General features: G+C 61.0%; 55 protein-coding genes (2 of these 55 only partly in view). 26 read left to right on the top strand and 29 right to left on the bottom strand.

The features are described from left to right. A protein-coding gene (locus ABH15_RS01445) for a YunC family protein (protein WP_128692586.1) crosses the window boundary here: on the top strand, positions 1–35 show its 3' portion. 277 nt of this gene lie to the left of the window's left edge; 35 of the gene's 312 nt are visible here — the last part of the coding sequence; the start codon falls outside the window, past its left edge; its stop codon occupies positions 33–35. 10 nt (positions 36–45) lie between these two features. On the opposite strand, the gene ABH15_RS01440 is transcribed toward ABH15_RS01445, so the two are convergent. Then, positions 46–1,203, bottom strand: a complete 1,158-nt coding sequence (locus ABH15_RS01440) for a tetratricopeptide repeat protein (protein ID WP_128692585.1) — start codon at positions 1,201–1,203, stop codon at positions 46–48. A gap of 187 nt (positions 1,204–1,390) precedes the next feature. Between ABH15_RS01440 and ABH15_RS01435 the strand changes: the two genes are divergently transcribed. Next, positions 1,391–2,080 carry an SDR family oxidoreductase gene (locus ABH15_RS01435; protein ID WP_128693211.1) on the top strand — a complete coding sequence of 230 codons (690 nt, stop codon included), beginning with the start codon at positions 1,391–1,393 and terminating at the stop codon, positions 2,078–2,080. Continuing rightward, entirely contained in the window at positions 2,077–3,894 is a 1,818-nt protein-coding gene (locus ABH15_RS01430) for a glycoside hydrolase family 15 protein (RefSeq protein ID WP_128692584.1), read from the top strand. Before ABH15_RS01435 ends, ABH15_RS01430 begins: the two co-directional genes overlap by 4 nt. 23 nt (positions 3,895–3,917) lie before the next feature. Here ABH15_RS01430 and ABH15_RS01425 read toward each other — a convergent pair whose 3' ends face one another. The 3 genes from ABH15_RS01425 to ABH15_RS01415 form a co-directional block, all read right to left on the bottom strand. After that, on the bottom strand, positions 3,918–5,942 hold the full coding sequence (locus ABH15_RS01425; RefSeq protein WP_128692583.1) for a NosD domain-containing protein: 2,025 nt from the start codon (positions 5,940–5,942) through the stop codon (positions 3,918–3,920). Between the two features lie 183 nt (positions 5,943–6,125). Next, entirely contained in the window at positions 6,126–7,202 is a 1,077-nt protein-coding gene (cofH, locus tag ABH15_RS01420) for a 5-amino-6-(D-ribitylamino)uracil--L-tyrosine 4-hydroxyphenyl transferase CofH (protein ID WP_128692582.1), read from the bottom strand. A gap of 42 nt (positions 7,203–7,244) precedes the next feature. After that, complete coding sequence (locus ABH15_RS01415; protein ID WP_128692581.1) at positions 7,245–7,907, bottom strand: signal peptidase I; 663 nt, start codon at positions 7,905–7,907, stop codon at positions 7,245–7,247. 145 nt (positions 7,908–8,052) lie between these two features. Here ABH15_RS01415 and ABH15_RS01410 point away from each other — a divergent pair, with 145 nt between their 5' ends. The 9 genes from ABH15_RS01410 (at position 8,053) to ABH15_RS01370 (ending at position 22,768) form a co-directional block, all read left to right on the top strand. Then, positions 8,053–9,456 (top strand): DNA-directed DNA polymerase II small subunit, encoded by a 1,404-nt coding sequence (locus tag ABH15_RS01410; protein WP_128692580.1) that lies wholly within the window; start codon positions 8,053–8,055, stop codon positions 9,454–9,456. Positions 9,457–9,548: 92 nt separating this feature from the next. Further along, the gene (locus ABH15_RS01405; RefSeq protein WP_128692579.1) at positions 9,549–11,576 is read left to right on the top strand and encodes a sodium-translocating pyrophosphatase; all 2,028 of its coding nucleotides are present in this window, start codon (positions 9,549–9,551) and stop codon (positions 11,574–11,576) included. A 188-nt stretch (positions 11,577–11,764) separates the two neighbouring features. Further along, positions 11,765–12,481: a DUF2162 domain-containing protein gene (locus ABH15_RS01400; protein WP_128692578.1), complete on the top strand. Its 717-nt coding sequence runs from the start codon at positions 11,765–11,767 to the stop codon at positions 12,479–12,481. Then, positions 12,481–13,098: a MotA/TolQ/ExbB proton channel family protein gene (locus ABH15_RS01395; RefSeq protein WP_128692577.1), complete on the top strand. Its 618-nt coding sequence runs from the start codon at positions 12,481–12,483 to the stop codon at positions 13,096–13,098. Before ABH15_RS01400 ends, ABH15_RS01395 begins: the two co-directional genes overlap by 1 nt. Beyond that, on the top strand, positions 13,095–13,430 hold the full coding sequence (locus tag ABH15_RS01390; protein ID WP_128692576.1) for a DUF2149 domain-containing protein: 336 nt from the start codon (positions 13,095–13,097) through the stop codon (positions 13,428–13,430). The genes ABH15_RS01395 and ABH15_RS01390 overlap by 4 nt, the downstream gene beginning before the upstream one ends. 176 nt (positions 13,431–13,606) lie before the next feature. Continuing rightward, the gene (locus ABH15_RS01385; RefSeq protein WP_241647967.1) at positions 13,607–18,142 is read left to right on the top strand and encodes a cobaltochelatase subunit CobN; all 4,536 of its coding nucleotides are present in this window, start codon (positions 13,607–13,609) and stop codon (positions 18,140–18,142) included. Between the two features lie 150 nt (positions 18,143–18,292). Continuing rightward, the gene (locus ABH15_RS01380) at positions 18,293–19,234 is read left to right on the top strand and encodes a magnesium transporter CorA family protein (protein WP_128692575.1); all 942 of its coding nucleotides are present in this window, start codon (positions 18,293–18,295) and stop codon (positions 19,232–19,234) included. Positions 19,235–19,534: 300 nt separating this feature from the next. Continuing rightward, positions 19,535–21,424, top strand: a complete 1,890-nt coding sequence (acs, locus tag ABH15_RS01375) for an acetate--CoA ligase (protein WP_128692574.1) — start codon at positions 19,535–19,537, stop codon at positions 21,422–21,424. A 21-nt stretch (positions 21,425–21,445) separates the two neighbouring features. After that, positions 21,446–22,768 (top strand): L-lactate MFS transporter, encoded by a 1,323-nt coding sequence (locus ABH15_RS01370; protein WP_241647966.1) that lies wholly within the window; start codon positions 21,446–21,448, stop codon positions 22,766–22,768. Positions 22,769–22,831: 63 nt separating this feature from the next. Here ABH15_RS01370 and ABH15_RS01365 read toward each other — a convergent pair whose 3' ends face one another. Further along, positions 22,832–23,326 (bottom strand): peptidylprolyl isomerase, encoded by a 495-nt coding sequence (locus tag ABH15_RS01365; protein ID WP_128692573.1) that lies wholly within the window; start codon positions 23,324–23,326, stop codon positions 22,832–22,834. A gap of 256 nt (positions 23,327–23,582) precedes the next feature. Between ABH15_RS01365 and ABH15_RS01360 the strand changes: the two genes are divergently transcribed. Further along, complete coding sequence (locus ABH15_RS01360) at positions 23,583–24,272, top strand: nucleoside-triphosphatase (RefSeq protein ID WP_128692572.1); 690 nt, start codon at positions 23,583–23,585, stop codon at positions 24,270–24,272. A gap of 252 nt (positions 24,273–24,524) precedes the next feature. Here ABH15_RS01360 and ABH15_RS01355 read toward each other — a convergent pair whose 3' ends face one another. Beyond that, a complete protein-coding gene (locus ABH15_RS01355; RefSeq protein WP_128692571.1) occupies positions 24,525–24,932 on the bottom strand; it encodes an arsenate reductase ArsC in 408 nt (135 codons plus the stop codon). Positions 24,933–25,127: 195 nt separating this feature from the next. Between ABH15_RS01355 and ABH15_RS01350 the strand changes: the two genes are divergently transcribed. Continuing rightward, on the top strand, positions 25,128–25,526 hold the full coding sequence (locus tag ABH15_RS01350) for an ArsR/SmtB family transcription factor (protein ID WP_241647965.1): 399 nt from the start codon (positions 25,128–25,130) through the stop codon (positions 25,524–25,526). A 36-nt stretch (positions 25,527–25,562) separates the two neighbouring features. On the opposite strand, the gene pdxT is transcribed toward ABH15_RS01350, so the two are convergent. The 10 genes from pdxT to ABH15_RS01300 form a co-directional block, all read right to left on the bottom strand. Continuing rightward, positions 25,563–26,144: a pyridoxal 5'-phosphate synthase glutaminase subunit PdxT gene (gene pdxT, locus ABH15_RS01345; RefSeq protein WP_128692570.1), complete on the bottom strand. Its 582-nt coding sequence runs from the start codon at positions 26,142–26,144 to the stop codon at positions 25,563–25,565. Continuing rightward, positions 26,134–27,030, bottom strand: a complete 897-nt coding sequence (gene pdxS / locus ABH15_RS01340; protein WP_128692569.1) for a pyridoxal 5'-phosphate synthase lyase subunit PdxS — start codon at positions 27,028–27,030, stop codon at positions 26,134–26,136. Before pdxS ends, pdxT begins: the two co-directional genes overlap by 11 nt. A gap of 5 nt (positions 27,031–27,035) precedes the next feature. Beyond that, positions 27,036–27,953, bottom strand: coding sequence for an adenosylcobinamide-phosphate synthase CbiB (gene cbiB / locus ABH15_RS01335; RefSeq protein WP_128692568.1), 918 nt, complete (start codon positions 27,951–27,953; stop codon positions 27,036–27,038). Continuing rightward, on the bottom strand, positions 27,932–28,456 hold the full coding sequence (locus ABH15_RS01330) for a DUF7524 family protein (protein WP_128692567.1): 525 nt from the start codon (positions 28,454–28,456) through the stop codon (positions 27,932–27,934). Before ABH15_RS01330 ends, cbiB begins: the two co-directional genes overlap by 22 nt. Before the next feature lie 8 nt (positions 28,457–28,464). After that, the gene (locus ABH15_RS01325; RefSeq protein WP_128692566.1) at positions 28,465–28,650 is read right to left on the bottom strand and encodes a methytransferase partner Trm112; all 186 of its coding nucleotides are present in this window, start codon (positions 28,648–28,650) and stop codon (positions 28,465–28,467) included. Continuing rightward, positions 28,647–29,657, bottom strand: coding sequence for an adenylosuccinate synthetase (locus ABH15_RS01320; RefSeq protein WP_174719408.1), 1,011 nt, complete (start codon positions 29,655–29,657; stop codon positions 28,647–28,649). The genes ABH15_RS01325 and ABH15_RS01320 overlap by 4 nt, the downstream gene beginning before the upstream one ends. A 437-nt stretch (positions 29,658–30,094) precedes the next feature. Further along, positions 30,095–30,397 carry a DUF4405 domain-containing protein gene (locus ABH15_RS01315; protein ID WP_164913605.1) on the bottom strand — a complete coding sequence of 101 codons (303 nt, stop codon included), beginning with the start codon at positions 30,395–30,397 and terminating at the stop codon, positions 30,095–30,097. A 452-nt stretch (positions 30,398–30,849) separates the two neighbouring features. Next, entirely contained in the window at positions 30,850–32,007 is a 1,158-nt protein-coding gene (locus tag ABH15_RS01310; protein WP_128692563.1) for an aminotransferase class I/II-fold pyridoxal phosphate-dependent enzyme, read from the bottom strand. Between the two features lie 12 nt (positions 32,008–32,019). Then, positions 32,020–32,511 (bottom strand): Lrp/AsnC family transcriptional regulator, encoded by a 492-nt coding sequence (locus ABH15_RS01305; protein WP_128692562.1) that lies wholly within the window; start codon positions 32,509–32,511, stop codon positions 32,020–32,022. A 4-nt stretch (positions 32,512–32,515) separates the two neighbouring features. After that, positions 32,516–33,799 (bottom strand): ORC1-type DNA replication protein, encoded by a 1,284-nt coding sequence (locus tag ABH15_RS01300; RefSeq protein WP_128692561.1) that lies wholly within the window; start codon positions 33,797–33,799, stop codon positions 32,516–32,518. Positions 33,800–34,283: 484 nt separating this feature from the next. On the opposite strand from ABH15_RS01300, the gene ABH15_RS01295 reads away from it, so the two are divergent. Next, positions 34,284–34,772, top strand: coding sequence for a MogA/MoaB family molybdenum cofactor biosynthesis protein (locus tag ABH15_RS01295; protein WP_128692560.1), 489 nt, complete (start codon positions 34,284–34,286; stop codon positions 34,770–34,772). Between the two features lie 5 nt (positions 34,773–34,777). On the opposite strand, the gene cgi121 is transcribed toward ABH15_RS01295, so the two are convergent. The 6 genes from cgi121 to ABH15_RS01265 all read right to left on the bottom strand — a co-directional run bounded on the left by cgi121 (position 34,778) and on the right by ABH15_RS01265 (position 40,923). Continuing rightward, complete coding sequence (cgi121, locus tag ABH15_RS01290; RefSeq protein ID WP_128692559.1) at positions 34,778–35,293, bottom strand: KEOPS complex subunit Cgi121; 516 nt, start codon at positions 35,291–35,293, stop codon at positions 34,778–34,780. A 6-nt stretch (positions 35,294–35,299) separates the two neighbouring features. Then, positions 35,300–37,441, bottom strand: coding sequence for an ATP-dependent DNA helicase (locus ABH15_RS01285; RefSeq protein ID WP_128692558.1), 2,142 nt, complete (start codon positions 37,439–37,441; stop codon positions 35,300–35,302). A gap of 125 nt (positions 37,442–37,566) precedes the next feature. Further along, a complete protein-coding gene (locus ABH15_RS01280) occupies positions 37,567–38,109 on the bottom strand; it encodes a KH domain-containing protein (RefSeq protein ID WP_128692557.1) in 543 nt (180 codons plus the stop codon). Positions 38,110–38,135: 26 nt separating this feature from the next. Then, positions 38,136–38,912 carry a serine protein kinase RIO gene (locus tag ABH15_RS01275; RefSeq protein WP_128692556.1) on the bottom strand — a complete coding sequence of 259 codons (777 nt, stop codon included), beginning with the start codon at positions 38,910–38,912 and terminating at the stop codon, positions 38,136–38,138. A 6-nt stretch (positions 38,913–38,918) separates the two neighbouring features. Beyond that, positions 38,919–39,863, bottom strand: coding sequence for a tyrosine--tRNA ligase (locus ABH15_RS01270; protein ID WP_128692555.1), 945 nt, complete (start codon positions 39,861–39,863; stop codon positions 38,919–38,921). A 37-nt stretch (positions 39,864–39,900) separates the two neighbouring features. Further along, on the bottom strand, positions 39,901–40,923 hold the full coding sequence (locus ABH15_RS01265) for a type II glyceraldehyde-3-phosphate dehydrogenase (RefSeq protein ID WP_128692554.1): 1,023 nt from the start codon (positions 40,921–40,923) through the stop codon (positions 39,901–39,903). 170 nt (positions 40,924–41,093) lie between these two features. Between ABH15_RS01265 and ABH15_RS01260 the strand changes: the two genes are divergently transcribed. Both ABH15_RS01260 and ABH15_RS01255 read left to right on the top strand, forming a co-directional pair. After that, positions 41,094–41,546, top strand: coding sequence for a hypothetical protein (locus tag ABH15_RS01260; protein WP_128692553.1), 453 nt, complete (start codon positions 41,094–41,096; stop codon positions 41,544–41,546). A 69-nt stretch (positions 41,547–41,615) separates the two neighbouring features. Then, entirely contained in the window at positions 41,616–42,209 is a 594-nt protein-coding gene (locus ABH15_RS01255; protein ID WP_128692552.1) for a GNAT family N-acetyltransferase, read from the top strand. On the opposite strand, the gene ABH15_RS01250 is transcribed toward ABH15_RS01255, so the two are convergent. Then, positions 42,179–42,397, bottom strand: coding sequence for a hypothetical protein (locus tag ABH15_RS01250; RefSeq protein ID WP_128692551.1), 219 nt, complete (start codon positions 42,395–42,397; stop codon positions 42,179–42,181). The genes ABH15_RS01255 and ABH15_RS01250 overlap by 31 nt on opposite strands. A gap of 107 nt (positions 42,398–42,504) precedes the next feature. On the opposite strand from ABH15_RS01250, the gene ABH15_RS13755 reads away from it, so the two are divergent. Continuing rightward, a complete protein-coding gene (locus ABH15_RS13755; protein WP_174719407.1) occupies positions 42,505–42,990 on the top strand; it encodes a hypothetical protein in 486 nt (161 codons plus the stop codon). Positions 42,991–43,459: 469 nt separating this feature from the next. Here the strand turns inward: ABH15_RS13755 and ABH15_RS01240 are convergent, their stop codons facing one another. The 3 genes from ABH15_RS01240 to ABH15_RS01230 form a co-directional block, all read right to left on the bottom strand. Continuing rightward, a complete protein-coding gene (locus ABH15_RS01240) occupies positions 43,460–44,599 on the bottom strand; it encodes a hypothetical protein (RefSeq protein ID WP_128692550.1) in 1,140 nt (379 codons plus the stop codon). 37 nt (positions 44,600–44,636) lie between these two features. Then, a complete protein-coding gene (locus ABH15_RS01235; RefSeq protein ID WP_128692549.1) occupies positions 44,637–48,431 on the bottom strand; it encodes a right-handed parallel beta-helix repeat-containing protein in 3,795 nt (1,264 codons plus the stop codon). Positions 48,432–48,747: 316 nt separating this feature from the next. Next, complete coding sequence (locus ABH15_RS01230; protein WP_128692548.1) at positions 48,748–49,020, bottom strand: DUF5661 family protein; 273 nt, start codon at positions 49,018–49,020, stop codon at positions 48,748–48,750. A gap of 102 nt (positions 49,021–49,122) precedes the next feature. Here ABH15_RS01230 and ABH15_RS01225 point away from each other — a divergent pair, with 102 nt between their 5' ends. The 5 genes from ABH15_RS01225 (at position 49,123) to ABH15_RS01205 (ending at position 51,496) form a co-directional block, all read left to right on the top strand. Beyond that, positions 49,123–49,530: a hypothetical protein gene (locus ABH15_RS01225; protein ID WP_128692547.1), complete on the top strand. Its 408-nt coding sequence runs from the start codon at positions 49,123–49,125 to the stop codon at positions 49,528–49,530. Positions 49,531–49,675: 145 nt separating this feature from the next. Next, positions 49,676–49,888, top strand: a complete 213-nt coding sequence (locus ABH15_RS01220) for a KTSC domain-containing protein (RefSeq protein WP_128692546.1) — start codon at positions 49,676–49,678, stop codon at positions 49,886–49,888. A gap of 60 nt (positions 49,889–49,948) precedes the next feature. Beyond that, on the top strand, positions 49,949–50,173 hold the full coding sequence (locus ABH15_RS01215) for a KTSC domain-containing protein (RefSeq protein WP_128692545.1): 225 nt from the start codon (positions 49,949–49,951) through the stop codon (positions 50,171–50,173). A 58-nt stretch (positions 50,174–50,231) separates the two neighbouring features. Beyond that, positions 50,232–50,447, top strand: coding sequence for a KTSC domain-containing protein (locus ABH15_RS01210; protein ID WP_164913604.1), 216 nt, complete (start codon positions 50,232–50,234; stop codon positions 50,445–50,447). Positions 50,448–50,608: 161 nt separating this feature from the next. Next, complete coding sequence (locus tag ABH15_RS01205) at positions 50,609–51,496, top strand: PHP domain-containing protein (RefSeq protein ID WP_128692543.1); 888 nt, start codon at positions 50,609–50,611, stop codon at positions 51,494–51,496. Positions 51,497–51,506: 10 nt separating this feature from the next. Here the strand turns inward: ABH15_RS01205 and ABH15_RS01200 are convergent, their stop codons facing one another. From ABH15_RS01200 to ABH15_RS01190, 3 genes are read right to left on the bottom strand one after another with little or no spacing between them, the layout of a single operon-like run. Continuing rightward, positions 51,507–51,935 (bottom strand): metal-dependent transcriptional regulator, encoded by a 429-nt coding sequence (locus ABH15_RS01200; protein ID WP_128692542.1) that lies wholly within the window; start codon positions 51,933–51,935, stop codon positions 51,507–51,509. Next, positions 51,932–53,662 carry a ferrous iron transporter B gene (locus ABH15_RS01195; protein ID WP_128692541.1) on the bottom strand — a complete coding sequence of 577 codons (1,731 nt, stop codon included), beginning with the start codon at positions 53,660–53,662 and terminating at the stop codon, positions 51,932–51,934. Before ABH15_RS01195 ends, ABH15_RS01200 begins: the two co-directional genes overlap by 4 nt. Further along, complete coding sequence (locus ABH15_RS01190; protein WP_241647964.1) at positions 53,659–53,892, bottom strand: FeoA family protein; 234 nt, start codon at positions 53,890–53,892, stop codon at positions 53,659–53,661. Before ABH15_RS01190 ends, ABH15_RS01195 begins: the two co-directional genes overlap by 4 nt. A gap of 704 nt (positions 53,893–54,596) precedes the next feature. Here ABH15_RS01190 and ABH15_RS01185 point away from each other — a divergent pair. The 3 genes in view from ABH15_RS01185 to ABH15_RS01175 are tightly spaced (each overlapping or abutting the next) and all read left to right on the top strand, a layout consistent with a single transcriptional unit that may run on beyond the window. After that, positions 54,597–55,529: an ROK family protein gene (locus tag ABH15_RS01185; protein ID WP_128692539.1), complete on the top strand. Its 933-nt coding sequence runs from the start codon at positions 54,597–54,599 to the stop codon at positions 55,527–55,529. Beyond that, entirely contained in the window at positions 55,514–55,894 is a 381-nt protein-coding gene (locus ABH15_RS01180; protein ID WP_241647963.1) for a YigZ family protein, read from the top strand. Before ABH15_RS01185 ends, ABH15_RS01180 begins: the two co-directional genes overlap by 16 nt. After that, positions 55,891–56,268, top strand: the 5' portion of a protein-coding gene (locus ABH15_RS01175; protein WP_128692538.1) for a metalloprotease family protein. 216 nt of this gene lie beyond the right edge of the window; the window shows 378 of its 594 coding nt (coding positions 1–378); the start codon lies at positions 55,891–55,893; its stop codon lies off the right edge, out of view. Before ABH15_RS01180 ends, ABH15_RS01175 begins: the two co-directional genes overlap by 4 nt.

Below are 56,268 nucleotides of genomic sequence, written 5' to 3'. Positions count from 1 at the left end.
GCATGAGCGGCAGAGAGGCCCTGAACAGAATGTAAGCGGCGACGATCAGTACTTCAGCATCGCTTCGCGTGCCTTCCGGAAGCACGCCTCCGCCTTCGCCTCTTCCCCGAGGCTCTGGTGCGTAAGACCCCGATGGTGCCAGGCATCGGCGTCGTTTCCGTCGATAGAAAGCGCCCTCTTGAAACAGCGGAGCGCCATGGCGTGATCGCCCTCCTGCTGGAAGGCAATACCTGTGCGGAGCCAGGCGTAGCCGTTCCCGGATCTGACCTTTAGGTACCGGGTATAGTACGCGAGCGCCTCGCTCCACTGCCCGAGGCCGTCATAGGTCGTTCCAAGCCGGTAGAGGAGATCAACGTTCTCAGGGTCGAGCCCAAGGGCGTGCAGATAGCAGTCGGCAGCCTCCTCCGCCCGGCCAAGATCGTGGAGAACCAGGGCTTTGTTCGCCCATACAACGGCGTTCTCTGGATCGGCCTTCAGCGAGCGGTCAAAAGACCGGAGCGCCTGCCGGGTATCCCCGGCCTTCTTGAGGGTGACGCCCCTGTCGTTCCAGGCACCGGCATTGCCGCGGTCGATCCTGATCGCACGGTCGAAGCAGGAGACGGCCTCCGCGTAACGGTGCACCGTCCGGAGGGTACACCCAAGGCGGACCCACGCACTTCCGTCCTTCGGGCAGAGATCGAGGTACGATGAATAACACTCGATCGCGTCTTCGTAGCGGCCGAGAGCCCGAAGAGCATCTGCTTTCCGATACCACGACGCCGCACTCCCGGGAGTGATGGCGAGGTCCTTCTTAAAGCAGCGGAGAGCATCGTCGTTCCTCCCCATCTCCATCAGGACCAGGCCCATATTGTTCCAGGCGTCGGCATCCTCGGGGGCGATCCGGGCGGCCTTCTCGAAGCACTGCAGGGCGTCCTCCCGACTCCCGAGCTCCCGGTGAGCAAGCCCCATCCTGTTCCAGGCTCCCGTATGCTTCGGGTCGTTCCTGACGACGGTATAGAGGCACTGGAGCGCCTCGCGGTGCCGGTCGAGATCCGTGAGGGCGCAGCCTTTCTCATACCACGCCGCGGTCGCCTTCGGGTCGAGGCCGAGCGCCTCGTCAAAACAGCGGAGCGCATCTTCATACGCCCCCTTTCCGGCATACGCGCGTCCCTGGCCGATCAGAGCCTCCGGACTCGACCCGAAGAATGCATCCAGAATGCCCATGATTTACCCGAATCTCCCCCGGATCGCACCGCTCGCTCCCCGCACCGGGAGGAGGGGCGATCTCGCCTGCAGTAATGGTCATCTCACAACCAGAAAAATCTTCTATTTTCTGAGTTCTCCCTGCCCGTTCCGGCAGGGCACATACCCTTATGTCCTAGTAACCCCCCGGGCGGGAGTGGTAAACAGCATGGCGGGAAGACTGGAAGGAGAGATAGCGGTCGTCACCGGTTCCGACTCCGGGATCAGGCACGCGACCGCCGTGGCATTCGCACGCGAAGGTGCGGATGATGTGGCCGTCACCATTCATAACGACGTCGAAGGAGCCGAGAGGACGGCAAATGAGGTGCGTGAACACGGCCGCCGTGCCGCACTCGCCCCCCTCGACCAGAGAGACCCGGCACGTGTCGGGGAGCTCTTCCGCCGGGTGACCGAAGAACTCGGCACCACGACGATCCTCGTCAACGACGCCGGGATCGACTCCACCGGCAGGCATGCCGGGAAGAACCGGCAGGGCACGATCATCAACGTCACGAGCGTCCACCAGGAGGTCCCGCGGGCCGGGGCGGCAGGCTACTGTGCGGCCAAAGGCGGTCTCCGGAACCTCACCCGGTGCCTGTCACTCGAACTCGCCGAGAGCAACATCACCGTCAAGAATATCGCGCCGGGGATGGTGCTGACGCCGTTCAACCAGCCTGCAATCGACGATCCGGAGATCCTCAAGGAACAGGTAGCTTCGATACCCCAGAAACGAGCGGCCGAGCCGGAGGAGATCACGAGAGTGGCGGTCTTCCTTGCTTCAAGGGAGGCGGACTACATTCACGGCACCACGGTCTACGTCGACGGCGGGCTGATCCAGAATATGGGGCAGGGAGCATGATCCGGCCGCTCACCCTCACCCCGTACCCCGACCTCAGCCAGATCGGCATCGTGGGAGACGGGCACACCGCGGCGCTCGTCACGGACGAGGGGGTCGTGGAGTGGTGGTGCCCCGATCGGTTCGACGCCCCGGCCGTCTTTGCCCGTCTCATCGACGCCCCGAAAGGCGGCTACTTCGCGACCGGGCTTCCCGTGCACCACAAGATATCTTCGTACTACGAGGAGGGGACGAACATTCTCGTCTCTGACCTCGGAACGGCCGACGCCACCGTCCGGGTCACGACGTTCATGCCGTACCCGCGGGATGGGGTTCCGCTCCTGATCCGACTGGTCTCCTCGAGCGGTCTTCCAATCGACGTCGCCGCCACGTTTGCCCCGGCATTCCGGTACGGCGAGGTACGGCCTGCCCTGGAGCGGGACGGGGAGAGTATTGTTGCCCACGGAGACGGCGAAACCCTCCGGCTCTTTGCGACGGCGGCGATGGAGCTCGGAGACGGGCGGGCCGAAGCGACGATCCGGTTCAGAGACGGTGACGTCCACGCATTCGTCCTCGCCTACGGCGACGGGGTGGAGTGCCCCGATCCCCGCAGGTATGCCGAGCGCCTGCTCGCGGCGACCCGGGCGTACTGGCGGGAGTGGTCGGGCCGGTGCACCTACACCGGCGAGCACCGTGCCGACGTCCTCCGGAGCCTCCTCTCACTCAAGCTGATCCAGTACCAGCCCGGCGGGACATTCGTCGCCGCCCCTACGCTCGGGCTCCCCGAACAGCCGGGCGGGGAACGGAACTGGGATTACCGCTACGTCTGGCTCCGCGACGGGGTCTTCATCGTGATGGCGTTCGAGTCGACGGGGTATACCGAGGAGGCCGACGCGTTCCGGTGGTGGCTGGCAACGCTCCTCCGGCGCGATCCTCCCGAGGAACTCCAGCCTCTCTACACCGTCGATCACGGGCGGGAGGTCGCGGAGCAAGACCTCGATCATGCGGAGGGCTACCGGCACTCGCGGCCCGTCCACGTCGGGAACGGTGCGGGCAACCAGTTCCAGCTCGACACCTACGGCGAGGTGATGCTCTGCTTCCACCGGGCGCCGCACCTGATGCAGAGCCAGGAAGGCCCGGCAATATGGGAGGCGCTCCGGCGGCTCGTCGACTGGGTCTGCGAGAACTGGCAGCGGCCCGACGCCGGGATCTGGGAGATTCGGGGCGAGAACTACCAGCAGGTATTCTCAAAAGCGATGGCGTACATGGCCGTCCGCCGCGGGATCGAGATCGCCGCTGATAACGGGTTTCCCGCACCCCTGGAGCGCTGGGAGCAGGTCAGGGACGAGATCTGGGCTTTCGTGAACACCGAAGGCTACAGCGACGAGGCCCGGGCATACACCCAGATGACGGAGCGCACCGATGCGGATGTGGCGATGCTCCTCTTCCCGATCGTCGGGGTGACCGACTACAATCATGAGCGGTTCGCCGACACGGTGCGCTACATCGAGGAGCAGCTCAATGAAGAGGGTTACCTGCAGCGCTACATCATCGACGACAATCTGCCGGGCAGGGAAGGGGCGTTCCTCCCCGCCTGTTTCTGGATGGCGACGGTGAAAGCAAATCAGGGCGATATCGAGAGCGCCCGGGACTGGTACGCACGGGCATACCGCGCCGCAAGCCCGCTCGGCCTCTTTTCGGAGGAGATCGACGGGGTCGGCCGGGTGATGCTCGGCAACTTCCCGCAGGCGCTCACGCACCTTTCGCACGTGCTCGCGGCATGGGCTCTCGATCACGCAGGGGAGGAGAAGACCGACAGGAACGTGCGGTGCGGGTGAAAAAAGGTGCCGCTCGATCAGGATCAGTGCAACGGATCGTATCCTGGGATGGCAAGGACATGCCGCGCAAGGTACGCCGCGTCGGTCAGCTGTACCGTACCATCCCCGTCGACATCACCAACACTCTCATACATCTCCAGGGATCCGTTTATGCGAAGCGTATGCCGGGCGATATAGATCGCATCGTACAGCGTCGTCCGGCCGTCCTCGTTCACGTCGCCGTTTCTGACCACCGTCAGGGGGATTCCAACAGTCATCTTTGGGTTCCCATCGGTTCCGGTGGCAGTGACATACAGCGTCACCGGCTGATAGGAGCCGTTCAGAAACGGCGACGGCACCGCACTCGAGACACTCAGGGCTCGATTCTGCCCCGTCCCCTTCGCCATGACGACCGACGGCATTCCACCAAGCGGAGTGAGGTTTACCGTCACCGAGGATACGTCACTACCGGTTTCCACGACGGAGAGTGTGGCACTCTCGCCCCACCCCGGGCTGCCGTCGGTGTTGACCGGAATGAGAACGGGGGCGATCGCCGGTGTGGGAACGGAGAATGCGGGGAGAGGAGTGAGCGGCAGCAGATCGGTAATTCCGGAAACGGTATAGGGAGTGTCGCAGAACCCGTCACCGTCAGTATCGGTGCAGAGATCCGAGTACCCCGTCCCTGAAGGATTGCTCCAGTAGTTACCGCCGAGATAGAGTCCCCCGAGGATATTGGTCGACGTGGTGACGGTGGTGTTCAGCACCGCGGTACCTCCCTGATACTCGAAATTGACGTCGTTGCACAGGATGCAGTCGAAGAGAGAGAGGAACCCACCATAGTGGAGAACGCCATCACATTGGTCCGCAGTGTTCCCGGCGATCACGGACCCGGAAAGGATAAGGGACTCGGCGTGCTGGTAAACGCCTCCACCCTGGGAGGCAGCGTTCTCTGAGATGTTGCAGCCGTCGATCTCAAGAGCGCCGCCGTTGTGAAAGATTCCGCCGCCCAGATCGGCGGTGTTCCCCGCTATGACGCAGTCGGTGATCTCTGCTTGAGAGTGCGGCGCATTAATCACGCCGTACCACTGGTGAAACCCGCCACCCATATGTTCCGCTACGTTGCCGGTGAGTGTACACCCGGTGACGGTCAGGATGCCCCCGAACTGGTACACCCCCCCACCACTTCCGTAGACGCCCTCACTACTCCCGGTAGCGCTGTTTTCGGTGATTGTGCACTCGGTTATGGAAAGGATGCCGTCGTGCTGGTAGACACCTCCACCCGAATCGGCTGCGTTCCCGGTGAACGTGCATCGGGAGAGGGCAAGACTGCCGCTCCACATATTCACTCCCCCGCCCAGGGGGGGCGGGCCGTTCTTGAGTGGGAGTCCCGTATTGTTGGTGAGGGCGCACCCGGTGATGGTCGACGCACCGTACCGCTGATAGAACCCTGCACCGTACAGAGCATCATTCCCCGATAGCGTGCACTCCGAGAGGGTCATGGCGCCGTCCTGCAGGAAGACGCCACCCCCCCGTATGGCAATATTGTCGGTGATGCCGGAGTGTGCAATGGTCATATTGCCGCAACGCACGTAGACGCCGCCACCGTCACCCCGCATGTTCACCCCGTTGTTCGCGAGCGTGCAACGGTCAATCGTCAGGGTGCCGTTCAAGAGGCAGATACCCCCTCCGGGACCGTACGCCGTACTGCCGTTATAAACAGTCAGATCCTCGATGAACCCGCATCCCGCGGGAGTATCGACAATAAGCACTCTGCCCTTTTTCATCCCATCGATAACCGTCAGACCCCCCTCGGCACCGGCGAGACTGAGGCTCTTATTCACGGTGATATTCGATTCATAGTAAGTTCCGGCTGCGAGATGGATGGTATCACCATCAGCGACGCCGGTGTTGCCGACCGCGTAGCAGATCGAGATCCAGGGAGCGGGTTCCGAACCGTCATTCGCGTCGTCGCCCGTCGGGCTCACGTACCAGTCGGCCGCGGTGACCGGGACCGCAACGAGAAAGAACGCGATACAGCAGAGTGTGACGTGCCTGAGAGTTGTCTGCATATATTCACCACGAGGAGAGGCTTTAGAAGCGCTAAAGCCGCCCGTTGGATGAACAGAGATGCCAGGAGAGGCATCTAAAGGTTCCGGTTTGTATGTGGCGTGCCCCGAAACGCTTCGCGGGCAGAAGAACGCGCAGGTTTGGTGCGGGGATCGAAAGGAGATGGAAAAAAGGTGCGGCAGGCGTCAGACCCGCCCGTAGGTCGTCGTCCGCTGGACGAGCTGGCGGCCGATATCTACGGCTATCCGCTCCATCTCCGCGGGGTCGAGGTAATCGGCGCCTTCGCCGCCGGCGGTCACACTGACATCGTCGCAGAACATCGTCCCGCCGAGGTCGTCCCCGCCGGCAAGCAGGCCTATCTGCGCCATCTTCGGCCCGACCTTGCCCCAAGAGATCTGGATGTGATCGAAGTTGTCGAGGAAGAGCCGGGCGACCGCGAAGAGGAGGATATCCTCCCGCCCTGTCGCTCCGGCAGGGGCAAGCCCGCGGCGGTAGAGGGCGGTATTCTCGTGGAGGTAGGAGAGGGGCACGAGCTCGGTGAAGCCGCCGGTCTCGTCCTGGATCTCACGGAGAACGGAAAGGTGCCGGACGCGATCTTCAACGCTCTCGGCGGAGCCGTACATGATCGTCGCGGTCGACCGGATACCTTTCCGGTGCGCTTCTTTCACGATCCGGACCCATGTCGCGGTATCACACTTTCGCGGACAGATCACCTGCCGCACCTCGTCGACCAGAATCTCGGCGGCGGTCCCCTGCAGGGTGCCGAGACCCGCCTCGCGGAGCCGGTCGATCGCCTCTTCGGTGGAGACGCCGCTCTGCTTCGCGGCCCAGGCGATCTCGTCGGGGCTCGCGGTGTGGATATCCACCTGCGGCGCCACTTCGTGGACGCAACCGATCAGGTCGACGTACGACTCAAGGGTGTAGTCCGGGTGTACCCCGGAGAGGAGGCAGACCTCGGTGACGTTCCGCTCCACGGCCTGCATGACTTTTTCAATCGTCGCCTCGCGGTCGTTGCAGAATGCCTCCGGGTCACCGACCCTCTTGCCGAAACTGCAGAACCCGCAGAGGTTCTTGCAGATATTGGTGATGTGGATGTTCTGGTTTCTGACATAGGTTACGAGGTTGCCGACCTTCTCCTCGCGGAGCGCGTCCGCCGCCGCCGCGATCGAAAAGACCTCGCGGCCTCTAACCTTCATCAACCCTGCGGCCTCACTCTCGGTGAGGCGGTGGCCAGCCAGGACGTCGTCGAGTAACTGTTGCATCGGGATCAGCACCGTATCAGTAGTTCAAGGTAAGCGTGGGATTTATTCATCGCTCTTTCGCCTCCCAAGCACGAAGTCGTGGATGAGGATGACAACGATGACGAGGATGGCAAATTCAACGATATGCAGGGGGATATAACCGATGAGCGGGACAGCGAAGAGGGCTTTTCCGACGATCCACTCCTTTCTGACGGGTTCGACCACACCGATCCCCTGGAAGTACGTTCCCTGGTCTATCACCGGGTTGTTGTCGCCTTTGGTGATGTAGCCGCCGTGCGGATCGGCATAGTACTGTGCCAGGGGTGAACCCGCGATGCTCTTCTCGTCGGCATAGGCCATCGCGCGGTGGATGATCGGGTGGACGTCCTCCGCCCCGTTCGGGCGGTAGATAATAACGTCTCCGTAATCGCCAAACGACGTATATCCCGTCCGGTTCCCTTCAGTCCAGGTAGTGAGCTGCCCGTAGCGGTCCTCGTCCACGACCAGCACCAGGTCGCCGACGTTCATATGCGGCACCATGCTCTCCGACTCGATCGTAACCACGGCAGGCCACGTTCCCGCCACAAGGTAGAGGAGGAGGGCTATACCGCCGACGACCGCCACGACCCAGACGAGATCCCGCGCCAGGGACGCCGCCGGATGGGTACTCGTCCGGAGTCTCCGTATGGCTGCCGAGATGCTCTGCAGCCGGGTAGACGCTGACATATCTGCTGGTAGTGAGTATCATACCGCTCGTATACATACGTTTCCCGAAAAAACAGGGTCGTGGGAAGACGGTGAGCGTCTCTCCCCCGGGCGTCCCGGGAGAAAGATAAAGCCATATTTCCCCGGAGCGACAATACGTACCTCCATGCTCGCTCCGCGGGAGATCGTACAGCGGTTCCTCGATACCAAACTCCAGGTCCACCCGGACGTGGTCAGTTACATCAGGGAACAGGACGACCCCGCGCTGATAGACCGTATCCTCGAAAGTGTCCCCGGCGATGCACTCGTCGTCTCGGTGAACCACATCCCGGGCCTGAAGAAAGAGCGGGACGGCACCCGGTTCTTCGCCGACCCGGAACTTGAGATCATCGTGGGCAGCCCCGGGACGGCCGGCAGCGTCGCCGGCTACGAAGACGCCATCCACTATTTTCGCGACCGCTACAATAAGCTCAGCGCCATGATCCGCAGCCGAACGACCTCGATGCCGATCGAGGCACTGACAACGTCGCCGCACCGCTACCGCGACCAGGAGTGCACCGTCATCGGGATGGCCGTAGAGGTGCGGACGACGGCGAAGGGGCACCGGCTGGTGGAGATCGAGGATCCGACCGGCACCATTCTGGTGCTCTTCAACAAGAGCCGCGACGATACCTTCGCCGACGCCGAGCGGATCCTCCCCGACGAGGTGCTCGGGGTGAAGGGCAAACTCTCAAGCGACGGCGGGCTCTTCTTCGCCGAGCAGCTCTTCCGGCCCGATATCCCGATCAAGCACGCCCCTTACACGAGCGACCGGCCGGGGAAAGCCGTCCTGATCTCCGATGTCCATGTCGGGAGCGACACCTTCCTCGAGGCCGCGTGGAACCGCTTCGCAGACTGGCTGCAGGATACGGACGCCTCCTACCTCCTCGTCGCCGGCGACCTCGTGGACGGTATCGGGATCTACCCGGGCCAGGAGCACGAGCTCACCATCAAAAACATCTACGAGCAGTACGACGCCTTCGCCGGGATGCTCCGCGACCTTCCCTCCCGGCTCAAGATCGTCCTCGCACCCGGCAACCACGACGTTGTCCGGATGGCCGAGCCACAGCCAGCGCTTCCACCTGAGTTTACCGGAAACTTCCCCGCAAACTGCCAGATGGTCGAGAACCCCTGCGTGGTCAGCCTCCAGGGCGTCCGCGTGATGATGTACCACGGCCGATCGATCGACGATATGATCGGCCTCATCCCGGGTGCGTCGTACGAGCGGCCCGGCGAGATCATGGAGGAGATGCTGAAGCGAAGGCTGCTTGCCTCCACCTACGGGATGCGAACACCGATAGCAGCGGCAAAGATGGATCGGCTGGTGATCGATCCGCTACCGGAGATCCTGCACACGGGCCATGTCCATATCTGCGGGATAACAAAATACCGGGGTGTCCTCGGTGTCAATACGGGGACATGGCAGGCACAGACGGCGTTTCAGAAACAGATGAACATCAACCCGACCCCGGCGCGGGCGGTGGTGATCGATCTTCAGACGCTGCAACCGGAAGTGCTGGATTTTAGTTAAATTCAGAGAATCTCTGACTATTTATTTTCCATATATTTAATTAAATGGTCTACTCCTTTAATTATGGTAATCAACCGGAGGAATGTAGAGAGATGGACTACCTGGTCTACCTGGCACCACTGTGTGCCGTTGTCGCTCTTCTTTTTGCAGGGTATTCATATACCGCAATCAGAAAGGAGGGCACAGGTACCGAAACCATGCAGAAGATTGCTGCCGCTATTCATACGGGAGCAATGGTGTACCTGAACAAACAGTATCGCGCCATCGGAGTATTCGTCGTCATTCTGGCGATCATACTTGCCGTAGGAATTCACCCGCTCACCGCCGCCTGCTTCGTGCTCGGTGCGGTACTCTCGGCGACTGCCGGTTATATCGGCATGTTCACCGCGACCATGGCAAACGTCAGGACGACGAACGCCGCCCGCAGAGGAATCGGGGATGCATTCAAAGTCTCTTTTGCCAGCGGTTCCGTCATGGGCATGTCCGTGGTCGGTCTCGGCCTCCTCGGCCTCTCGATCGCCTATATTGCCATCAGCGGTTTCACCGGCCTTCCGCAGACCGAGATCCTCGCCATCGTCACCGGGTTCGGTCTCGGTGCGAGCTCGATCGCACTCTTCGCCCGTGTCGGAGGCGGTATCTTCACGAAAGCAGCAGACGTGGGTGCTGACCTCGTCGGCAAGGTCGAAGCAGGTATCCCCGAGGACGACCCCCGCAACCCCGCCGTCATCGCCGACAACGTCGGTGACAACGTCGGTGACGTGGCAGGCATGGGTGCCGACCTCTACGAGTCGTACGTCGGTTCGATCATCGCCACCATGGTGCTCGGCGCGACCGCCGCCGCCATCCAGTTCCCGGGTATCGCGCCCCTCAACGTCATCATGCTCCCGCTGCTCATCGCGGCAGTCGGTATCCTCAGCGCCATCGTCGGGTCGTTCTTCGTCCGGACGAACAAGACCGAGAGCAGCGCCATCCACATGGCCTTCAACAAAGGTCTCCTCGCCGGTCTCGTGCTGGTCGTCATCTCGACGTACCTGCTGGTCAACGTCATGCTCGGCCCCGAGTACATCGGCGTCTTCTACGCGACGATCGCCGGCCTTGTAGCCGGATTCGGTATCGGTCTCATCACCGAGTACTATACGTCCTTTGAACGCAAGCCGACCCTCGCCATCGTCAAGTCGACCGAGACCGGCTCTGCAACCACCATCATCACCGGGTTTGCCAAGGGTATGGAGAGCACCGTCCTCCCCGTCCTGATCATCTCCGCCGCCATCTACGTCGCCTACTACTTTGCAGGCCTCTACGGTATCGCAATCGCGGCGGTCGGTATGCTCTCGACGCTCGGCATCTCCCTCTCCGTCGATGCATACGGCCCTGTCGCGGACAACGCCGGCGGTATCGCCGAGATGTCCCACCAGAAGCCCGAAGTCCGTGAGATCACCGACACCCTCGACGCCGTCGGCAACACCACCGCCGCTATCGGCAAGGGCTTTGCCATCGGTTCCGCGGCACTGACCGCACTCGCGCTCTTCGCCGCTTACACCCAGGCAGTCGGCCTCACCTCCATCGACGTCACCCTGCCCAATGTCTTCATCGGTCTCCTCATCGGTGCCATGCTGCCGTTCCTCTTCTGCTCCATCACCATGATGGCAGTCGGAAAGGCGGCGTACAGCATCGTTCACGAGGTCCGCCGGCAGTTCAAGCAGATCCCCGGCCTCATGGAAGGGAAAGCGGAACCTGACTACGCATCCTGCATCGGTATCTCGACGAACTCCGCACTCCGCGAGATGATCCTGCCCGGCGTTCTCGCCGTCGCCGCACCACTCGTCGTCGGGTTCGTCCTCGGGACCGACGCGCTTGGCGGCCTTCTGGTCGGGTCGCTCTCCGCAGGGTTCCTGCTTGCCGTCACCATGGCAAACGCCGGTGGATCCTGGGACAACGCCAAGAAATACATCGAGAAAGGCCACCTCGGCGGCAAGGGCTCCGACGCTCACAAGGCCGCAGTCGTCGGCGACACCGTCGGCGACCCCTTCAAGGACACGAGCGGCCCTGCCATTAACATTCTCCTGAAGTTGATGAGCATGGTCGCCCTGGTCTTTGCCCCGCTGATCCTGGTCCTCTAAAACCCACCCTTTTTTTAGAGAAACGGGCTCGCAGCGCTCTTCTCCAGGCGATTTCCGTTTGTACCGCCGCGCACCCTCCAGAAACAAATAGCAGGAGCCATAGTGCACAATACCGGTGCGTGATGCCTCCGTACAGAGATCCGCATCTACCAGATTTATAAAGTAATATTGTGTAAACGTAAGAAAATATGAGTAACCTCGCCGACTTCCTCGCTGCCGGTACCCTTGCCGGCATCGCTCTCCTGGCAGTGAAGACCGGGATCGGATGCGGGCTTTCGGATTTGCGGTTCCGGGAGATGCTCTGCTTCGCATCCGTATACGCTCTGACGGCGTTCATCACCGGGGCAGTCGTCGGCGTTATCCCACTGGATCTCACCGAACAGGTCATCGGGCTCGGACTCGTTATGCACCTCATCATCGGAATGGCGCTCGTCTATTTCGGGATCAGAACGAAGCAACAGTGGCTGTCCGATCGAAAAGATATCTCACGCCGTACATTCCTTCTGCTGTCACTCCCCTGTCCGGCATGTCTTGCGGCAACATTTCTCTCGTGCCTGATTCTCACCGATACCACCGGCATAAGCGGGATTGCGGCGGGCGCCGTCATCGGAGGCATGCTCTTTGCAGGCATTGCAGGAGGCTCGGCAGGCATCAGCTGGATTGCGGCCAGGACCGGGGTGAAGAACCCATCCACACTGGGGAATGTCATGCTGTTTCTCGGCCTCTTCTATCTGCTCTGCCCCCTCGTCGTTCCTGCCTACCTGCAGGCGCAGAATGCACCGGCGTTCAGCATCACAGCCGATTCGCCCGGCATGCTCCTCGCGTTCGGTCTGATGGCGGCACTGATACTGCTCGGGATACTCATCGACAGAATCCGACATCCAGCAAACTATGGAGGCAGATAATGGACGTACCAACATCACTCATGGAGACAATGTTCATCATATCCGGGGCGCTTCTCTATCCTGCAATCCTCGCGCTCCTCGCACTTGTTGTCTGGACACTGATGGCCTTCGGCCAGTTCATCTCCGAGTACGCCGGAAGAAGCAGGAATCTCGAACAGCTCAGAAATGGCTGCAAGCAGTCCGTTTCGCTGCTTGAGCAGCGTTCCTATGATGATGCCGCCGGGGTGCTGACGGCATCGGGATCGAACCCGCTCCTCGGATCGTTCCTCGGCGATCTGACGAAGCTCTTCGGCAGCGATCGGTTCTCGGTCGAGTCCGAAAAACTTCTCCAGGACTACGAGATCCGCATCTCGGCCGAACTCGAACGGCTGAAGATCCTGACGCGGACCGCCCCCATGCTCGGGCTTATGGGAACCCTGATACCACTCGGCCCTGCGCTGATGGGGCTTTCTGCAGGGAATATCGAAGCACTGGCATCCAATCTTGTCATCGCATTCAGCACGACCGTGCTCGGGTTGTTCATCGGAGGTATCGCCTATGCAATCCTGCTGACGAAGCGCCGGTGGTATCTACAGGACCTGAGCGATATGGAGTACGTCGCGAGGATGATTGCATGAAGAGACGGCGCATCATCCTCGACGACGAAGACGAAGACCCCCTTGCCGGTGTCGCCAACCTCTTTGACGTCGCCATGGTCTTTGCCGTCGCCCTGCTGGTCGCACTCGTCGTCTCCTACAACGTACCCGAGATGCTCGACGACGAGGCCGATCTCACGATCGTGAAAAATCCGGGACAGCCAAACATGCAGATCATCGTCAAGGAAGGAAAGACCATTAAAGTGCTGAACATGACCGAAGAGCTCGCTGGCGGCCAGGGCAGCAAGATGGGAACGGCTTACCGCCTGGATACCGGCGAAGTCATTTATGTTCCGGATGATCTCTCTCCATAACCCCTCTTTTCCCGTATCAGTGCAGAATTCAGTCAGATACGGTTCGGACGCTATTCCGAAACGTTATTTTATAATCAAGCAAAACAGATTTAGATAAAATAAATTTGCGTTAGAGGCCCCCTTCGTAGTTGGAAGCTGGCGACGGGGACCTCACGTCATACCTGAAGGTGTCAGATATGCAGTACGAAGTACAGAGCCAATGCTATAAGAGAGTGATCGCGGTCACCCTCATGATCCTCATTCTTCTCCTGCTCCAGGCAACCCTGCCGCTCGTTTCTCCTGCAGAAGCGGCCGGTATCGGAGAGAACGAAACACACAGCCTCATCTGCGTCCTCGGCGACAATAGAAACCGGGATGCCCTCGAGGCTGCCGCGTGCGCTGCACCGATCAACACGACCTTGAACGTCTCCATCATGGATGAGACGGCGGCCGGGGTCTATAACTTCACCGACGAAACGGCGCTTTTTGTCGCATCCATCGGCAATGCAACCGTCGACCACATCAACGGTACGCTCTGCCCGAATGCTACGGCCATCACATACGACCTTCCCGAAGGCACCGCCTTCGGTACCCCCGCGGACGAAGTCCTCACAAACTACTGGCTTTACGGTGGGGAAACGAACCTTGAGCAGTTCCTCCTTGCTCTGGACAACCACATTTACGGAGCAGACCACGACCTTGCAGATCCCGTTCCGCCGTCCGGCAGACCGAAGATCGCGTGTGTCTTCTCCCGCACATCCGAAGTCTCGAGCATGACGTCGGTCTCCGAAGATTCCACAATCCGGTCCATGATGGACATCTCGGTGCATCTCGGCAGATCAAATGAAGATCTCTCCTTCAGTCTCGACGGAAACGACGTCATCCTCCTTTCAAACCTGGATGCGCCGGTCATCGAGGCCATCAGCGATACCGTACAGGACGCGAGGGCTAACGGAAGCGTTATTCTCGCCTGCGGGCCGCTCGTGCAGAGCTACAACCTGCATACCGTCGACCCGGCCGACCCGGCCGCGATAGAGATCGCAGCATACCTGGAATACCCCTCAAACACGAACTTCGACAACCTTGCACGCTTCATCGGGGTCACTTACTGCAATAGTACGGCGGATACGGCGCCGCCCGAAGAGCGGCCGGTGTACGGCATATACCACCCGGACGCACCCAATATATTCGCCACGTCGGCGGAGTACCTGAGCTGGTATGCCGCTTCTGGTGTCTACAACCCGGCACGGCCGACTGTGGGCATCATCACCGGCGACTACAAGTATATGGAAAGGGACGGGCCTATGACCGACGCTCTGGTCCGTTCATTCGAGAGCGAAGGCGTCAATGTCATCGTAGCCACCTACCACTACAAAGACCCGGTAAGAATCGGTTATTTCCTGAATAACGGAGAGGTGCTCATCGATACCGCCGTGCTCATCTCGAAGGGATCCCGGCTTGACTACTCCGACCCCGACCGGGGGATCGAAAACCTGCAGCACCTCAACGTTCCCGTACTCAACGCCGTCAGGCTCTTCTACGACGTCAATGAGTCGACCTGGAGAAACAGCCCGCACGGTGTCGGGCCTGAGCAGGCATACCAGCTGGTTATGGCCGAGCTCGACGGAGTCATCGAGCCCATCGTCATCGCAGGCAAAGAGCCCGATCCCGTCACGGCCGAGCTCTATTACAAACCGTTCGACGACCAGGTGACATGGCTGACGGAACGCACCCTCGGCTGGATGAACCTGCATTGCACCTCCAATGCGGAGAAAAAGATTGTCGTCCCCTACTACAGTGCAGAGGGCGGCAGGGCTACCGTGGGCGCCGACATCGATTATTACCTCAACGCACAGGCAAGCCTTGCCAATCTGCTCAAAGCGATGCAGGAACGGGGATACGACCTAGGCACCGGGCCGCTCCCCGATGAGGACGAACTTGCCGATCTGATGGCGACACAGGGTTACAACATCGGAACCTGGGCACAGGAAGAACTGAACCGCCGCGTTGAGGCCGGTGACGTCATTCTGATCCCTGAAGACCAGTATCTCGCCTGGTTCAACGAGCTGCCCGCTGCAAAGCGTCAGGAGATGAACGAGATCTGGGGGGAGGCCCCCGGCGAGATCATGGTCTACGAAAACGGAGGAGCACGCTCCCTCGTCATCCCGACGATCCAGTTCGGCAACGTCCTGCTCGTGCCGGATCCGATGTGGGGCTGGAATCAGGACACCGACGTGATGTACCACGACGGATCGATCCCGCCGACACACCAGTGTCTGGCCTTCTACTATTACATGGATCGCATATACCAGGCCGACGCTATCTTCTCCATCTTCAGCAGCATCGAGATGATGCCCGGAAAAGAGTCGGGGCTTGCCGCCGATGACTGGGGAGCCCTGCTGATGGGCGATATGCCGCACGTCCACGTGCTTCCAATGGACGCGGAAGGGATGTTTGATCGGCGCCGCGCAAACATGGCGATCGTCGACTTCATGACCCCGACCATCGTTCCCTCCGGTCTGTACGGCTCGCTCGCCGACCTTGACGATACCATCACCAATTACCGGACGGTTGGTGACGAGGCCGTAAAGGCCGAGTACAGGTCCGAGATTCTCGCCACCGTCAGGGAGCTCGATCTCGATACCGATCTCGGCGTCGATCCCGGGGCGCTGGAAGGCGATGATGCTGCGTTTGATGCCTTCGTCGACGATCTGGATGATTATTTAACAGAACTGAAGACCACATTCATGCCCTACGGCTCACACACACTCAGCGAAGTTCCTGCCGGCGACGAGCTCGTCGCCATGATAGACGGTATGCTGGGCAGCTCGTTCGCCGACCACGTCGCTGCAACCGGCGGCAGCGAGGAAACCCACCTCGCACTCCTTGCCGCAGTGATACTGAATGGTACATCTCCGGTCGACGCACAGACGGTATTTCTGGGCGGCACTTCTGCGGAGATCACCACCGACCTGAACCTGGCACTGGACTATAAAAGCCGGATCGACGCCTGCAGTATCGAGATCCCCCGCATTCTTGACGCTCTTGAGGCACGCTACATCCCGCCGGGTCCGAACGGCGACCCGGTGCGCAACCCGGATGCGCTCCCGACAGGCAGGAATCTCTGCACTTTCGACGACCGGATTATTCCCACAGAGGCTGCCTGGACGGTCGGGCGGACGCTCGGGGATGACCTGCTCGCAGCGCATATCGCATCACACGGAACCTACCCCGACAAGGTCGCGTTCCTGCTCTGGTCGATCGAGACGTCACGCCACCAGGGAACCATGGAGGCGGAAATCCTCTATCTCCTCGGTGTGAAACCCGTCTGGAACAAATACGGCCGGGTGGATGATGTGGAATTGATCCCGTCCGCAGAGCTCGGCCGTCCCCGTATCGATGTGCTCGTCGTCACGTCGGGCTCATACAGGGACATGTACGCCGGCAAATTACTCCTGATCGACAGAGCGGTGCGACTTGCCGCCGCTGCCGACGACGGCGATACGCCGAATTACGTACGCGAACATACCGAGGCGATCTACCGAGACCTCATCGGCGCAGGCTACGACGAGGAGACGGCATGGGAGCTTGCAGCCTCACGCATCTTCTGCCCACCGCCGGACTCGTATACTCCCGGCATAGAGCACGCCATCGGAGCCAGCGACACCTGGACCGATACCGACGCCATTGCCGAGCTCTACATCAGCCGGATGGGATACATCTACGGGAGCACGATCTGGGGAGAACAGTATGCCGACGTCTTCCGTGCAAACCTGGGCGGCGTGGATGCCGCCGTCTTCTCCAGAACGTCCAACGTCTACGGGACGCTGGAGCACCCGATGGTTGCCGCCTACTTCGGCGGCCTGAACCTGGCGGTAAAGAGCGTCTCCGGAATCTCGCCCGATATGTATATCAATAACCAGCGGGACGCGCAGAATCAGAAATTAGAAACCCTCCAGCGATTTGTCAGCCGTGATCTCCGCTCGCGGTATCTCAATCCCGAATGGATACAGGGGATGATGGATCAGGGATTCGACGGAGCCCGATATATGGAAGCGTTCATAGAAAACATGTGGCTCTGGGACGTTGCCATGCCGGAGCTGATCACCGAAGAGATGTGGAACAGCGTCTACGAGACATACCTGGAGGATCAGTACAACCTCGGCCTGAAAGAATTCTTCAACACACACAACCCGTACGCATACCAGTCGCTCACCGCCCGGATGCTGGATGCTGCCAGAAAGGGATACTGGAATCCTGACACCGAGGTGTTGCAATCGCTTGCACAGGAACTGCAGCAATCGGTCGAGATGCACGGCGTGACCTGCTGTCACCATACCTGCGGCAACCTCCAGCTGGACGCCTACATCCAGGGCCTGATCTCCGGCACCCAGACGCCTGCCGGCAGCGGCGGCGGCGCAAGCACCGGCAAACTTGCCTCGTCATACAGTGCCGCATCTTCGGCGGTGCCCACGTTCACACCCATCCCGTCCGGCATGAATGATGCCCAGACCCCCACCAATACCACGGACGCTTCGGGAGTCGGAATAACCGTCGATGCAGTTGCCGAAAGCCTGATGAAGGCTGCACAGGACGTCACCGGTCACGTGATGCGGGAAGAAACGAAGGAGGCGGTTGCCACACCGATGACGAGTACTCCGCTCATCCCCGTCGTTCTGGTGGCCTGTGTCGTCGGTGCGATAAGTATCGGCTTCTGGTTCAGGCGACGGTGAACCTCCCCTTCCTTTTGTTCGGAAATATGCGGACGCGGTGATGCCGGGCTCCGCCCACCTCCGGGCGGACCGGATCAGAGGATTCATCTCGCAGGACTCCTACATCGTTATAACGGATTTTTCGCTCACAGGCGAAGAGGGGCGGCCTGAATGCTTCAGATCTACAGAACCATCGACGAAGGGGGTAAACCGCGGATCACCACGATCGACCAGTTCGGTTCCGGCATCTGGATCAACATGGTCGCCCCCACCTCCGAAGAGGTTGCACGGGTAACCGAAACCCTGTCGATACCGTCCGATTACATCCGGGCGGCCCTCGACGAAGAGGAACGGCCGCGTATCGACACCGAGGACGGGTGCACGCTCATCGTCATCGATATTCCCATCCCGGGAACGCAGCAGGCGATCCCGTATACCACAATGCCGCTCGGGATCATCGTCGCCGCGAGTACGATCATCACCGTCTGCCTGACCGAGAACGCCATCATCGACGACTTCCTGAGCGGGCGGGTCAGAGGGTTTTACACCTTCAAGAAGACCCGGTTCGTCCTGCAGATCCTCTTCCGGAACGCCTCGTACTTCCTCCAGTACCTGCGACAGATCGAGCGGACGAGCGACCGTGTCGGGGCGGAGCTCCAGGAATCCCTCAAAAACCGGGATCTGCTCCAGCTCTTAAACCTCAAAAAGAGTCTCGTCTATTTTTCAACGTCGCTCCGGAGCAACGCCATCGTCCTCGACAAGATCCTCAAGTTCCAGCCCCTGCGGATGTACCCGGACGATACCGATCTCCTCGAAGACGTCATCATCGAGAACCGGCAGGCCATCGATATGGCGAACACCTACAGTACGATCCTCGCCGAGACCATGGACGCCTTTGCATCGCTCATCTCGAACAACTTCAACAGCATCCTGCGGTTTCTCACGTCGATCACGATCATCCTCGCCGTCCCGACGATGATCGCGAGTTTCATCGGGATGAACGTCCCGGTGCCGCTCGGGAACGATCCGAACGGGTTTTTCATTCTCGTCCTGCTCTCACTCGTCATCTCCGGCATCCTCGCTGCGATAATGATGCGGAAAGACTGGCTCTGAGCCGTGAAGCGACGAGACATCCGGTGCGACCACAAAGTTTATCACAAGTTATACATTATTAATCATGTAGAATACGGAGTGAGCTCCCGGATGGCAAAACTGGTCGAAAAGATACGCTCCTGCGGCCGGTACCCTCCAGGAGCTCCGGTCAGGCACCGTATGAGAACACGGGGCGGTATATTCCAGATTCCAGGAGACATGCACCCCGGTTGATTGTATCGTTTCTGTGATCGCAACCCTGCCCGGATGCGGGACAGTTCGCCGGAAATGACACGATTAATCATGACGGATTGTGAAAAAATGAACGAAACCTTCGACGTGAAACTGAGCGAGAAGCACTACCTCCCCGATCCCCGGTTCAGGGAGACTGCCTGGACGCCGGATTACACTGCGGCCTACCAGGCGTTCCTCGCCGACCCTGAGGCGTTCTGGGACGAGATCGCCCGCGAGCTCGTCTGGTTCGAACCATGGGATCGGGTCAGAGAGTGGAACGCCCCCTATGCCCGGTGGTTCGTGAACGCCAGGCTGAACATCACCTACAACTGCCTCGATCGCCACGTCACCAGCGAGCGGCGCGACAAGCCCGCACTCATCTGGCGCGGAGATGGCGGCGAAGAGCGAACCCTCACCTACCAGGAGCTCTTCGAGGACGTGAGCAGGTTTGCCCGCGGCCTCGTCAGCCTCGGCATCGGGAAAGGCGACCGCGTCTGCATCTACATGCCGCTCGTTCCCGAACAGATCATCGCCATGCTCGCCTGCGCCCGGATCGGCGCCGTTCACAGCGTTGTTTTCGGCGGATTCGGAGCCGGGGCGCTCCGCACCAGACTCAACGATGCCAGCGTAAAGGCCGTCATCACCGCAGACGTCGGTTACCGGCGGGGAAAGACCATCCCCCTCAAGGAGATCGCAGACGAAGCGCTCGCCGACGCACCGAGCGTCGAAGTGGTCATCGTGCTGAACCGGAGCGGATCTGCCGCAAAGCCGGGCGGCGACCGGGAGGTGGACTTTGCCGATCTGATGGAGCGATCCGCACCCGACTGCCCGGCAGCGTCAATGGATGCCGAAGATCCGCTTTTCATCCTGTACACAAGCGGTTCGACGGGCACGCCGAAAGGGATCGTCCACACCTGCGGCGGCTACATGGTCGGAACGTACTACACGACGAGGCACGTCTTCGATGTCAAGGACGACGATATCCTCTGGTGCACCGCCGACCCGGGCTGGATCACCGGCCACAGCTACGTCGTCTACGGCCCGCTCGCGGCGGGGGTCACGGTCGCCATCACCGAAGGGACACCGGACTATCCCGACCCCGGAGCATTCTGGAAGATGATTCAGGACCTCAAGGTCACGATCTTCTACACCGCCCCCACCGCCATCCGGATGTTCATGAAGCACGGAGAGGCGTGGCCGGAGAAGTACGACCTTACATCGCTACGGATCCTCGGGTCGGTCGGCGAGCCCTTAAACCCAGAAGCCTTCGAGTGGTACTACCAGGTGATCGGGAAGAGCAGGTGCCCGATCGTCGATACCTGGTGGCAGACCGAGACCGGAATGCATATGATTACGACGATGATCGGCGAACCGATGCTTCCCGGGTTTGCGGGTAAACCGATCCCCGGCGTCGTCGCCGACGTCGTCGACCGCGAGGGGAGACCCGTCCCGCCGGGAACTGGGGGGTTTCTGGTCATCAAAGAGCCCTGGCCGTCGATGATGCGGACGGTGCACGGCAACGACGAGCGCTACTGCACCTACTGGAACACCATTCCCGGGTACTACACGGCAGGCGACCTTGCGGTGAAGGATGAGAACGGCTACATCATGGTGCTCGGACGTGCCGACGACCTGATCGTCGTCGCCGGACATAACATCGGCACGGCAGAGGTCGAGAGCGCCCTCGTCTCCCACGACGCCGTCGCCGAGGCGGCGGTGATCGGCAAGCCCGACCCGCTGAAGGGGAACGCCATCAAGGCGTTCGTCACCCTCCGGACAGGCTATACCGCGAGTGATGACCTCACGGCGGCGCTCTTAAAGCACGTCCGGGATCAGCTTGGCCCCGTCGCCGTCCCGTCCGAGCTCGAGTACGCCGACCGGCTCCCGAAGACCCGGAGTGGAAAGATCATGCGGCGCGTCCTGAAGGCGAAGGAGCTCGGGATCGATCCCGGGGATATATCAACACTGGAAGAGTAACCCACCCGCGAGGAGAATGAAATGACGAGAGGCACACCTGATTACGGAACCGGCTCGACGGAGGAGCGGCTGCTCGGGATGAAACCCGAGCAGGGGCGCTGGGTACTGGTCATCCTCGGGATGATCATCAACCTCTGTCTCGGGAGCATCTACTCGTGGAGTGTCTTCGTCGGCCCCCTAACCGGATACTTCACCGAGACGCTCGGACAGACGGTGACGGCGAGCGAGATACTGCTGCCGTTCTCGGTCTTCCTGGCGTTCTTTGCGCTCGCCATGCCCCTTTCGGGGAGGTACATCGAGACACTCGGGCCGCGGACGATGACGATCATCGGCGGTCTGCTGACAGGCGCGGGGTGGCTGCTCGCATCGACCGCCACCTCCGTCCAGATGCTCTACATCCTCTACGGGGTCGTCGGCGGCCTCGGGGTCGGGATCGCCTACGGGGCGCCGGTCGCCGTCGCAGCCCGGTGGTTTCCCGACCGGCGCGGCCTCGCGGTCGGGATGACCCTGCTCGGGTTCGGGTTCTCGGCGTTCCTGACGGCGAATATCGCGGGAGCACTCATCGAGGCCTACGGGGTCATGACGACGTTCCGGATCTTCGGCGCCGCGTTCATCGTGCTGCTCCTGCTCCTCGCCCTGCCGCTCCGGTTTCCGAGGCCCGGGTGGAAGCCGGCCGGCTGGACGCCGCCTGCGCCCGCTCCGGGAGCTGCTCTCGCCTGCGAGTGCAACCGGGGTGCGATGGTGCGGACCGGAGCGTTCTACGGGCTCTGGATCTGCTACTTCATCGGGTGCCTGGCAGGGCTCATGGCCATCTCGATCGCAAAGCCCGTCGGCACGGACGTGGTGCAGATCGAACCGGCGCTCGCGACGATACTCGTCGGGTTCTTCGCCGTCTTCAACGGCGGCGGGCGCCCGCTCTTCGGGTCGCTCACCGACCGGCTCACGCCCGGGAAGACCGCGATGGCCTCGTTCGTCCTGATCGGGGGGGCATCCCTGCTGATGTGGCTCGTGCCGGCGGAGTGGTCGTACATCCTCGCCTTCGCCGTCCTCTGGGGGTGCCTCGGCGGGTGGCTGGCCATCGCTCCCACGGCGACGGCGAGCTACTTCGGGACCTGCGACTACCCCCGCTGCTACGGCGTCATCTTCCTGGCCTACGGCGCCGGCGCGATAGCAGGCCCGCAGCTCGCCGGGTTCATCGAGGCGTCTACGGGATCGTACCTCGGGGTCTTCCCCTATATCGCCGGCCTCGCCGCGGTCGGGCTCATTGTCGCGTTCCTGCTGATGAGGCCGCCTGCAGCCAAGCAGGAAACGACGGCGAAGCTCCAGAAAGTGGTCGAGGAGTGAACCCGGGGCGTCTCCCCTTTTTGGTGAAAAAAGAGCAGTTGTGGAATGACCGACCGGGAATGCTTACAGCATCTCGGCTTTTTCGATCGTGACCGGTTTCTGTGGCCGGTCGGCGTTGTTCGTCTTCACCTTGCCGATCGCGTCGACAACCTCCATCCCTTCGACGACTTCCCCGAAGACGGGGTGAGCGCTCGGGGTCGAGGGGTTGTCCCAGTCGAGGAAGGTGTTGTCCACGAGGTTAATGAAGAACTGGCTCCCGCCGGTGTTCGGCCTGCCGGTGTTGGCCATAGAGATGGTGCCGCGGCGGTTCGAGCGGCCCTTCACGAACTCGTCCTTGATGGTGTATCCCGGGCCGCCGGTGCCGGTACCGGTCGGGTCGCCGCCCTGGATCATGAACTTCGAGATGACCCGGTGGAAGGGCGTTCCGTCATAAAATCCTTTGTTGACGAGCTTTTCAAAATTCCCTGCCGTAACCGGCATGTCGTCGTATAACCGGAGGACGATATCGCCCATCGTTGTGTGCAGTACGACCTTCTTTCCTTCCGTCTGATCTGCCATGAAATTGACTCCGTATTCAATTGTCTTCTTTGCGTACTTAACTGATACGGCACAAAGCCGGGTAGCCAGCCTCCAGACGACTTCCTCTGAGGGAGATAAACTTAATGACGTTAACAAAATCAAAATGTAAAATATTATTATAACAAAGAACTCATGATAGTACTATGTTTACCGGAGTATCAGCATCACCGGTGATCGCCACTGGCCGATCCCCATCTTCCGGAGATGCTTCTCCCGATACCGGAGGGGGCAGCCGATGAGCAAAAAAGCGCCGGTCTTCATTATCACCGGCGAGCAGGGGCAGTGCAAGACGACATTCCTCTACCAGATGCTCGGGCTGCTGACCGGACTCCACCTCGACCTCCGGGGAGTGATCACTCCCGGCCACGTCCGTGACGGCAGGCGATCGGGCTTCACGCTCGTCGACCTCGCCACCGGGAGGCATGAGCTCCTCTGCTCGATAGACCCGTCCCCGGGGTGTGAACCCCACGGCCGGTTCTTCTTCAGGCCCGAAGGCCTTGCCCTCGGCAGGAGAGCACTCTCCCTCCCGGAGACCGTAACGACCGATCTCCTGGTCATCGACGAGGTGGGGCGATTCGAGCTCCAGGGCACCGTCTGGGCGGAAGATCTCGACCGGCTCTCAGAGCTCCCGCATCCGCCGATGATCTGGACCGTCCGCCGGCGGCTCCTCGATACGGTGATCGACCGCTGGTCGCTTCGCGATCCCATCGTAGTCAACGTGGGAGCGGCCGGTGTGCTGAGCGCGGCCGGCGAGGTTATGGACGCGGTCTGGGAGTGGCGGGAGATGCACCCGGCATCACCGGTCTCTTCTGCGCCCTTCGCCAATTTCCATACGGCAGCCGAAATGTCGCTGCTGACGGAGGGAGCCGGAGTCTCCGCAGGTCTTCCGTCAGTCTCCAGAAGACGCTACGTCGCGGGCGATTGACCGGTATACCGACATCGGGGAGCACCTCCAGGGGGCGGCAGGATAACCGCCATCATCACCCGAAAGTCGGCAGACCACCTTACATCGTCATCAAGGCGACCGAAGTCATCGTCGGCACCGACTGACGGCGTGCTGCCTTCCTTCCCGATTCATGCTCAACCCTCTTTTTCGCTGCAGCAGGTACAGAACTATCCGGCCCGCAGGGCTGTCCCACCAGTCAACAGGCAAAGAAGCCTTATTTTTGACCTGCGCTCATCGCTTCCCGAACGTCTCGTCGATCCAGCTACCGATCTCGTCCCGGATCCGCCTGACGCCCGCCATGATCTCCTCGTCGGTGCCGGTGAGTTTCGAGGGGTCGGGGAACTCCTTGTGGATCTCTTCCTTCGCCCAGGGGAAGAGCGGGCAGAGCCCTCCCTCGCAGACCGCAACCAGATAGTCCATCTCCTGCTCGTCGAACTCGGCGATATCCTTCGAGCGCTGGCCGGAGATATCTACTCCGATCTCGCTCATTGCCCGAACAGCGTAAGGGTTCAGAACTTCGGGCACGGTGCCGGCGGAAAAGGCCGTATAGCAGTCACCATACCGGGCGTTCAGATAACCCTCCGCCATCTGCGAGCGGGCGGCGTTGTGGGTGCAGACAAAGAGTACTTTTTGTGTCATACCTGGTTCCTCACACAACTGCAGGCGCCTTAAGGATACCCATCTTCACCGATCTGCACTTGCTCCGCCGCTCTACGTTTAGACTGGCCGTCCCCCCGATCCCCGAAGGGAGTCACACGCGATCCGGCACGATGAGGAACGGTTAATCGTTCCGGTGTGCATATACGTACCCGTATACCGGAGGAGAATCAACCCATGGCACAGAATCCGGTCGGCAGACCCGGCGATACGATGACGCTTCCCGCAGAGATCGAGGAGTCGCTCTGCCGATGCGGGGGACTCGCAAGGCTGGTGGAACAGCTGCCCGCCGAGGATCTGCTGAACGAACGGAGCGCCACGCTCCGCGCACTCGCCGATCCGATCCGGCTCAAGATCCTCGCCATGCTGCAGGTACAGCCGCTCTGTGTCTGCGTGATCAAGGCACTGCTCGGGATCGCCGACTCAAAACTCTCTTATCACCTCTCGGTCTTAAAGAAGGCCGGGCTGATCGTCGGCGACCAGCAGGGAAACTGGATCATCTACCGGCTGACCGAACAGGGCGTCGGGTGGACGGCGAACGTTCTCGGAGACCGGCCGGGCGGGACGCATTCCTGAAAAAAGAGTACCCGCAGGCGATCGGGCACCGGCCGATCACCGGAAGAGATTCTCAAGAAACAACCTGTGCAGGCGAAGGTCACCGGAGAGTTCGGGGTGGAAGGAAAAAGCCATATGCCGCCCCTGCCGAACCGCGACGATCCCCTGCGGCGTCCGGGCGAGCACCGCGACGCCCAAACCTGCACGGGAGACGACCGGGGCTCTGATGAAGACGGCATGGAACGGCTCGCCGAGCCCCAAAATCTCTATGTAGGACTCGTGGGACGCTGCCTGCCGCCCGAAAGCGTTCCGCTCCACCCGGATATCCATCACACCGAGCGGGTGCACCCGGGGATCGTCAACCTCGCTTGCCACGAGCACCATCCCGGCGCAGGTCGCAAAAATGCCGCCCTCGAACTCCGCAAGCGGCCGGTGCATCCCGTTCTTCTCAATGAGCCGGGAGATGGTCGTCGACTCCCCGCCGGGGAGCGCTATGGCGTCGAGCCCGGCGAGCTGCTCCGCTCGCCTGACGGGCACGACCACCATCTCCGGATAGTCGGTTCCAAGCGCCCGCCCGAACGCAGCAATATGCTCGCTGACGTCCCCCTGGAGTGCCAGGACACCGATCTTACCAGCCACGTTCCGCCAGCCTCTCGTCCTCGCGCAGGGTCTTGACGTCAAGACCCGGCATTGCCTCGCCAAGCCCCTTGCTGACCTCGGCGACGACCTTCGGGTCGGTGAAGTTATTGACGGCCTCGACGACCGCCCTTGCCATCCGGGCGGGTTCGCTCGACTTGAAGATGCCCGAGCCGACGAAGACGCCGTCCGCTCCGAGCTGCATCATCAGGACAGCATCCGCCGGTGTCGCGATACCGCCTGCGGAGAAGTTGACCACCGGAAGCCTGCCGAGACGGGCGCACTCCGCTACGAGGTCGGCGGGCGCCTCGATCTCGCGGGCGCGGGCGATCAGTTCCTGGCTGTTCATCCCCTCGAGCGAGCGGATCTCGCCCATAATCGCACGCATGTGCCGGACGGCCTCGACGACGTTGCCGGTGCCGGCCTCACCCTTGGTGCGGATCATCGCCGCGCCCTCGTTGATCCGCCGGAGCGCTTCGCCGAGGTTTCGGGCTCCGCAGACGAACGGCACGGTAAACGCCGTCTTGTCGACATGGAACTGTTCGTCCGCCGGTGTCAGCACCTCGCTCTCGTCGATCATATCGACCCCGAGCACCTCGAGTACCTGCGCCTCGACGAAGTGCCCGATCCTGACCTTTCCCATAACCGGGATCGAGACCGCATCAATGATCTCAAGAATCCTCTCGGGATCGGCCATGCGGGCGACGCCCCCGGCCTTCCTGATATCCGCAGGGACTCTTTCCAGCGCCATGACAGCAACGGCACCGGCCTCTTCGGCTATGCGGGCCTGCTCCGCGTTCACGACGTCCATGATCACGCCGCCCTTCTGCATGGAAGCAAAGCCGCGCTTGATCAGCTCAGTGCCGAATCTCAGTTCCTCGAGTTTCATTATTCTTATGTATTGCTCGCTGTCCCCAATAAAAATAGTGCGGCGATCAGAACCAGGGCGACGATGAGGGTTGCGGCCCTGACAGCACTGACGATCTCGTCACCCGCCGTTTCAAGCGATTTTTCGGGGTCGCCTATGGCGTAGATGCCCTGCTTTTCAAGCCTGATCCCAACCCCGCCCGCGATCGCCGCCATCGGGATGCCTCCGTTGAACCCTGGCCGTTTTCGTGCGTCACGCCGGAGGATCGTATACGAAGCCCGGAAACGCCCGCGGTATGCGAAGTAGAGGAGCAGAGCCGCCCCCGCGATCCGGGCGGGGATGAAATTGACAACGTCGTCGAGCCTCGCGGGGAACCAGCCGAGTCGCTCCCGTTCGTCCCGGTAGCCGAGCATCGCATCCATGGTGTTGACGGCGCGGTAGAACGCCGCCCCGGAGAGGCCGAAGAGACCGAAGTAGAAGAGCGGCGAGACGATGCTGTCCGTCAGGTTCTCGGTCATCGACTCGTAGGCTGCGGAAAGGACGTGTTCCCGGTCGAGGGAGGCGGTCTCGCGGCTCACCATCATTCCGACAGCCTCACGCCCCTCGTCAAGGTCGCCTGCTGCCGCCTCTACAACTGCACGGGTATGCTCCTCGAGAGCCCGCCAGGCGAAACAGGCCTTCAGGAGCAGGGGAGCGGCGATCAGGTAGAGAAACCAGGGGGCAGCAGCCTCGACGATAAGGAAAGGTGCGGCAAAGAGCAGCGCGGTCGCGAGGGTGAAGACGACACCGGCGGCGCGCTGAAGAGAGGCCGGATACCGGGACGGGACGCCCCACCACCCGATGAACCGTCCAAGCAGGGCGACCGGGTGCAGGGGCGAGCGGGGATCGCCGACGGCCCGATCGACCAGCAGTGCAAGAGCGACTACGAGCGCCGCGAGAACCATAGCATGAGAACTCCGGCGAGCAGCGCGAGGAATGCCGTATAATTATACATATCGAGCCGGAAGGCAAGCCAGAGACCGTACAGCACGAGGCCTGCGGCTACGAGAAAACCGGCCGGGAGGGCGACGCCGATCCGCCGTGCCGGAGCCTGGGGGTGTGGGGGCAGTTCTTCCGGCTCCTCCGGGACTTCGGGCGGCACCTGGTGGACGACCACCCGGAATGCCGCCCGCTTGGCACCGTACCCGGTAATGATCGCGACGTCGAAGAAACCCGGGTACGAATCCGGCCGTATCGGTATTATGAAGGCTTCGCGGTCGGCAACGTAGAGATTCGCGTGGAAAAAGTCGGTGAACATTCCCGAGTTCTGACTCGAAAGCGTCAGGTGCAGGGGAGCGCCGTGGTTGATCATCTCAAGGGCGAGGTCGCTCCCTGCCGTGACCGCCACCTCCGGGTGCACCTCGATCGAGTTGATGCCCCGCCTGTTTAAGTGAATCTCAACCGGCATCGCGGCTCTCAGTCCTCAGCGGGCGACTTCGGGAGGAGGTTTGGGATGCCCTCGCAGATGGGGTAGGAGACGCTGCAAGCCTCGCATCGAAGGCTCCCTTCCAGTATCTCGTCGGCGTTCTCTTCGGTGACCGTCAGGATCAGTGCACCCTTGCAGACAGGGCAGCAGAGGATATCCAGCAGATCGCGTCTCATAGATCCTTCCGCAGATCGATGATCTGAGAGATATCGGGCCCCGTTGAGATCAGCGTCACGGGCGCTCTGATATCCTCTTCTGCCTGCGCGATGAAGTCTTTCGCCTTCTTCGTAAGTTTTGCATACTCGGTGACGCCGTAGCAGGAAGCGTCGATCCGGTCGATACCGGTGATCGCAGCCTGGGTACACCCGTTGATCATAGCGGAGTACCTGGCCATCTCACCGTCCCAGAGGCCGATCCGGCGCTGGCGGTGCGTCACAGTCCCGAACTCCTCAATACCGAGACTGTTCGACTCCTTAAGCGTCATCTCGGTCGAGAAAGGCCCTTCTCCGACCCGGGTCGGGAATGCCTTGAAGACGACGATCACGTCGTCGACTCTCGTCGGGCCGACACCGTTGTCAGCGGCGATCTGCGAGGCCGACGTATCCTTGCTCGTGACATAGGGGTAGGTTCCATAGTAGAGCGAGATCCCGAAACCCTGGGTGCCCTCGAGCAGCACCGCCTCGCCCTGCTCGATGGCGGCGTTGACCTCGCAGGGAACGTCGGTGATATATCGGGCGAGCTCCGGCACGTCCTTCGCCTGCCGGGAGGTCCGCATCACCCGGTCGGCGTTCGCCGGGCCGCATCCGGTTCCGGTGCTGCCGATCTTGGTCTTGAGGTGTTCGCTCCCGCGGTCGCGCTCGATATGCTCCTCTTCGATGATCCCCGAGCGACCGTCGATGTAGATCCGATCTCCGACGCCGAGAAGGTCGACCTCCCGCTGAAATACGCGGGGATCTACAAGAACGCCGCTCCCGATCATGAGACGGGCATCCGGATAGATGAAACCCGACGGCACCATCCGGACGCCGTACTCTTTCTCACCGACCTGGACGGTATGCCCCGCATTCGGCCCGACACCGCCGCGTGAGATGATTGTCGGTCTGTCTTCGTAGGCGATGTGCGCCACGATCTTACCCTTTCCTTCGTCTCCGAAGAATCCGCCGACGATAACTGTGCAGCTCATTGTTCTATCATGTAGGATGGAGTGATTCATAGTGATAAAAACATCGAATGTGCTCAATTAGCCGGGGCATTCGGCGGCGGATGCTCCCCGGGAACCCTGCCCGTTCTACCGGCCGCTTCGGGCGGCCACTCCGGTACCCGCCCGCCGGCTCTGCCCAGGTCAGGCTGCCCGTCAGCGCTTCAGCGTAGCAGGAATAATGATATACGGCTGGGTATGCGACATTGGCAGGCGTTGCACCGTGATATCTCAGTCAACATCCATCGCGGCAACCCATACCGCATGATTGCGACGGGGAGAGCACAAGGGTTTCAAAAAAGGTGGGTATCAGAGACGGAATCCTCGATCGCCTCGACCCGTCTCTTTAACGGGACACTCTCGGGGTTGGGCTCCGCTGCCATCCCTTCACCTGCAGGTCACGGCCTACGGAGAAAGGATCATCACTCCGTATCGGTGCGGGTTCCACGGAAGATACGCCCGAGAGACCGCATATACCGCCAGTGGAGGAGGAGGTGCACGATGATGAGTGCCGCAAAGGCGAGACTTGTATACGTATGCAGATCCTTCCAGTCGCTCCTGGCGATGCCGAGAAAGATATCGGCGCTCGCGACACTGGTGCCGCCGCGAAACCCGCCTCCCCCCGAGGGAAGGACGACGTACAGGACAACTCCCGATATGAGGGAGGGTATGAATAGAATCAGGGCGATAGCATCGACAAATGCGTTTATTACCGCTTTCCGCATGGTTCTTTCTCCGGATGAGACTATCATCAGGCAGTATATGTAAGTATGGTCGGGCGGCCTCGTCCGACACCGGGAAGAGATGAGACAGCGCGTCCGTGTACCTCTCTGAACCCCTTTATTTCCAGTGGAACCGACCGGTTTTCACCATCCTCGTCCATTCTCACGGACTTTTTAGACCCTCCGGGATCGCTGATGTCCCGAATTTCCCGGGTTCTTCCGCATTCGCAAATTTCGAAGATCCTTCCGGGATTCAACGGACAGGTTCCATACTGTTCGACAGGGGTACCTCCGATCTCCAGCACCAAAAAAAGCCGAATAAATCTTCATCTCCACTGGAAATAAAGGGGTTATCCGACCTCCGTTTGTCAGACAAACTGCATTCTTTCCGTTCCGCCGGAGGAAAAGAGCTATAAAAGAGCTTGTATTTCGAAGCCGGGAGATCAGGAGAGGATTCAGGTTTTCAAACCTGCCAGAAATGTTTCCATCCTCTCAAGTGCTGTCTTCAGGCTCTCCCGGGAGACAGCGTACGCGCACCGGACGTGCCCCGGACCGCCGAGGACACTGCCCGGCACGACGGCGACATGCTGCTCGCGGAGGAGTGCCTCGGCGAACTCCTGATCCGAGAGCCCCGTACTCTCCACCGAGGGGAACGCGTAGAACGCTCCCTTCGGGAGGTGGCAAGTAAGGCCAAGCCGGTTTAAGCCGTTCACAAAGAGGTTTCTCCTGATCCGGTACTCCCGCACCATCGCATCCTTCTCCGCCGCCCCATTCCGGAGCGCCTCGTATGCGGCCACCTGCGCCATGACGGGAGCGCAGAGTGCAACGTACTGGTGGATCTTCAGGGCGGCGGCCGTGATCGCCGGCGGTGCGCAGAGGTAGCCGACCCGCCATCCGGTCATGGCATACGCTTTTGAGAATCCGTTCAGGGTGACCGTCCGCTCCCGGAGCTCGGGGAGCGCCGCCGGGGAGAAGTGGGATCCGTCGTAGGTGAGCTCGGCGTAGACCTCGTCGCTGATCAGCAGGAGATCGTGGTCAACGACGACGTCCGCGACCGCCCGGTAATCGGCCTCGCTCATCGTCCCGCCCGTCGGGTTGTTCGGGAAGTTTGCGATCACCACCTTCGATCTCGGGGTAATCCGCTCCATCAGCGCATCGGGGGTCAGCCGGAATTCAGTCTCGGCAGTGCAGGGGACCGGTACCGGCACCCCGCCTGCAAGGGTGATGCAGGGGGAATAGGAGACGTAGCAGGGTTCGGCGACGAGTACCTCGTCGCCGACGTCCACCACGGATCGGATAGCGATGTCCGCGGCCTCGGAGACGCCGTTCGTAACGATGATCTCATTCTCGGGATCGTACGGAGTCTGGAAGCTGCTCTCGAGGTACCGCGCTATCGCAGCCCGGAGCTTCGGCGTCCCTTTGTTCGAGGTATAGTTCGTTACGCCCTGCTCGATGGAGTAGATGCTCGCCTCGCAGACGTTCCACGGCGTCGAGAAGTCGGGTTCGCCAACGCCAAGCGAGATGACGTCCTCCATCGTCTGGGCAATATCGAAGAACTTCCGGATGCCTGACGGGGGGATGGAGCGTGCTCTCGAAGAGATGAAGTCCTTCATGCCCGGGTCACCTCAGAACGAATAGGGGAGACGTTCGACCTCTTCGCGCTCGGCGAGGATATTGCCGTTCTCCTTGTAGGATTTCATGACAATATGCGTCGCCGTCTCCCGGATACGATCCATGGGCGCAATCTGCTCGGAGACAAAACGGGCTATCTCGTGCATGCTCCCCCCGGTAACGATCAGCTGGAGGTCATAGGTGCCGGTCATCAGCCGAAGCGAGCGGACCTGCCGGAACCGGGCGATCCGGTCGGCGATTCGGTCGTACCCGTAATCCCGCTCGGGCGAGACCTTCAGTTCGATGACGGCAGCGACAATCCCGTCCCCTGCCCGCTCCCAATCGACGACGGCGGTATACTTCCGGATAACGCCCGCCTCTTCCAGTCGCCGGATCCGATTCTGTACGTCACTCTCACTTAAGTCGGCCATGACCGCCAGATCTTCCAGCGGAACACTGCTGTTCTCCTCCAGTTCCCGGAGGAGCAGACGATCCTTCTCATCCATGAAATCACCTGAACATTGCTCTCAAACGATTGATGTCGATCTCTTTCAACCTTTGGTCGGACAGCCGCGGATCGCGCGAAACGACCTCGTCGATCTTGCTCGTGGCGGCATCGAACCACATCTCCTTCGTTCTGCCGTACCGGCCACGCGAGACGACCCGCGTGTTGATGACACCGAGCATATTCAGCTCCGAAATAAGATCGGTGATCCGCCGGTGCGTCAGGACATCGAGATCGAGGATCCGCGCGATCTCCCGGTAAACCATCGTGACCTCGCCGCTCGTGAAGATCCGCTTGCCCATCTGCTCGAGGATCAGCATCGCGTAAAGGACGGCTTTGCTCTGGGTCGGGAGCGTTGAGACGCATTCCACCATGCTGTCGGTCTCGATCTTCTCCTGCGCCATCTTGACGTGCCGCTCGGTCACCATATCTGAGTTTTCGCGATCGGAGAGTTCCCCTGAGACCCGCAGGAGATCCAGTGCACGGCGGGCATCACCATGCTCCTGGGCAGCGAGAGCGGCGCAGAGCGGTATGACACTCTCGTCGAGCGCCCCCTCGACGAAGGCTATCTCGGAGCGCTGCTGCAGGATATCGCAGAGCTGCGGGGCGTTGTAGGGCGGGAAGACGATCTCCTCCTCCGAGAGCGAGGAGAGCACCCGTGGATCGAGGAAGTCGGTGAACCGGAGATCGTTTGAGATCCCGATGATGCTGACCTTCGCCCGCTTTAAGTCCGAGTTGATCCGGGTAAGGTTGTAGAGGGTGTCGTCTCCGCTCTTCTTGACGAGCTTGTCGATCTCGTCAAGAACAATCACCATCACCCCGCCGCTGTTCTCGAGCTGCTTTTTGAGCTCCATGTATACCTGGTCAGTCGGCCACCCGGTCATCGGGATATGGATCCGGGTGCTGTCACTCGCGTGCTCGTCGTGATCCTCAAGGCAGTTTGCTATCTGCGCCAGCACCCGGTACTGGGTATCGATCACTTCACAGTTGAGGTGGACGATCCGACAGCGCGTTCCGGTGACCCCGCTGGCATTCTCAAGCTCGAGGCCGACATACCTGACACTCGCAGTCTTCCCGGTCCCGGTCTTTCCGTATATCAGAATATTCGAGGGCGTTTCATTATTCAGTGCCGGAGCAAGGATAGATGCCAGCTCGTCGATCTGCGGTTTCCGGTGAGGGAGGATATGCGGGCGGTAACTGTGCCTGAGCACTTCACGGTTCTTGAATATCCTTCTATTGGTGAGATATTTCTTGAATAAACCCATAGGATTGTTTTTATCGTCCGACATAGTGTCACCGGGGGAAATGGCCAGGACGAGATCGGTTTCTCTCGCAGCCTGATAAGGTGTTCGTTTTCAGGTATGATAACCCCTTCGTTTCCAGTGGAACAATGGAGATACTGGACTGCCCCGGATCTGTCCAGAACTCCCCGTACGCGGGGAGGCATGTGGAAGAACCGATCACCGGGCGAGAGCCCGGGTCCCCCACCCCTTTGTTGCGAGTGGAATGTGATGATGATACAGACCTTCTGATCATCGATGATGAATGATGATGAAAACAGTCATGTGTACCTCTCTAAATTATAATATATAAAATTAACGAAAGAAGTACGATCGAAGATCCCGGACCGTCCCAAGCCGTTCGAAATACCATTGATCTGGTAGGCGGTGAGGAGGAGAGTTCCAATGGAAATAAAGGGGTGGGGGAAGTCAGAGCTTTCGGCACCTATTCTCACAAAGTAAAATAAAGTATCCCGAGATACCAGATCATCGGATGGACAGCAATCATCATAAACCGGTTCATGTCACTGCTGCGGTCATCACCGTCTCCTCCAGCCGTACGGAGGAGTCCGATGTCAGTGGTCGTACGATCATGGAGATCTTTGAGGAATCGTCGATCGTAATAACCCACTACGCAATCGTCCCTGACGATATGCCCTCTATCCGCCGGGAGGTCTACCTGGCTCTTTCGAAGGCATCATGCATCGTCATCACCGGAGGAACCGGGCTCACCAGCGACGATGTCTCAATCGAGGCTGTCTTACCCCTGCTCGACAAAAAAATGGACGGGTTCGGGGAACTCTTCCGGATGAAGAGCTACGCGGAGATCGGTTCTGCCGCGATTCTCTCCCGGGCGGTGGCAGGTGTTATCGGTGGCCGTGCCGTTTTCTGCATCCCTGGATCTTCAAAGGCCGTTACCCTTGCGACTCGCGAGATCATCATCCCCGAGATCCGGCATATCCTGACGCACGCATCCCGGTGAAGGGTTCACCGGTAGACATCGAGGAGTGCGACCCGCTCGAGAACGAGCTCGGCAATTCGATCTTCCCCGACTGCTTCGAGTTCGTCCCGGGTGATCCCGAAGGCCTCCATCAGGCGCTCCGCCTTCGCCTCATCGATCCCCCCGAACTCCTCTTCTACAAACGTCATGACGGCGGCAAGTTCCTTGCGGGCTCCCGCTGCAGGGGGGCAGATGCAGGTGTAGAGCCGGTTCTCACCCTGGTGTATCCCGAAGTTCGTCGCGACCAGGCACTGGCGTGTCCCTGCTGCATAGAGCAGCACTTCCATCTCGAGTGAGTTTGCGATCGGCGTCCCGGCAGCGTAGGATCGGTATGCATGCTCGAGCGCCGTCCTGACGTGCTTCTCTCCTGCCATCAGATCGGCATCAAAGAGGATGATATGGGTCTCGTAAGTATCCGCGATCGCTCGCACCCGGTGTAGAAATGCAATTTTATCGTCTATCCGGGCGGTGGCCCGGTGTATTTCACACGTAATCCTATCCATGAATGTTCACCCGAAATGGAAGAGGGTGGATTGCTGATCAGCCGGTTCTTCGCCGATAGCGTCCCGTTTCCCCTCCAGCTGTTCGAAGATCTGCGCCGCGATCCCCTGGCCGAGTATCCTGCCGAGTTTCTCCGGTCCGGCGCTCCTGATGGCGTCGAGGCTCGTAAATCCGTTGTTAAAGAGTCTGCGGGCACGGACACGGCCAATCCCGCGGAGCCTGACAATCGGAAGGAGTTCAGGCCTGATCCCGTGTTTCATCCGGAGTTCCATCTCCTCGATGGATTTTGCAAGCTCCGGTGCGAACATCCCGGCGAGCTGCCGGCTTGCGTGAATGAGCCAGTTCACACTCTCCACCATTGCGTAGACATCCCCGGGTCCGACACCGTAACGTTCGCAGATCATCTCCTCCCCGAGCTCGTTTGCCCAGTCGTTCAGGAGGAGCGCCGTCTTCAGGCTCCGTTCGAATCCCTCGTCGGCATGCCAGGGGATCTCGGTCCAGAGCTCCTCGCCGTGCTCCGCGATGAATTTATCGAGGTAGTAGGCGTCGTTTTTCCGGACGTACAGGGTCGGCATATCGGGCGTCGTGCAGAGGAGCTGCAGAAGGCCGATATCGCTGTACCCATCCACCCGCGGCAGCGTCGTTGCGATCCGCTCGGCGCTCCAGGGATTCAGGTAGAGCCGGGAGACAAGCGACCCGTACTCGGTCGGCTCAATCCACTCCCCGACCTCGAGGATCATCTCGCTCTCCCGGAGGAACTCGAGCACCCGGTGCACCGCCCGCTTCAGGATGGCCGGGCTCTCGCTCGAGGCGGCGTAGAACGTCTTCTCCATGAACGCCGTCAGCTCGTCGTGCTCCCGCGCAAACCCGGTCGCTATCAGTGAGAGAATATGGGAGCAGATGACCGCTTCGTTCGCGCACTGGCTCCGGACATCCTCGGCGGGCGCTTCGATATAGCAGTCGAAGAGTTCGTCAATCATCTCCTCGCCCTTCGCGATCAGCACCGACTCGCCGTAGGGATCGAGGTGTGGCCGCCCGGCACGCCCGGCCATCTGCCGGTACTCGCGCACCGGGATCGGAACCATCCCTTCGCCGGAGTTGAAGCGGAGGTAGTCGCGGATGATCACCCGCCGGGCGGGGAGATTCAGACCCGCCGCAAGCGTCGGCGTCGAGGAGATGACCTTAATCGCGCCTTCCCGGAATCCCTGTTCGACGATCCGGCGCTCTTCCTTCTTGAGGCCGGCATGGTGGAACGCCGCACCGTGCGCCACGCAGGCGGCGAGCGTCTTTTCGGTATCGGTATCCGCCTTCGACCGGATACTCTCCGCGTATCCGGTGAGGACGGGGCTCTCCAGCTTGAGACCGGCGGCAGCCCTTTTCGCGAACGCCTCCGCGTTCTTCCGTGAACTGACAAAGACCAGGCACTGCCCGTTCTCGCTGATCGTGTCGAGGCAGAGGTCGAGGTCTTCGTGTTTTGTCCGCCGCTCGACCGGCCGGTCATTGTCCGGGAAGTGGATGCACCCATGATAGTAGACGCCCTCCCGGAGGTCGACGGGCCGCCATTCGCTCTCTATGAGCTCGGCGTCGAGCCATCCCGCAAGGCTCTCCGGATTCCCTATCGTCGCGGAGAGGGCGATAATCTGCATTGCAGGGTTCTTATGGCGGAGTTTTGTGATCACCATCTCGAGCGTCGCGCCCCGGTCGGGGGAGTCGATCAGGTGGACTTCGTCGAGTACCAGCAGGCTGACCTCGGAGAGCCAGTTCGTCTTGTTCCGGAGAAGAGAATCGACCTTCTCGCTCGTCGCGACGATAATATCGTTCCTCCCGAGATAGTCGTCCCTGCGGTCGAAGTCGCCGGTGGCGATACCGACCCTGACGCCCTTTCCGGAGAAGTCATCGTACTTCTCGTTTGCGAGCGCCCGGAGCGGGACAATGTAGAGGCATTTGCCGCCACGCCCGATATGGTGGTGCATTGCCATCTCGGCGACGAGCGTCTTGCCGCTCGCTGTCGGGATGGCGATGAGGAGGTTGTTCCCTTCGAAGAGACCCTTTTCGACGCAGTCTGCCTGTGGAGGGTAAAGCGCCCGTATCCCCTTCTCGGCATAGCAGGCAGCGAGGGCAGGAGCGATTGGAAGATCGGCGATCTGCATCAGAACCCCTTCATTTCCAGTGCACGAGGCAGTATCTCTGGTTGTCATGGTGGTTAGTCGGGTGGGGAGGTTTTGCCGGCATGTAAAAAATGTTGGTTCCGGCTTTTTCCCTCACGTTCGGTCTTTTAGTAGTAGTATTCCAGCATATCGTGCTTCGCTTCTTTCTTTTTCTTGTCGAGGAAGGAGTAGACGTGCTCGTGGGGGACGCCCTGAATGAGCATCTCGACGGCGCTCTTCGCGGTCTTGATATTGTCAGGCAGGCCGATCAGTGCGACGGTCTTGCCGTGCACCGAGATGCCGGTGTTCGTCATATCCTCGATCTGGGCACGTGACGTTCCTGCTTTGCCGATGATCCGGCCGCGGAGCCGTTCCATCTGCCGGGTCGATCCGGCGATCTCGGAGAGGTCGATGATGTCGAGCATCATGTCTTCGTCGTCGAGGAGCTTGAACGCCCGTTCCGGCGAGAAACCCCGGTTGATCGCCCGGATGATCTCTACGGCGGCGAGCATGTTGACCGGGTCTTCCCCGTCCACGGTGACAATCCCTTCTTCACTGTCGATCAGGATGGCGACTCCCGTCTTCTCCTCGATCTCGCGTTTGGTGGCACCGGCCTTGCCGATGAGTGCACCAATCCTGTTTGCTGTAACTTTTATCTCCTGTGTTGCCATGATCACAAACCTCTCTATCGTCGGTTTTACGGTTCCTGACGGGCTTTGCCCAGGATACGCTGCATTATCTCCTCTTCGTCCTGCACATCGCAGTACCGCGAAAAGAACCGGTTGATGTTCTTCACGTCCCGGAAGAGGAACGAAGCAGCCCGCGGATGATCCAGGGTGACTGCCTGACCCATGTCGATCAGGTAAGGCCTCTGTGCATATAGGATATTGTATTCGGAGAGATCGGCGTGTACCAGCCGGGCTTTTACAAAAAGCGTCTCCATATACCCGAGAATCTCCCGGTACGTCGCCGCCGGGTCGTCGACCGCCGCTACCCGGAGCTGCGGATAGGGCCGCTCGCTTTCTCCGAGGAACTCCATCAGCAGGATGTTCCGGTCGAACGCCAGCGGCTGCGGAACCGGAATGCCGGCCTCGTATGCCCGGGCGAGGTTGCTGTATTCCTTCTTCGTCCAGGCGAAGATGATCTCTTTGCGGGACCCCCGGATACTCGAGAACCGGCGGTCGCCCGTCAGGTACTCGCTCATCGCCTTGAAGTTCGCCGTCTGGATCCGGTATATCTTGATCGCGATCCCGCGCCCGTCCTGCTCGCCGTAGAAGACGTTCGCCTCCTTGCCGGTGCTGATAGGTCCGCCGATGACGGAGATGAGCTTTTTGTGGACGAGTTTGTAGAGGGCAATGAGGGTGACTTCGTCGAAGACGTCCTCCCTGACTTTCATCTGGTCGGCGTCCTTGAGTCGGACGCCCATCGCCTCGATCTCGCGGTCGAACCGTTCCTGCTGATCTTCAAGGCTCACGTCGGGTCACCCGTGTATACAGTCGCGTGCGTCGGCGAAGATATCGATCAGGTAGCGGGCGGCGGTCTTCTTCAGGTCGAGGGGATGGATGCTGCCGGCGGCGTAGGCCTGCTCGATCGCTTCGTACGTCCCAAAATCGGCGTCTCCGCCGAACTTCTCGGGCCGCTTCACGACGGCCGTCCCGACCCGCGGGAAGACATGGTATTTCAGTATCTGGAGCACCGGGTTCTCTTCGATTTCCGGTGGGCAGAAGGCCTTCTTCATCTTCTTCTCGATCTCCTCTTCCGAGTCGGCGACCGAGATGACGTTGCCCGCCGAGGAGGACATCTTCTTGCCGTCAAGACCGTTGATGATCGGGGTGTGGATACAGACCGGTGCCGGGTAGCCGACGGAGGGGAGGTGTTCGCGTGCCAGCATATGGATCTTCCGCTGGTCGATCCCGCCGACCGCAGCTTCGACCTTGAGGGTCGCGATATCGACCATCTGCATGATCGGGTAGACCATCTGCGAGACCGTGGGGTGCTCCATCTGCCTGCCGACCTCGTCCATGCTCCGCCGGGCGCGGTTGACGGTGATCTCCTGCGAGAGTTTAAGCACCTGCAGTTCATACTCCGGCGTCAGCTGCACGTCGGAGCCGAGAACGTAGTTTACCCCGGTGAGGCCGAGCGCCTCGAAGCAGCGGCGATTGTACTCCGCGAGATCCCGGATCTCGTCCATCGTCCCTTTCCGGTTCAGGAATGCGTGGAGGTCGGCGATCAGGATCGTGACGTCAAATCCCGCTTCCTGCAGATCCATCAGTTTGTTGACGGTGACGAGATGTCCGAGATGGATCTCACCGCTCGGTTCATACCCCGCGTAGACACTTTTTGCGGGACGGTCAAGGAGTGAGCGCAGTTCGTCCTCCATGACGACCTCTACCGTATTCCTCGTTGCCAGTGAGTAGGGATCCATTAAAAATAATGGGTAGGATGTGGTGTTAATGCTTCTTCTAGATGGCCACAAAGCCGAGCGCGTCGTTGGTCATCCGGATGGATTCCGCCGGATCCTTCACCGTTCCCATCATGGCGCGGATGGCGTCGATGTTCTCGGGGATGACGTCCGCCTCCTGGTGGATCGCCTGGAAGCAGAAGAATTCCTTTCCGTCGAGCACCGAGACCGAATCCTCGAATACTCCGTTCTCCCAGAGATCCGTCCGCGGCCGGCCGAGATCCTGGGTATACTCGCGGAGCTCTGCGTTGCTCGTGATCTTCGTCGCTTTGGTGACGAGGCCGATGCGGCTGTGCTCCCGGAAGATCTTCAGAACCTCATCGCGGTTTGTCTCCTTGTCAAGCTCGGCATGGATGGTATGCATGTGCATGAAGGTCGTCGGGACGATCATCGCCATGGTGACGATGTTGATCTGCGGGAGCACGGTCTGAACGTCGGGGCCGTGGTGGCTCGGGATCGTCTGCGGGTTTAAGACGATGGCGTCGATCGGTCCGCGTTTGATGTCGTTCGGGTCGCCGCCGCGGCGCACCATCACCGCCCGGACCTTCCGGACGCCGAAGGCCTGATCGAGTGCGTTGATGACCCGGACGAGCCCGGTGGTGTTGCAGGAGACGACGCGGACGAACTGTTTGTCGATGGCTTCTTTGTAGTTCGCGTGCGCATTGAAGCTCGTGCCGGCGACCTCGTGATCCTCGCCGCCCTGGTAGATTGCTTTCTTCTGGTAGAGTTCGTAGATCGGCTTATTCTTCGCCCCGACACCGCCGGGAGTGGCGTCGACGATGATATCGGCCTTCTTGATCATCTCCTCGACGTCGCCGGCGACCGCGATCCCGGCCTTCTCGAACGCCTCGCGTTTCGAGAGGTCGGTGATATAAAGAGGGTAGCCGCGCTTTCCGGCAATGAACGCCTCAGCGCTGACGCTTGTCTTGGATACGCCGATAACTTCCATATCAGGCTGAGCGGCAACCGCATCGGCCACCCTTTTGCCGATGGTGCCGTACCCGTTGATGGCTACTTTGATCATGTACGTTGGAATACAGAACAAAACCTGATAAAGGTTGCTGAAAATTGCACGGGTTGCTCGCCATTCCGGGGCGATTCAGGTTTCAAGGCCTTCCTGCCGCCTATAATTTCCTATACCAGCTTACCTGCTCCAAAACCTCTACATCCTCTCTCGATCAACGGGTCAGCAGCATGACCCCGCGATCACAACCCATCGGTATTCTCATCCTCTTCGTCGCGGCAGGGCTACTCGCGGCCGGGTGCACCACCCCCGGCGCACCCCCGTCCGGCGGCATCGTCACCCTGTCTGAGACGCCCGTCCAGGTACTGACCGGCGAGGCGGGGGCGTTCTTCGAGGAGGGGTTCGTCACCGAGGAGCGCATCATCGCCCGGTATGTTCCACGGAGCGATGAGCCGACGGCATACCGGGTCTCCTATGAGGTTCTGACAGACAGCACTACCCGGGAACGGGCGGACGATCGGCTCTATGAGAACGTCGGCCCGGAAAATCCCGTCATCATCCTCGTTGACCGCCGCCCCGGCGAGACGGTCACGGTCGATGCCGTGATCCGCGAGCCCGACGGAACGGTCGTCTGGGAGAGCAGGGCGTTCTACGGACCGCTTGAGATCCGCGAGATTCCGTGATCCGGCTCCGGGAGCGCCCATGTGGCAGGTTTTTAAGTATTCCGCTACTGAAAGGGTGAGGATCAGAGTATGACCCGTCAGCCCACGCTTGCGACCGAGCGGCTCCTCCTTCGCCCGATGACCCTTACTGACGCCCCGGAGGTGCAGCGGCTCGCCGGGGACTACGACGTTGCGGCGAATGCCCTCGATATCCCCTATCCGTACCCGGACGGCGTGGCGGGGTCCTGGATCGCCGGCCACGAAGAAGGGTTCGTGCTCGGGGAGATGGTGGTCTTTGCGGTCACCCCCGCCGACGACGACCTGCTCATCGGTGCGATCGGACTCATGAACATCGACCGGCGGCACCGGCGCGGAGAGCTCGGTTACTGGATAGGAAAGCCTTACTGGAACCGGGGCTATGCCACCGAGGCTGCAGGGGCGATCATTGCATACGGGTTCGGGGGGCTCGGTTTAAACCGGATTTACGCGATGTACTTTACCCGGAACCCCGCCTCGGCGAGGGTTATGCAGAAGTGCGGCATGGCCTACGAAGGGTGCCTCCGCCGGCATGTGCAGAAGTGGGGTTTTTTTGAGGATATCGGGATCTACGGGATTGTAAAAGAGGAGTACCTCGCGGGAAGTGCCGGCCGGGATCATCGCTCCCGCCGGACGAAGACGGCATAGCCTCGTTTCCCTCCCTCCGCGTGCGAGGGAGCCACCTGGACAATCGCGCCCCGCGTCTCGAGCAGGCGGGCGTAACTGCGTGCGGCCTGCTGGGTCTCAAAGAGCCGTTCGGCGTAGTATTCTGCGCCGTCGAAGAGCCGGCGCTGCCGGATCCTCGTCCAGGCCGCTTCACCTCTCCTCGCATCCATGCTTGTATACTCGCTTGACGATGCGCAATAAGCCTTCGCGTTTTTTCTGCCCGGCATGGGAAAACGCTATATATTCTCGTTGCCACTCACCCCCGAGGGGTGAAGGGATGGCAAAGGTCTGCGAGACGTGTGGGGAGCCGCTCCGGTCGGAAGGGGTCGAGTACTGTCAGAGCTGCGGGGCGAGCGTTCCGGGCAGTTACCTGCGGAGGGATAAGAATCCCTGGACGGCGTTCTTTCTTTCGGTCTTCTTCGACGGTGCCGGGCAGGTCTACAACGGCCAGCTTGCGAAGGGCCTTGCCGTCCTCTTCGGGACGCTCGCCGGGCTTTTCCTCTTCATCGTGCCCGGCGTCGTGGTCTGGCTCTACGGTATCTACGACGCCCACAGGACGGCACGGCGGATGAATGCCGGCGAGATCGCGTTCCGGGAGATCCGGCGGCGCGATATGGTCATCTTCCTTGCGATCTGGCTCGTCGCGCTCATGCTGCTCTTCATCTTCGCAACATCGCTTGGGAACGTCCTCTTCGGTCTACCGCAGGGGGGTTTCCCGCTTCTGGGGCTTCCCGGGGAACCGACCCTCCCGCAGGGGCCGTGAGGGCGCCTCCGGATCCGCGTGTTTTTCTGCGGACTGTCGGTGCAGACCCGCCACCCTTCCGCCCCCGGGATGCTGTCGCCGTCGTCCTGTATGGGGCTGCTCGAGAGTGCCCGGCGGTCTCCGGGATGGCCGGGTGGGGACCCGCCCTCTTTCCGCCCTGAACCAAGGGCACATTAGGGTTCTTTTTTGATTTTAAGGCCGGTTTCAGACGACTGATCCGGGTGCTCCCGGAACCCGGAGCATTGCGCTCTGATTCCTGATTGCCGGAAAATTCACCGAGGTATAACAGCGATATGAGCGAAGGTAATGTTCGGAGGATGTAATCCATACCCCGCCACGAGATCGGCCGTCTGGGGGCTTCTGTGCGGGTCGAAATTTAGCCGGATCCGGCCGGAATTGCGGCTATTTAAGTGTCGCTTGACGAATCGTGCGGAAGAGAGCCCTGCCTGAAAAAAGGAAGTGTTTCGGGTTACTGCTTCTTCAGGAAGAAGAAGGCAGCCGCGATACCGGCGATGACGAGAACCGCGATGGCGATGATGGCCATCGGAAGTTCTTCTCCCGTCTGCCCGCCGCTTGCTCCGGGCTCGCCGGGTTGCTGCCCCGCTGCTCCGCCCGGAACCACCGTCTCACCAGGAGCGGCCGTCGTTGGAATGTTGGTCGGCATCGTTGCCGTCACGGTCGGGGTCACCGTCGGCGTCCCGAAGGTATCGGTCGGATAGACGATCGGGCCTGCTGCACCGCCGGCCGCGCTGCCGCCACCTCCGCCGCCGCCCGGTGTCGGGGTGACCGCTTTCACCGAGAGGAGAGCGAAGGTGGAGAAGTGGCTCGTCGTGCCCCAGGCAACGTTCTGAGCAGTGTCGACGCCGCCGGGGAGCTGTTCCCAGACCTGAGCGGTCGGGTTCCACCAGTAGACCCGGATGCTCGCCTCGTCTATCCCTGCGGCGGCGATATCGGCGTCGGTGTAGAAGATACGGATCGTTACGCTCTGGATCTGATTGTTCGAGATGGTGCTCGTGATCTCGGCGTACCGCCCGACGGATGCCAGGGTCGAGGGAACAGCCTGGTTGTCCGGAGGCTCTTCAAAGGCCGTGAAGGCTATCGTCTCGTCCGTCAGGTCGACCGTCGTCGTGATGGTGACTGAGGTGCCGGTCGCATTACCGGTCACCGTCGTCTCCTGGCCCTGCTTCGGGGAGACTGGTTCGGTCGTGCTCTCCCCTGGCTGCTCTTTCGGCAGCGGAGCGCTTGCGGTGAGATTGAGGCGTGTCACCATTTCTGCCTCAAAGGAAGCGGTCTCTGCGGCACGGACACCGTCGATATAGAATGTGATCGGATCGCCGGTGACCAGAGCGTTGTTCCAGACGATGAGCTTTGCAGCTCCGTCAGCGGCATTGCCGTACTCGCCTGCCGTGGTGACGGTGATACTTCCCACGTTCTGTCCCCTGACCGAAGCGACGACGATGGTCCCGACCGGCGCTGCCGTCCCGTCGGAATCCAGCAGGGTGCCGTAGAAGGCATGGGGCACCGGTCCGGACGGATCTTCTGCGACTGCCGGCACGGTCAGGACTGCGAGTGCCAGCAGGAGTGCGAGTGTGTGTGTGGTTCTCTGCATGGTTGGGTCCTCACGGTGTGGAGAGGAGGGGGGGGTGTTAGCCCCACCCGAGATCGATCTCCGGGAGATTGAGGGGCGTCGAGCTGAAGCCGGCCAGGGCGTCCGGGTTCTCCATCTGGACCCAGTAGCCGTAGCCGGTGCTCATCGTCGGTGTCTTGGCGGCGCCGGCGGTATACGCCCATGCTTCGTCGTTGATCGACGGGGAGAGAACGACGGTGTAGCCGGTGAGGCCTGCCGGCGTCTCTTCGATCGAAATGAGTGCCTTGTCGACCTTCATCTCGTCCCATGCAAGGGTATCCTGATCGAAGGCATACGCAGGGCCGATGAGGTTCCAGCCGGATTTGAGATACTTCACCGGCGGGCTCGTGATCTCCGGGCTGATAGCGACCGGAAGACGGGCGTCCTCACGCAGTTTCACGTAGACGGCGTCGAGTGGGCTTATCCGGGTGGTGTCAAGCACCTGCACCCACCGCTGGCTGACGGCGTCCCAGGTGTAGGCGATGCTGTAGTTCAGCCCCTCGCCCATGCTGGTGATGGCACGCCAGGAATTGTCCTCAAGGGCTATCGGCGTCGAGAGCGTGTTCCAGCCCTTCGAAAGACCCGTGTCGGGCCGGAGCTCGATACCGAGGTATGCCTTATCCTCGTCAAGGACGGTCTCGTAGGGGCGGGTCAGCCAGGGTTCCCAGGTCATGGGATCGTCGTAGTAGATGACGCCGTAGATGGGGCTTCCTGTTCCCGGGCCGTAACCGGACGGACCGCTTGCATCGCCCCACCAGTTGTATGCCGCGCTGGTCGGGATGTCCTTTTTATAGTCGCCCAGCAGGCCGCTCTCGATATTGTTGTAGGCAACGGTTCCGCCATTCGTCATGATACCCAGACCTTCGGCGAAGGCGACGCCGAACCCATCGAGGCGGTAGCCCTCGAGATAGCCGTAGAGGGCCGCTTCTCCGTTTCCGGTGACGGTGTTGCGCATCATCGTGGAGAGGCCGCGGTCGTGGATACCGATGCCGACGGCTTCGGTGAGGATGAGGGCATCGGCGTTCTCGAGGAGTTCTTCCGTCTCGGAAATGACCGTTCCGGTGGCGATGCCTTCAGCGGAGACGACGTTATCCTCGACAATGGCGTTCTTCGTCACAATACCCTGAGCGGTTGCGATCGCAATGTTTTCGCTTATCACTTCCTGTATGGATGCCTCGGCAGCGACGGCGGTGGCGTTATCCACACATGCGATGACGTCCACCTCGTTGCCGGAGATCCAGGCGTTGGGTGCGCGAATGCCGATGCCGGCAGCCCTGCCCTGTACGATCGCCGCGATTTCCCCGGAGACGCCCTCTGCCGCAGAGACGGGCGTCAGGGTGGAGAGAACATTCACCGTGTTGTCGCTGACTTCGTTGTCATAAGACTCTGCGGCGAGGGGAATCGTGATGCCGACCGCACGGGTTTTGATCAGCGAGGCTGCAACGGCCAGGCTGTCGGGCACTTCCTCGAATGCAAGGGCTTCGGACTCGCCGATCGCGGCGATGTCGACAGTGTTATCGGAGATGTCGTTCTCCTCTGCAAGGCCGACGATACCCCGTGCAGCGACGCGGAGCTGCGATTCGCTCAGTACGCTTGCGGCGGACACCTCTCCTTCGGCTGAGACTGCCTCAATGGCACCGGTTGATTCCACCGTGACGGTATTCCCGCATATGGATGCATCGTACCCGTCGGGGCCGATGATACCGAAGCCCTGTGCAAGACCGACTGCGGACGTCACCGCATCCTCACTGATGACTTCGTACATTGCGATATCCATGACCAGAGAGTCGATTGCTACGTCGACGGTGTTGTCATAGATCTCGGTATCGCCATCGGTATCGGCGTAGATACCGGCCGCGGCCGCAGTTGTGCGTGTGCGGGCGAGCGCGGTCTCGTTCAGGCCTTCCCAGATTGCCTCCGCATATGCACCCTCTTCATCGAGAGACGCGGCAAACGCGTTCATCTCCGTCTCGTCCTCGGCCAGCTGGGTGTCGAGGAGATACACCAGACCGCCGTCCTCCGAAATGGCTGCCAGGGCTTCCGCGACGGTAATCTGGAGGCTCTCGGCCGTAATGCAGTTTTCGGAGACCTCCGCATCCTCTGTGTCGTAGAGTACCACGCCGGCGACTTCGCTGGAGAGTCTGGTGTAGGCGACGCTGGCGTTGTCGCCGCTACCGATCCCCTCTGCCGCCGTCATGAAACCGGCATCGATGGTATTCCCGAAGGCTACGGCACCGTACGAATCCTCGATCAGCAGGCCCGTCGACCAGATCCCGCCTTCGACGACGCTTACGTTCTCGGCGATGTCCACCGATGCGAGGAGCACCTCGACGGCGATCTCGTTTTCGAGGACCCAGGCTTCGTCACTTTCGTCGACGTCGATACCGGTTGCTCCGGCCCACCCTTCGACGATCTCGCCGGTGAGGTCGGCATAGACCTCTGCGGCGGTCGAGGAGAGGCCGGAGTCTTCCGATCCGATATCGAGTCCGTTCACCGCCAGGACCATGATGGCGACTTCAACGTCGTTCCCGGCGACCTGCGACTGGTAGCAGTCATAGACGGCGACGCCTTCGATACCGGCGCCCGCTTCGGTGATATCCAGGCCGCCGATCTCTGCGGTATAGGTGACGTTATTGTCGAGTATCTGCGCCTTCCCGGACTCTTCCGCAAGAATGCCGTAGGTATCGTCGGCGTAGTCGGCGAAGATGGCGATAGTGACCTCGTTCTCGAGGACCTGGCCTTTCAGGGCATCGTAGAGGTTGATACCCCACGGCTCCGCATCCTCTGCGGTCACAATCGAGGTGATGGTGTTGCCTTCGATGAGAGCAAGCGCACCCCTCGCCGCAATTCCGTCGCCGTAGGAGTAGTCGGTGGCTTCGCTCTCGACCTCAATTATGTTGTCCGTGACCTCGACGGATTCGCCATCGGCCTTGATGCCGAGGGGGTATGCTCCGTAGAAGGCGTCCTCGCCGGGCTCGCCGAGGCATGTTGCGACGACCCCGATCGAGTTCTCGTCGATCAGTACATCGGTTCCGTTCACGACAATCCCGATGGGTTCGACGTATTTGAAGTCCCCTTCATCCTCAAGAGCACTGACTTCGTCCTGCCGGGCGCTTGCGCCCCACTGGGCGAATGGATGAACCTCTAAAGCCTCGGTATCCAGGAGTACGATCGCGACGTACTCGGCATAGACGGTGACCATGTTGTCGGAGACGTCGGCGTTCTCCACGTTCCAGGCGACAATACCCGCCTCTTCAGGAAGATCGCTCTCCACCGTGACGGTGTTCTCGGTGACGATATGGCCGGCGCCTCCGTTGAGATAGATCCCGACGGGAGCTTCGAGCGTGGTCTCGTCGGAGAGGACGGTGACGGTGTTGCCGGTGATCTCTGCGTTGTCAACCATGTTGCTGGCGATACCGTAGGTCGTCGCGCCGATCACGGTGAAGCCTTCAACGGAGACGTCGTCCACGCAGATGAGGATACCGAGACCCCAGCCGTCGGCGTCGATGACGGCGTCTTCATCGGTGACGAGCGAGACGGCCTGCGTTATGTTCAGGTGTCCCGTATACGTCCCCCCGTCGACGGTGACGGTGCCGCCTTCGGCGACGGCGTCGAGCGCTGGCTGAATACTCGAGAAGTTCAGATAGCCGTAGTCAGGAGTCATTTCGTTATACGTTGCATCCACCCGGACCGCGTCCGGGAGTGCCTCTTCCGCCGCTGCCGGCATCGCCAGCAGTCCGACAAGAATCAGGACGATGATCGCCCGGAAGAGGATGTTCTGAGGGTTTATTCCCTGCATCCGCATGCCACACATAGCAATCACAAAAGATGTCTATAGACGAAATGTGATTGAGGATGGTATATAAGCCATCCGGAATGAATCGACGACGGATAACCGCAAACTGGAAAAAATCTTGAAAATAATCGAATTTTTTGAAATTTTCACGATTTTAAGGATATGTCCTGTATAAAGGCTAGCGCCGGCTCCTCATGGAGCCCTCTTTGGAACTCTACGTGCGGAAAGGCCGCGCCCTCACCACCCCGACAGCCCGGGCTCTTTGAGTGCTCTTCCAAAGGAGTGTGCGAGGCGGCCAGGCGGGTGGCCGCCCTGATCCGCTGTTGCGGGGAACTTATCTTCTGCCGCTCCAGTAGCGCTTCGCCTCTTCTTCCATGACCTCGAGCCGGTCGTAATAGTCCGGGAACTCGTTGAGGTGCGCAAGAGCGATCTTGCCGGTGACCAGAAGGTCGTCGTTCGTCACGTTCGTCGCCGGATCGTGCAGGCCGTGCTCGAGTTCGACCTCCATCCCCTGCCGGAACTGCTCGACGTCGAACCGATCCCAGGTCAGGCCGAGCGCTTCGCCGATCATCTTTGCTTCTTCCGTGGTGACCGCTCTCTCTGGCATATGTGCTTTCTCCGAAAGAGTGCATCGCGCCGGAAGGATATGAGGATATCGGAGCGCCCTTGCGGGAAACGCTGATATTCCTATCGGGCGTATCTCTGCATCGTGCGTACTGAAACGGCAGAACCGGTCTCGATACGGGATGCCCTTGCGGCGGCGGAGGTCTCCCGCCGGGAGAAGAAGAAAAATCCGGCGATGGCGGCGGGTCTCTCGCTCCTCTTCAACGGCCTCGGGCAGGCCTACAACGGGCAGTTCGGAAAAGGTGTTCTGGTGCTGTTCGGCAGCCTCGCCGGGCTCTTTGTGATGATCGTCCCCGGGGTCGCGGTCTGGCTCTGGGGCGGCTATGACGCCTACCGGACGGCGAAAAGGATGAACGACGGCCTCGTTCCCTACCGGGAGACGAGCATGCTGGTGGTCGTCGCTTTCATGATCGTCTGGGCGGTGGTCATCTTCGGGCTTTCGGCGGCTGCAGCAATGATGCTGGTGACGATGGGGCTGCAGGGGATGGTGTAACCGGAACCCCCCCGATATCCGAAAAAAAGGGACATGCATCCGGGATGCCCGGCAGCTGAGTCCGCCGCTGCCCTGCAGGGTCATGGTGAGGTGGGACTCCGGGCGTCTCCGCAACCCTTATCCCCCTGGGCCGCAACCCTCGCCCATGCAGCGGGAAGCGATCGAGTCCGCCGGTCTGAAGTCTATCGGCTACGACCGGGAGATGGAAATTCTCCGTATGGAGTTCGAGAGCGGGGGTGTTTACGAGTACTTCGGGGTCCCGCCGGCGATCTACGATGATCTGCTTGCCGCCGAGTCCCCGGAATGGTTCTTCCGTGAGTTCATCAGCGAGCGGTATCCCTACGAGAAGGTGCAGTAACCGAGCGCCGCCCCCGATCCTGCAGAAGCCTTACCACTCCCGACTATCATCCGGAAGTTCATGCAGCGAACAGCCGTTACCTCCGCAGTCATCGAATCGATAGGCTACGACCGGGGCAGCCGGGCGCTTGAGATCGCGTTCGTCGACGGCTGGGTAGTCCAGTACTACCAGGTGCCCTCGACGGTCTACCAGGACCTTGTGGAGACGATGCCGCCCGACCCTTACTTCTACGGGATGATCGAGGGACAGTATCCGTCCTCACCGGTGAAAGAGGCCTACCGGTGAACCGTGCCGGCACCCTGGAGCCGTAAAGTATATGAGTTCCCGGTCTCCTTCGGCGGGCATGCAGAGCAGAGTCGTTGCATCAGGAGCGATCACCTCGGCTGAGTACGACCAGCATAGCGGTTCGCTCGATATCCTCTTCGGCAACGGAGAGACCTTCCGCTACTACGGTGTTCCACCGGATGTCTACAGAGGTCTGATGGCGTCGACGTCGCCGATGGCGTACTTCGAGGTCGCAATCGAGGGCCGTTACTCCTTCACCCGAACCACGCGGTGACCCCGGAGGGCAGGCTATGGTCGGAGCCGGATCTCTTCACGCGTAGCTGAGACTCTCTGCCTCGGGAATATGTGGGATATCCGGAGAGAGCGGCAGCGGTTTTTCGTCCCGTCCGAACCGAAACCTGTTAGACCCCGGCCCGCGAATACCCGCCTCAGCAGATGTCTCCCCTCGCTCACCGCATCCGGTTCGCCGTCCCCGACCTCTCCGCACTCCGGGCGGCGGGCTCTCTGCCCGTCGATATGCACGTCCATACGGAGCACTCCGACGGCCGGCCCCGGGTGGCCGATCTGCTCATGGCCTGCAGGCGTCTCGGCATCGGTGTTTCGATCACCGATCATAACCAGGTGAGCGGCGTCGAAGAGGCTGCCCGGCTCTGCCGGGAAAACCCGGGCTTCGTCGTCGTTCCCGGAATGGAGATCAGTGCCGCCGACGGCCCGCATATCCTTCTCTACTTTGGAGAGACTGCAGAACTCCGGGAGTTTTACGATCGCCACGTCCGGGAGTACAAGCAGACGAGCCCCTGCCTCGCCATCCGCCGCACCACGGAAGATATCCTGGACGCCGCCGAGGGCACGGGCGCCTTCGTCGTCGCCGCCCACCCGTTCGGCTACGCATTCTTCAACAAGGGCGTCTGCAAGTGTATCGACCGGGGCTACCTCGACCCGTCTGTTCTCGACCGGTTTGACGGGATCGAGGCGATCTGTGGGAACATGACGCATCTCCTGAACCAGAAAGCCACCGATCTTGCCCTCCGGCGGAATATGCCCGCCACCGGGGGGACGGACGGGCACATTCTCCGCGACCTCGCGGGTGTGGTCACGGCGGCGGAGGCCGAGGATCCGGCCGGGTTTCTGGAAGCAATCCTCCGGAAACATGCCTGCGTCGTCGGGTGGGAAAAAAGTCTCCTCCGGAAGGGCATAATGGGTGCCGCCGTCCTCCCGAAGTATCTCCCGCATACGATCCCGTCGCTCCGTATCCACTACGAGCAGAATATTCCCCGCCTCCGGCGGTTCATCGACCGCTCCCGGAGACGGGGTGATGGGTGACGACCGCCTCTCACCTCTCCCGTTCTCTGCAGTACCTGTCGAAATGATCCGTGCATTCCCGACCGAATGGCGATTCGCGGAGGTAATCTACAAAAAGTCTGAGACGTTCGGCCGTCTCGGGGCTCACGTGGTGTTCGATCTGGCAGGCGTCGGTTTCTGCGATACCGTGATCGACGCCGAGCATCTCCAGGAACGATGCCACGGTTCTGTGCTTCTTCTGCAGATCGCAGGCCATCTTCCTTCCGGTCGGGGTCAGTGTGGCGCCGGAATAGGATTCGTACTCGACAAGGCCGCTCTTCTCAAGCTTCCGCAGCATCTCGGTCACTGAAGGCGGTTTGACGTCGATCTCCTGCGCGATCATCCCGGTCTGCGCCCGCCCCTCTCGTTTCTCGAGCGCGTCAATCGTCTCGATATACTCTTCGATGGTTTTTTTCCTCACAGTCCGCCTCCGAAAAGCCCTGCCAGCACCAGGTGCATCAGCCCGCCGACGATCAGCGCCGTCCCGGTCATGACGGCAGCTGAAAGGAGCATGTCTCTCGCACCGAGCTCCCGGAGGAGCACCGCGAACGTGGCAATGCAGGGGAAGTACATTGTCAGCATCGTCACCGCGATCACCAGCTGTACCGGCGTCATTCCCAGGGGAACGAGCATTCCGACGGCCAGATCTTTGCGCAGGATGCCGACCAGGAGCGCGGTCGTCGCCTCCGGCGGCAGCCCGAGCCAGCCCTCCATCAGCGGGGCGAGCAGGATGCCCAGCGCATCGAGGATACCGGCGGTATAGAGCAGGTTGACGATCAGGATACCGAGAAAGAGGTACGGGACCGCTTCCATGATGAATCCGCGCACCCGCGTCCAGGTCTTCTTGAGGGTCAACCGGGCCCCCGGCATCCGGTAAGGCGGGATCTCGAGGAAGATCTCCGGGCATTCCCCGCCGATGAACCGGTTCAGGACGAGCCCTGCCGCCAGGTAAACGAGCGCGAGCGTGAGAAAGACCGCCGCCACGTATTGCATCCCAAAGGATCCGAGCACCCCGAAGATCATTGCGATCTGCGCCATGCACGGAATGGAGATCCCGAGCAGGGTCGCGGCGATGAACCGCTGCTTCCGCGTCTCAAGCACCCTCGTTGCGAGAACGCCGGGGACGTTGCAGCCGAGCCCAAGGAAGAGCGGGATGATCCCATAGCCGTGCATGCCCAGCCGGTGAAAGAAGGTGTCGGTCAGCGTCGCGAGCCTCGGAAGGTAGCCGGAGTCCTCCATGATCGAGAGCATGAGATAAAATGCCACGATATACGGCAGCACCATGGCGAAGGGGACGTAAAGACCGGTCGTCAGCAACCCCATCGCTTCGACGTAGTCGATCCCGCCGTCGCTCAGCCTCCCGATCAGGATGTCGTGCAGGATGCCCGGGCCGAGGAGATCGGAGAGCTGCAGGACGAAGGGCGTGTAGAGATCAAAGAGCGGTTCGAAGATGTACTGGATAAGACTCTCGCCGATCAGCCGTACCGCCCAGAAAGCGGCTGCAATAACCCCGAGAGCGATGAGAATGCCGCTTCCCGGCCGGACACTCGCCTCCGCGAGCCGGTCGCGAAGGGTGGGGTGCCGATGGGTGATCGTTTGCACCGCGTCTGTGATCCGACCGACGGTCTTCCATCGCTCCTCCGCGTCCATGGGTGCGATGGTGCCGGTCGGCCGTGCCTCGTCGAGCCTGCCGATCAGGTCGCTGATCCCCTGCCCGGAGAGTCCGACCGTCGCAACGACCGGCACACCCAGCAGGTCTTCGAGGCGTTCGACGTCGACGGCGATTCCCTGGTGCACCGCCTCATCCCAGAGATTGAGCGCCACGATGACCGGTTTTCCCCGCTCAAGCACCTCGAGCGTCAGGAAGAGGTTTCGTTCCAGGTTGGTCGCGTCGACGACGCTGACGATCAGGTCGGCCGTCTCCAGCATCGCGGCCGCTGTCTCTTCGGCGGCATTGGAGGGCTCAAGGGAGTAGGTTCCGGGAGCGTCGACGAGTTCGACAGCCGCCCCGTCGACATGTATGGTGCCCCGTGAGTAGTCCACGGTCGTACCCGGATAATTCGAGGTGATGACGTGCGCCCCGGTCAGCCGCGAAAACATCCCGCTCTTGCCGACGTTCGGGTTGCCCATCAGGACGATGCGCTTCATGCCTGCACGTCCACCAGAACCCTGCGGGCCATTCCTCTACCCAGCGTCACTGCACGGCCGTCCACGCTCACGACGACCGGGCCGCCGAAGGGGTGGCGGGCAACCACCGTTAGCGTCTTCCCTTCGCGGATGCCGATGGTCCGGAGTTTCCAGGCGAAGCCCTGGGGTCCTGTAAATCCGACGACCGTCGCGCGTGTCCCCGTCTGCAGGGTGATCAGTTCGGTTGTCATATGTACCATTTTTAGGTTTGCCTAAAAGATCGGTCGGCAGCGGAGAGATTAATGATTTCGGTATACCTAAAAATGTGAGACTCTGCTGCAGCGGAATTACCTCCTTCCGGAGTCTCTGTCGGCACGGAGCGCAGATAGCGCCTGTTCGCCTTCATCAGAAACGGAGCTGCCGGAGGTTGTCATCACCGGTGAGATATCCCTGCCCGTCGGCGATCTGCGTGAGAGTCCATTCTTCCTATCTGGCGATCGGATCAGAGGATCGGTGAGACGAGGCGGGAGACCGACTCCCCCACCTTCACCTACGCCGGTCGTGCGTGATCTCGGTCGAACGGGTGATATCCTCCTCGAAGAGCCGCAGCAGCTCCCGATCAGCATGGCGATGAGGCCGTGGAAGGTGCCGAGCTCCCCGTCGGGGAGCGGGCGGGCATGGTCGATCTTCGGGGTATGCCGATCGCGAAGATGCTGTTCGAGGAGAAGATCACCCTCTTTCTTCTCTGATGAATCCCCGCTGTCGGAAGGAGCTCCGGCCGAAGACAATGATGATGGCGAAGACGGTGTTGACGAGCAGGATGAGCCGGATCGGATCGACCATGCGATGCGCCGTATAGCATAGCTGCGCATACATCCTTCCGCCGCGGTGGAGGAAATGTGCCGGAGGCATCAGGGTTATTATTACCGACGACAAGAACCATCCCGGAGGATGCATGCCGAACCTGATAGCTGTCGACCTTGGAGGAACACAGATCCGTGCCGGTATCGTCACGGAAAATGGACGAATTCTCGAACATGCCAGAACGCCGACGCCCGTCGTCGGGCAGTCCGGTGCGGTCGTCACCGATGCGCTTCTCGGGCTGATCGAACGTCTGCTCCGGTCTCCTGCCGGGACGGAGGCTGCCATCGCCGCTGTTGGGATCAGTTCCGCCGGGCCGCTCGATCTTACGCGCGGAATGATGGTGCACTCGCCGAACATCGCTTTCCCCGAGGTCGCCCTCGTCGAGCCGGTCCGGGAGCGGTTCGGGGTGCCGACGTTTCTCGTCAATGACGCCCGGGCGGGTCTTCTCGGTGAGCGGTGGGTCGGTGCTGCCCGGGGGTGCGGGAACGTCGTATACGTCACCATGTCGACCGGGATCGGCGGCGGCGCGGTCGTCGGTGGTCGTCTCCTTCTCGGGCGGAACGGGAACGCCGGCGAGATCGGGCATCTCTTCGTCGACAACCACTACAACCAGCGCTGCGGGTGCGGTCACCTCGGCCACTGGGAGGCTTACGGGTCAGGCCGGTTCATGCCCCGGTTCTTCGCTGCCTGGCAGGAGAGCGAAGGGATCGGCGATGCCGGATTTGTGGCGGACACTCCTGCGGCGATCTTCGCCGCCGCACGGGCGGGAGAGCCCGTCGCCCTCGCGTTCATGGAGGCGCTCGGCCGGGTGAACGCCCGCGGGATCTCGAACGTCATCGTCGCCTACAATCCCGAGGTTATCGTCTTCGACGGCCCCATCGCCCGGTATAACGGTGATCTCGTCATCGAGCACCTGATGCCGTTCGTCGATCGATACCTCGCGCTGCCCCGCCTGGTCGTCAGCACTTTTGAGGGCAGAGCGCCGCTCCTCGGGGCGGCAGCCTATGCATGGGAGTCGCTCTGATGTGGGAGTCGGCGGTGGTGGCCGTCGAGGAGCGTCGTTCCCGGTTCTACGCGCACCTCTACGAGATCGAGAGTGCCGGGGATCTCAAGGTCATCCTCGACCGGCACCGGAGCTGCTACCGGAAGGCCGCCCACCACTGTGCTGCCGTGCGTATCGGCGGGACGGAGGAGTTCCGGAGCGATCGCGAGGTTGGCCAGCCCGGCCGGGTGCTTCTTACGGTGCTCAGGCGGCATGCCCTTGACCGGCATGCCCTGGTCGTCTCAAGGGTCTTCGGGGGCGTCAGGCTTGGCCCCGGCGGGGTCGCCCGGGCGTTCCGGGACGCGGGCGAACGGGCGGCGGAGGCGGCGGAGCGGGAGAGGCCTTGATCCGTTCCGGCCTGCATGAGGTCGGCAGGCTCGACCTCTCGACGAAGAAAAATATCATCCTTGTCCAGATGGCGGGTTTCCTCGGCCTCGTGGCCTCGGCATTTCTCTTTCTGCAGGCGGCGATCCTGCTTCGGCCCGATATTCCCACCGAGGCTTCGTTTACGTTCTCCGGAATGGAAGGGCTGGTCGCCATTGCCGCCGGGCTTGCCGTTTTCGCCGGGGCGGTGCTGGTTCTGGTGGTGGTGCACGAAGGGGTGCATGCATTCTTCTTTTGGCTCATTACGGGAGAGCGTCCCCGGCTTGGGGTTACCGGGTTCTACGCATACGTCGGCGCGCCGCCCGGCGTCACCGTCGCCCGGAACCGGTACTTCGGG

Source organism: Methanoculleus taiwanensis (assembly GCF_004102725.1).
In the GTDB taxonomy this organism is placed as follows: Archaea; Halobacteriota; Methanomicrobia; order Methanomicrobiales; family Methanoculleaceae; genus Methanoculleus_A; species Methanoculleus_A taiwanensis.
Note: the sequence above shows the minus strand (reverse complement) of the source record. Positions and strands in the feature narration are given on the sequence as shown.

Excerpts from the sequence above, each read along its gene's own strand:
- ABH15_RS01415 (WP_128692581.1), bottom strand. The coding sequence starts at position 7,907 with ATGTCAGCGTCTACCCGGCTGCAGAGCATCTCGGCAGCCATACGGAGA.
- ABH15_RS01315 (WP_164913605.1), bottom strand. The coding sequence starts at position 30,397 with ATGCGGAAAGCGGTAATAAACGCATTTGTCGATGCTATCGCCCTGATT.
- ABH15_RS01355 (WP_128692571.1), bottom strand. The coding sequence starts at position 24,932 with ATGACACAAAAAGTACTCTTTGTCTGCACCCACAACGCCGCCCGCTCG.
- pdxS (WP_128692569.1), bottom strand. The coding sequence starts at position 27,030 with ATGAAACTCGAGGAACTGAGATTCGGCACTGAGCTGATCAAGCGCGGC.
- ABH15_RS01260 (WP_128692553.1), top strand. The coding sequence starts at position 41,094 with ATGACCCCGCGATCACAACCCATCGGTATTCTCATCCTCTTCGTCGCG.
- ABH15_RS01230 (WP_128692548.1), bottom strand. The coding sequence starts at position 49,020 with ATGCCAGAGAGAGCGGTCACCACGGAAGAAGCAAAGATGATCGGCGAA.
- ABH15_RS01215 (WP_128692545.1), top strand. The coding sequence starts at position 49,949 with ATGCAGCGAACAGCCGTTACCTCCGCAGTCATCGAATCGATAGGCTAC.
- ABH15_RS01185 (WP_128692539.1), top strand. The coding sequence starts at position 54,597 with ATGCCGAACCTGATAGCTGTCGACCTTGGAGGAACACAGATCCGTGCC.
- ABH15_RS01380 (WP_128692575.1), top strand. The coding sequence starts at position 18,293 with ATGCTTCAGATCTACAGAACCATCGACGAAGGGGGTAAACCGCGGATC.
- ABH15_RS01385 (WP_241647967.1), top strand. The coding sequence starts at position 13,607 with ATGCAGTACGAAGTACAGAGCCAATGCTATAAGAGAGTGATCGCGGTC.
- ABH15_RS01220 (WP_128692546.1), top strand. The coding sequence starts at position 49,676 with ATGCAGCGGGAAGCGATCGAGTCCGCCGGTCTGAAGTCTATCGGCTAC.
- ABH15_RS01405 (WP_128692579.1), top strand. The coding sequence starts at position 9,549 with ATGGACTACCTGGTCTACCTGGCACCACTGTGTGCCGTTGTCGCTCTT.
- ABH15_RS01295 (WP_128692560.1), top strand. The coding sequence starts at position 34,284 with ATGGACAGCAATCATCATAAACCGGTTCATGTCACTGCTGCGGTCATC.
- ABH15_RS01305 (WP_128692562.1), bottom strand. The coding sequence starts at position 32,511 with ATGGATGAGAAGGATCGTCTGCTCCTCCGGGAACTGGAGGAGAACAGC.
- cbiB (WP_128692568.1), bottom strand. The coding sequence starts at position 27,953 with ATGGTTCTCGCGGCGCTCGTAGTCGCTCTTGCACTGCTGGTCGATCGG.
- acs (WP_128692574.1), top strand. The coding sequence starts at position 19,535 with ATGAACGAAACCTTCGACGTGAAACTGAGCGAGAAGCACTACCTCCCC.
- ABH15_RS01250 (WP_128692551.1), bottom strand. The coding sequence starts at position 42,397 with ATGGATGCGAGGAGAGGTGAAGCGGCCTGGACGAGGATCCGGCAGCGC.
- ABH15_RS01410 (WP_128692580.1), top strand. The coding sequence starts at position 8,053 with ATGCTCGCTCCGCGGGAGATCGTACAGCGGTTCCTCGATACCAAACTC.
- ABH15_RS01195 (WP_128692541.1), bottom strand. The coding sequence starts at position 53,662 with ATGAAGCGCATCGTCCTGATGGGCAACCCGAACGTCGGCAAGAGCGGG.
- ABH15_RS01350 (WP_241647965.1), top strand. The coding sequence starts at position 25,128 with ATGGCACAGAATCCGGTCGGCAGACCCGGCGATACGATGACGCTTCCC.
- ABH15_RS01310 (WP_128692563.1), bottom strand. The coding sequence starts at position 32,007 with ATGAAGGACTTCATCTCTTCGAGAGCACGCTCCATCCCCCCGTCAGGC.
- ABH15_RS01205 (WP_128692543.1), top strand. The coding sequence starts at position 50,609 with ATGTCTCCCCTCGCTCACCGCATCCGGTTCGCCGTCCCCGACCTCTCC.
- ABH15_RS01255 (WP_128692552.1), top strand. The coding sequence starts at position 41,616 with ATGACCCGTCAGCCCACGCTTGCGACCGAGCGGCTCCTCCTTCGCCCG.
- ABH15_RS01300 (WP_128692561.1), bottom strand. The coding sequence starts at position 33,799 with ATGTCGGACGATAAAAACAATCCTATGGGTTTATTCAAGAAATATCTC.
- ABH15_RS13755 (WP_174719407.1), top strand. The coding sequence starts at position 42,505 with ATGGCAAAGGTCTGCGAGACGTGTGGGGAGCCGCTCCGGTCGGAAGGG.
- ABH15_RS01180 (WP_241647963.1), top strand. The coding sequence starts at position 55,514 with ATGGGAGTCGCTCTGATGTGGGAGTCGGCGGTGGTGGCCGTCGAGGAG.
- ABH15_RS01440 (WP_128692585.1), bottom strand. The coding sequence starts at position 1,203 with ATGGGCATTCTGGATGCATTCTTCGGGTCGAGTCCGGAGGCTCTGATC.
- ABH15_RS01400 (WP_128692578.1), top strand. The coding sequence starts at position 11,765 with ATGAGTAACCTCGCCGACTTCCTCGCTGCCGGTACCCTTGCCGGCATC.
- ABH15_RS01370 (WP_241647966.1), top strand. The coding sequence starts at position 21,446 with ATGACGAGAGGCACACCTGATTACGGAACCGGCTCGACGGAGGAGCGG.
- ABH15_RS01280 (WP_128692557.1), bottom strand. The coding sequence starts at position 38,109 with ATGGCAACACAGGAGATAAAAGTTACAGCAAACAGGATTGGTGCACTC.
- ABH15_RS01320 (WP_174719408.1), bottom strand. The coding sequence starts at position 29,657 with ATGAGCTGCACAGTTATCGTCGGCGGATTCTTCGGAGACGAAGGAAAG.
- ABH15_RS01190 (WP_241647964.1), bottom strand. The coding sequence starts at position 53,892 with ATGACAACCGAACTGATCACCCTGCAGACGGGGACACGCGCGACGGTC.
- ABH15_RS01210 (WP_164913604.1), top strand. The coding sequence starts at position 50,232 with ATGCAGAGCAGAGTCGTTGCATCAGGAGCGATCACCTCGGCTGAGTAC.
- cofH (WP_128692582.1), bottom strand. The coding sequence starts at position 7,202 with ATGCAACAGTTACTCGACGACGTCCTGGCTGGCCACCGCCTCACCGAG.
- ABH15_RS01425 (WP_128692583.1), bottom strand. The coding sequence starts at position 5,942 with ATGCAGACAACTCTCAGGCACGTCACACTCTGCTGTATCGCGTTCTTT.
- ABH15_RS01430 (WP_128692584.1), top strand. The coding sequence starts at position 2,077 with ATGATCCGGCCGCTCACCCTCACCCCGTACCCCGACCTCAGCCAGATC.
- ABH15_RS01240 (WP_128692550.1), bottom strand. The coding sequence starts at position 44,599 with ATGCAGAGAACCACACACACACTCGCACTCCTGCTGGCACTCGCAGTC.
- ABH15_RS01390 (WP_128692576.1), top strand. The coding sequence starts at position 13,095 with ATGAAGAGACGGCGCATCATCCTCGACGACGAAGACGAAGACCCCCTT.
- ABH15_RS01330 (WP_128692567.1), bottom strand. The coding sequence starts at position 28,456 with ATGCCGGTTGAGATTCACTTAAACAGGCGGGGCATCAACTCGATCGAG.
- ABH15_RS01395 (WP_128692577.1), top strand. The coding sequence starts at position 12,481 with ATGGACGTACCAACATCACTCATGGAGACAATGTTCATCATATCCGGG.
- ABH15_RS01325 (WP_128692566.1), bottom strand. The coding sequence starts at position 28,650 with ATGAGACGCGATCTGCTGGATATCCTCTGCTGCCCTGTCTGCAAGGGT.
- ABH15_RS01365 (WP_128692573.1), bottom strand. The coding sequence starts at position 23,326 with ATGGCAGATCAGACGGAAGGAAAGAAGGTCGTACTGCACACAACGATG.
- ABH15_RS01435 (WP_128693211.1), top strand. The coding sequence starts at position 1,391 with ATGGCGGGAAGACTGGAAGGAGAGATAGCGGTCGTCACCGGTTCCGAC.
- cgi121 (WP_128692559.1), bottom strand. The coding sequence starts at position 35,293 with ATGGATAGGATTACGTGTGAAATACACCGGGCCACCGCCCGGATAGAC.
- ABH15_RS01285 (WP_128692558.1), bottom strand. The coding sequence starts at position 37,441 with ATGCAGATCGCCGATCTTCCAATCGCTCCTGCCCTCGCTGCCTGCTAT.
- ABH15_RS01360 (WP_128692572.1), top strand. The coding sequence starts at position 23,583 with ATGAGCAAAAAAGCGCCGGTCTTCATTATCACCGGCGAGCAGGGGCAG.
- ABH15_RS01265 (WP_128692554.1), bottom strand. The coding sequence starts at position 40,923 with ATGATCAAAGTAGCCATCAACGGGTACGGCACCATCGGCAAAAGGGTG.
- ABH15_RS01270 (WP_128692555.1), bottom strand. The coding sequence starts at position 39,863 with ATGGATCCCTACTCACTGGCAACGAGGAATACGGTAGAGGTCGTCATG.
- ABH15_RS01235 (WP_128692549.1), bottom strand. The coding sequence starts at position 48,431 with ATGTGTGGCATGCGGATGCAGGGAATAAACCCTCAGAACATCCTCTTC.